This is a genomic window from Rahnella sp. CJA17(1/100), from assembly GCF_963881615.1.
Lineage (GTDB): Bacteria > Pseudomonadota > Gammaproteobacteria > Enterobacterales > Enterobacteriaceae > Rahnella > Rahnella aceris.
The window spans coordinates 56,059-113,729 of the sequence record NZ_CAWOJA010000093.1 but is presented as its reverse complement, the minus strand read 5'-3'; the positions used below and the strand labels follow the sequence as shown (position 1 = coordinate 113,729).

General features: G+C 53.7%; 48 protein-coding genes (2 of these 48 only partly in view). 32 read left to right on the top strand and 16 right to left on the bottom strand.

Features of this window, described 5'->3' with window-relative positions:
• Both AACU55_RS25195 and tolC read right to left on the bottom strand, forming a co-directional pair.
• Positions 1–106 carry the 5' portion of a DUF1190 family protein gene (locus AACU55_RS25195; RefSeq protein WP_013573962.1) on the bottom strand. It extends 566 nt beyond the left edge of the window, so 106 of the gene's 672 nt are visible here — the first part of the coding sequence; it begins with the start codon at positions 104–106; its stop codon lies off the left edge, out of view.
• 186 nt (positions 107–292) lie between these two features.
• On the bottom strand, positions 293–1,792 hold the full coding sequence (gene tolC, locus AACU55_RS25190) for an outer membrane channel protein TolC (RefSeq protein WP_269147796.1): 1,500 nt from the start codon (positions 1,790–1,792) through the stop codon (positions 293–295).
• Between the two features lie 224 nt (positions 1,793–2,016).
• Here tolC and nudF point away from each other — a divergent pair, with 224 nt between their 5' ends.
• The 5 genes from nudF (at position 2,017) to parE (ending at position 6,522) form a co-directional block, all read left to right on the top strand.
• Positions 2,017–2,649: an ADP-ribose diphosphatase gene (gene nudF / locus AACU55_RS25185; protein ID WP_013573964.1), complete on the top strand. Its 633-nt coding sequence runs from the start codon at positions 2,017–2,019 to the stop codon at positions 2,647–2,649.
• Positions 2,649–3,074, top strand: coding sequence for a DUF1249 family protein (locus AACU55_RS25180; RefSeq protein ID WP_013573965.1), 426 nt, complete (start codon positions 2,649–2,651; stop codon positions 3,072–3,074). The genes nudF and AACU55_RS25180 overlap by 1 nt, the downstream gene beginning before the upstream one ends.
• Positions 3,075–3,101: 27 nt before the next feature.
• The gene (cpdA, locus tag AACU55_RS25175; protein WP_013573966.1) at positions 3,102–3,932 is read left to right on the top strand and encodes a 3',5'-cyclic-AMP phosphodiesterase; all 831 of its coding nucleotides are present in this window, start codon (positions 3,102–3,104) and stop codon (positions 3,930–3,932) included.
• Positions 3,929–4,510 (top strand): esterase YqiA, encoded by a 582-nt coding sequence (yqiA, locus tag AACU55_RS25170; RefSeq protein ID WP_013573967.1) that lies wholly within the window; start codon positions 3,929–3,931, stop codon positions 4,508–4,510. Before cpdA ends, yqiA begins: the two co-directional genes overlap by 4 nt.
• A gap of 116 nt (positions 4,511–4,626) precedes the next feature.
• Positions 4,627–6,522, top strand: coding sequence for a DNA topoisomerase IV subunit B (gene parE / locus AACU55_RS25165; RefSeq protein WP_013573968.1), 1,896 nt, complete (start codon positions 4,627–4,629; stop codon positions 6,520–6,522).
• Positions 6,523–6,605: 83 nt separating this feature from the next.
• Here the strand turns inward: parE and AACU55_RS25160 are convergent, their stop codons facing one another.
• Together AACU55_RS25160 and AACU55_RS25155 are read right to left on the bottom strand one after the other, a co-directional pair.
• On the bottom strand, positions 6,606–6,911 hold the full coding sequence (locus tag AACU55_RS25160; RefSeq protein WP_013573969.1) for a putative quinol monooxygenase: 306 nt from the start codon (positions 6,909–6,911) through the stop codon (positions 6,606–6,608).
• 30 nt (positions 6,912–6,941) lie between these two features.
• Positions 6,942–7,529, bottom strand: coding sequence for an NAD(P)H-dependent oxidoreductase (locus AACU55_RS25155; protein ID WP_013573970.1), 588 nt, complete (start codon positions 7,527–7,529; stop codon positions 6,942–6,944).
• Positions 7,530–7,861: 332 nt separating this feature from the next.
• Between AACU55_RS25155 and parC the strand changes: the two genes are divergently transcribed.
• The 3 genes from parC to ftsP all read left to right on the top strand — a co-directional run bounded on the left by parC (position 7,862) and on the right by ftsP (position 12,640).
• Positions 7,862–10,135, top strand: a complete 2,274-nt coding sequence (gene parC, locus AACU55_RS25150; RefSeq protein WP_037034166.1) for a DNA topoisomerase IV subunit A — start codon at positions 7,862–7,864, stop codon at positions 10,133–10,135.
• A 217-nt stretch (positions 10,136–10,352) separates the two neighbouring features.
• Positions 10,353–11,090, top strand: a complete 738-nt coding sequence (locus tag AACU55_RS25145) for a 1-acylglycerol-3-phosphate O-acyltransferase (RefSeq protein ID WP_013573972.1) — start codon at positions 10,353–10,355, stop codon at positions 11,088–11,090.
• A 134-nt stretch (positions 11,091–11,224) separates the two neighbouring features.
• Positions 11,225–12,640, top strand: a complete 1,416-nt coding sequence (gene ftsP, locus AACU55_RS25140; RefSeq protein ID WP_013573973.1) for a cell division protein FtsP — start codon at positions 11,225–11,227, stop codon at positions 12,638–12,640.
• Positions 12,641–12,705: 65 nt separating this feature from the next.
• Here ftsP and dkgA read toward each other — a convergent pair whose 3' ends face one another.
• Together dkgA and ahr are read right to left on the bottom strand one after the other, a co-directional pair.
• Complete coding sequence (gene dkgA / locus AACU55_RS25135; protein ID WP_013573974.1) at positions 12,706–13,530, bottom strand: 2,5-didehydrogluconate reductase DkgA; 825 nt, start codon at positions 13,528–13,530, stop codon at positions 12,706–12,708.
• A gap of 126 nt (positions 13,531–13,656) precedes the next feature.
• Positions 13,657–14,697, bottom strand: coding sequence for an NADPH-dependent aldehyde reductase Ahr (ahr, locus tag AACU55_RS25130; protein WP_013573975.1), 1,041 nt, complete (start codon positions 14,695–14,697; stop codon positions 13,657–13,659).
• A 305-nt stretch (positions 14,698–15,002) separates the two neighbouring features.
• Here ahr and AACU55_RS25125 point away from each other — a divergent pair, with 305 nt between their 5' ends.
• Positions 15,003–15,938, top strand: a complete 936-nt coding sequence (locus AACU55_RS25125; protein WP_134706424.1) for an AraC family transcriptional regulator — start codon at positions 15,003–15,005, stop codon at positions 15,936–15,938.
• A 9-nt stretch (positions 15,939–15,947) separates the two neighbouring features.
• Here the strand turns inward: AACU55_RS25125 and AACU55_RS25120 are convergent, their stop codons facing one another.
• The 5 genes from AACU55_RS25120 to AACU55_RS25100 all read right to left on the bottom strand — a co-directional run bounded on the left by AACU55_RS25120 (position 15,948) and on the right by AACU55_RS25100 (position 21,047).
• Positions 15,948–16,607 carry a DedA family protein gene (locus tag AACU55_RS25120; RefSeq protein ID WP_134706360.1) on the bottom strand — a complete coding sequence of 220 codons (660 nt, stop codon included), beginning with the start codon at positions 16,605–16,607 and terminating at the stop codon, positions 15,948–15,950.
• A 216-nt stretch (positions 16,608–16,823) separates the two neighbouring features.
• Positions 16,824–18,017 carry a cystathionine beta-lyase gene (metC, locus tag AACU55_RS25115; protein ID WP_134706358.1) on the bottom strand — a complete coding sequence of 398 codons (1,194 nt, stop codon included), beginning with the start codon at positions 18,015–18,017 and terminating at the stop codon, positions 16,824–16,826.
• 178 nt (positions 18,018–18,195) lie between these two features.
• On the bottom strand, positions 18,196–19,488 hold the full coding sequence (locus AACU55_RS25110) for a TRAP transporter large permease (protein WP_013573979.1): 1,293 nt from the start codon (positions 19,486–19,488) through the stop codon (positions 18,196–18,198).
• A 12-nt stretch (positions 19,489–19,500) separates the two neighbouring features.
• Positions 19,501–20,013 carry a TRAP transporter small permease gene (locus AACU55_RS25105; RefSeq protein ID WP_013573980.1) on the bottom strand — a complete coding sequence of 171 codons (513 nt, stop codon included), beginning with the start codon at positions 20,011–20,013 and terminating at the stop codon, positions 19,501–19,503.
• Positions 20,014–20,069: 56 nt separating this feature from the next.
• Complete coding sequence (locus tag AACU55_RS25100) at positions 20,070–21,047, bottom strand: TRAP transporter substrate-binding protein (protein ID WP_013573981.1); 978 nt, start codon at positions 21,045–21,047, stop codon at positions 20,070–20,072.
• A 522-nt stretch (positions 21,048–21,569) separates the two neighbouring features.
• Between AACU55_RS25100 and exbB the strand changes: the two genes are divergently transcribed.
• Together exbB and exbD are read left to right on the top strand one after the other, a co-directional pair.
• Entirely contained in the window at positions 21,570–22,490 is a 921-nt protein-coding gene (gene exbB, locus AACU55_RS25095; protein ID WP_191996295.1) for a tol-pal system-associated acyl-CoA thioesterase, read from the top strand.
• Between the two features lie 9 nt (positions 22,491–22,499).
• Complete coding sequence (gene exbD / locus AACU55_RS25090) at positions 22,500–22,934, top strand: TonB system transport protein ExbD (RefSeq protein ID WP_013573983.1); 435 nt, start codon at positions 22,500–22,502, stop codon at positions 22,932–22,934.
• Positions 22,935–23,005: 71 nt separating this feature from the next.
• Here exbD and garD read toward each other — a convergent pair whose 3' ends face one another.
• Positions 23,006–24,577 carry a galactarate dehydratase gene (garD, locus tag AACU55_RS25085; RefSeq protein ID WP_013573984.1) on the bottom strand — a complete coding sequence of 524 codons (1,572 nt, stop codon included), beginning with the start codon at positions 24,575–24,577 and terminating at the stop codon, positions 23,006–23,008.
• A 551-nt stretch (positions 24,578–25,128) separates the two neighbouring features.
• Here garD and AACU55_RS25080 point away from each other — a divergent pair.
• The 5 genes from AACU55_RS25080 to AACU55_RS25060 all read left to right on the top strand — a co-directional run bounded on the left by AACU55_RS25080 (position 25,129) and on the right by AACU55_RS25060 (position 30,910).
• Positions 25,129–26,472: an MFS transporter gene (locus AACU55_RS25080; protein ID WP_013573985.1), complete on the top strand. Its 1,344-nt coding sequence runs from the start codon at positions 25,129–25,131 to the stop codon at positions 26,470–26,472.
• A gap of 60 nt (positions 26,473–26,532) precedes the next feature.
• Positions 26,533–27,303 (top strand): 2-dehydro-3-deoxyglucarate aldolase, encoded by a 771-nt coding sequence (garL, locus tag AACU55_RS25075; protein ID WP_013573986.1) that lies wholly within the window; start codon positions 26,533–26,535, stop codon positions 27,301–27,303.
• Positions 27,287–28,225, top strand: coding sequence for a 2-hydroxy-3-oxopropionate reductase (garR, locus tag AACU55_RS25070; RefSeq protein WP_256369601.1), 939 nt, complete (start codon positions 27,287–27,289; stop codon positions 28,223–28,225). Before garL ends, garR begins: the two co-directional genes overlap by 17 nt.
• A 120-nt stretch (positions 28,226–28,345) precedes the next feature.
• On the top strand, positions 28,346–29,485 hold the full coding sequence (locus AACU55_RS25065; protein WP_013573988.1) for a glycerate kinase: 1,140 nt from the start codon (positions 28,346–28,348) through the stop codon (positions 29,483–29,485).
• A gap of 117 nt (positions 29,486–29,602) precedes the next feature.
• The gene (locus AACU55_RS25060) at positions 29,603–30,910 is read left to right on the top strand and encodes an amino acid deaminase (protein ID WP_013573989.1); all 1,308 of its coding nucleotides are present in this window, start codon (positions 29,603–29,605) and stop codon (positions 30,908–30,910) included.
• Between the two features lie 47 nt (positions 30,911–30,957).
• Here AACU55_RS25060 and barA read toward each other — a convergent pair whose 3' ends face one another.
• The gene (gene barA, locus AACU55_RS25055; RefSeq protein WP_134706354.1) at positions 30,958–33,708 is read right to left on the bottom strand and encodes a two-component sensor histidine kinase BarA; all 2,751 of its coding nucleotides are present in this window, start codon (positions 33,706–33,708) and stop codon (positions 30,958–30,960) included.
• A 63-nt stretch (positions 33,709–33,771) separates the two neighbouring features.
• Here barA and rlmD point away from each other — a divergent pair, with 63 nt between their 5' ends.
• The 5 genes from rlmD (at position 33,772) to eno (ending at position 41,637) form a co-directional block, all read left to right on the top strand.
• Positions 33,772–35,142, top strand: a complete 1,371-nt coding sequence (gene rlmD, locus AACU55_RS25050) for a 23S rRNA (uracil(1939)-C(5))-methyltransferase RlmD (RefSeq protein ID WP_134706352.1) — start codon at positions 33,772–33,774, stop codon at positions 35,140–35,142.
• A 9-nt stretch (positions 35,143–35,151) separates the two neighbouring features.
• A complete protein-coding gene (relA, locus tag AACU55_RS25045) occupies positions 35,152–37,389 on the top strand; it encodes a GTP diphosphokinase (protein WP_013573992.1) in 2,238 nt (745 codons plus the stop codon).
• Between the two features lie 78 nt (positions 37,390–37,467).
• Entirely contained in the window at positions 37,468–38,271 is an 804-nt protein-coding gene (gene mazG, locus AACU55_RS25040; protein WP_013573993.1) for a nucleoside triphosphate pyrophosphohydrolase, read from the top strand.
• A 348-nt stretch (positions 38,272–38,619) separates the two neighbouring features.
• Positions 38,620–40,257 carry a glutamine hydrolyzing CTP synthase gene (gene pyrG / locus AACU55_RS25035; RefSeq protein WP_013573994.1) on the top strand — a complete coding sequence of 546 codons (1,638 nt, stop codon included), beginning with the start codon at positions 38,620–38,622 and terminating at the stop codon, positions 40,255–40,257.
• A gap of 75 nt (positions 40,258–40,332) precedes the next feature.
• Positions 40,333–41,637, top strand: a complete 1,305-nt coding sequence (gene eno, locus AACU55_RS25030) for a phosphopyruvate hydratase (protein WP_013573995.1) — start codon at positions 40,333–40,335, stop codon at positions 41,635–41,637.
• 86 nt (positions 41,638–41,723) lie between these two features.
• Here eno and AACU55_RS25025 read toward each other — a convergent pair whose 3' ends face one another.
• The gene (locus AACU55_RS25025) at positions 41,724–42,524 is read right to left on the bottom strand and encodes a MurR/RpiR family transcriptional regulator (RefSeq protein WP_197060716.1); all 801 of its coding nucleotides are present in this window, start codon (positions 42,522–42,524) and stop codon (positions 41,724–41,726) included.
• 204 nt (positions 42,525–42,728) lie between these two features.
• Between AACU55_RS25025 and AACU55_RS25020 the strand changes: the two genes are divergently transcribed.
• From AACU55_RS25020 to queE, 3 genes are all read left to right on the top strand, one after another.
• Positions 42,729–44,282 (top strand): PTS transporter subunit EIIC, encoded by a 1,554-nt coding sequence (locus AACU55_RS25020; RefSeq protein WP_013573998.1) that lies wholly within the window; start codon positions 42,729–42,731, stop codon positions 44,280–44,282.
• Positions 44,279–44,977 (top strand): N-acetylmannosamine-6-phosphate 2-epimerase, encoded by a 699-nt coding sequence (locus AACU55_RS25015; RefSeq protein ID WP_134706350.1) that lies wholly within the window; start codon positions 44,279–44,281, stop codon positions 44,975–44,977. Before AACU55_RS25020 ends, AACU55_RS25015 begins: the two co-directional genes overlap by 4 nt.
• A gap of 102 nt (positions 44,978–45,079) precedes the next feature.
• The gene (gene queE, locus AACU55_RS25010) at positions 45,080–45,751 is read left to right on the top strand and encodes a 7-carboxy-7-deazaguanine synthase QueE (protein WP_013574000.1); all 672 of its coding nucleotides are present in this window, start codon (positions 45,080–45,082) and stop codon (positions 45,749–45,751) included.
• A gap of 13 nt (positions 45,752–45,764) precedes the next feature.
• Here queE and queD read toward each other — a convergent pair whose 3' ends face one another.
• Positions 45,765–46,124, bottom strand: a complete 360-nt coding sequence (gene queD, locus AACU55_RS25005) for a 6-carboxytetrahydropterin synthase QueD (RefSeq protein ID WP_013574001.1) — start codon at positions 46,122–46,124, stop codon at positions 45,765–45,767.
• Between the two features lie 169 nt (positions 46,125–46,293).
• Between queD and AACU55_RS25000 the strand changes: the two genes are divergently transcribed.
• The 4 genes from AACU55_RS25000 (at position 46,294) to AACU55_RS24985 (ending at position 51,972) form a co-directional block, all read left to right on the top strand.
• The gene (locus tag AACU55_RS25000; RefSeq protein ID WP_119261244.1) at positions 46,294–47,298 is read left to right on the top strand and encodes an alpha/beta hydrolase-fold protein; all 1,005 of its coding nucleotides are present in this window, start codon (positions 46,294–46,296) and stop codon (positions 47,296–47,298) included.
• A 345-nt stretch (positions 47,299–47,643) separates the two neighbouring features.
• Complete coding sequence (cysJ, locus tag AACU55_RS24995; protein WP_134706348.1) at positions 47,644–49,446, top strand: NADPH-dependent assimilatory sulfite reductase flavoprotein subunit; 1,803 nt, start codon at positions 47,644–47,646, stop codon at positions 49,444–49,446.
• 27 nt (positions 49,447–49,473) lie between these two features.
• Positions 49,474–51,210, top strand: coding sequence for an assimilatory sulfite reductase (NADPH) hemoprotein subunit (gene cysI, locus AACU55_RS24990; RefSeq protein ID WP_037034326.1), 1,737 nt, complete (start codon positions 49,474–49,476; stop codon positions 51,208–51,210).
• Between the two features lie 24 nt (positions 51,211–51,234).
• Positions 51,235–51,972: a phosphoadenylyl-sulfate reductase gene (locus tag AACU55_RS24985; protein ID WP_013574005.1), complete on the top strand. Its 738-nt coding sequence runs from the start codon at positions 51,235–51,237 to the stop codon at positions 51,970–51,972.
• A 159-nt stretch (positions 51,973–52,131) separates the two neighbouring features.
• Here AACU55_RS24985 and AACU55_RS24980 read toward each other — a convergent pair whose 3' ends face one another.
• Positions 52,132–53,169, bottom strand: coding sequence for an aminopeptidase (locus AACU55_RS24980; protein WP_013574006.1), 1,038 nt, complete (start codon positions 53,167–53,169; stop codon positions 52,132–52,134).
• A 251-nt stretch (positions 53,170–53,420) separates the two neighbouring features.
• On the opposite strand from AACU55_RS24980, the gene cysG reads away from it, so the two are divergent.
• The 4 genes in view from cysG to cysC are tightly spaced (at most 13 nt apart) and all read left to right on the top strand, a layout consistent with a single transcriptional unit that may run on beyond the window.
• The gene (gene cysG / locus AACU55_RS24975) at positions 53,421–54,845 is read left to right on the top strand and encodes a siroheme synthase CysG (protein ID WP_037034148.1); all 1,425 of its coding nucleotides are present in this window, start codon (positions 53,421–53,423) and stop codon (positions 54,843–54,845) included.
• Between the two features lie 10 nt (positions 54,846–54,855).
• Positions 54,856–55,764, top strand: coding sequence for a sulfate adenylyltransferase subunit CysD (gene cysD, locus AACU55_RS24970; RefSeq protein WP_013574008.1), 909 nt, complete (start codon positions 54,856–54,858; stop codon positions 55,762–55,764).
• 13 nt (positions 55,765–55,777) lie between these two features.
• On the top strand, positions 55,778–57,205 hold the full coding sequence (gene cysN, locus AACU55_RS24965) for a sulfate adenylyltransferase subunit CysN (RefSeq protein WP_134706347.1): 1,428 nt from the start codon (positions 55,778–55,780) through the stop codon (positions 57,203–57,205).
• Between the two features lies 1 nt (position 57,206).
• A protein-coding gene (gene cysC / locus AACU55_RS24960) for an adenylyl-sulfate kinase (RefSeq protein WP_013574010.1) crosses the window boundary here: on the top strand, positions 57,207–57,671 show its 5' portion. Its footprint extends 159 nt past the window's final position; 465 of the gene's 624 nt are visible here — the first part of the coding sequence; the start codon lies at positions 57,207–57,209; its stop codon lies off the right edge, out of view.

Genomic DNA, 57,671 nt, shown 5'->3' with positions numbered 1-57,671 from the left:
CGGCCAGCATAAAGACTGCGCTGACTGCCAGAGCGACAGGAGTGATTCGAGAGCTACGCCATGATTTACGGAAGGTAGCCAGGTTAACGCGTTGTGTCCGTTTCATCGTTCTTATCCCATGTGTAGGGCTTTTTTGCCCTTTCCCAGTAGGGCCTAAGAATAGGGGAAAGCGGCTGATTGTTAAAGCAGCGACAGGCAATTGTTACGAGACTTTACAGAGCGGCGTGACACAGGCAAAAAAAAGCAGCCTTTTCAGGCTGCCTTAGTCGAAACGCAGGGAAACTTTTCCGTATCAGTTCTGGAAAGGATTGCCGCTTTTCTTCGGTGTGGTCGTTGCTGTGGATGCGCTGGCTTGTTGAACGCGTGGTGCAGGTGCAGCCGCGGTTTTGTTGCCGTAACCGTCTGCAGCGGCATCCTGATCTGGCGTTTCTGGCGCAACCTGATCGGGGGCTGTCGGAACAGGTTTACCCAAAGCACCGTTCAGTGCCAGCAGGTCGCTTTCGTTCAGCGTACCCAGTGCTGATTTAATGTTCAGCTGGTTAATCAGGTACGTGTAACGTGCGCTGGAAAGCTGTTGTTTGGCGTTGTACAGCGTGGTGGTGGCATCCAGCACATCAACGATTGTACGGGTACCGACCTGATAACCGGCTTCCATCGCATCTAAAGAACTCTGTGCAGAAACAACGGCTTGTTTATACGCGTTGATGCTGCTGATCGAGGCAGAGATGTTGTTGAAGGAAGAACGAACGGTTTGCACGACGCTGCGGTGTGCGCTTTCAAGCTGTTCGCTGGCACCCACGAAATTATACTGCGCCTGTTTCACCTGAGAGGTGACAGAACCGCCGCTGTACAATGGCAGGGAGAAGCTCAGACCAATTTTGTTCTGGCCTGCATCAGCATCCTGATAGCTTGAAGAACCGCCGGTTTTGTCGCCGTGGTATTTGGTATTGCTGATACCGGTAGAGGCCGTCAGATCAACCGTTGGCATGTGGCCGGTTTCCGCATAGCGGATTTGCTCACGTGCCAGATCCTGTGACAGACGCGCAGACAGCAAGCTCAGGTTACGGCTTTCAGCTTCTTTCAACAGCGTGGCGACCGGTTGCGGACGCGTGGTGTTGAAGTTGTCGACATTCAGGGAAGACAGTTGCGGATAATACATACCGGTAACCTGACGCAGGGATTCCAGCGCGTTATCCAGGTTATTACGGGCAGTCACTTCGTTTGCCAATACGGTGTCGTATTGTGAACGGGCGTTCTGCACGTCGGTAATAGCCACCAGGCCCACGTTAAAACGCTGAGTGGTTTGATCCAGCTGACGGTAAATAGCCTGTTTCTGCGCTTCGGTATACGAGAGTGAATCGATCGCACTCAGGACGTTGAAATAAGCCGTTGCGGAATTCAGGATCAGTGATTGTTGATCAGTCTGATAAGACACATCCTGAATACCGGCAGTTTTTTCCTGCAGCGTCAGGGCGCGCCATTTTGACATATCAAAGATGGTCTGCGTTAATTGCAGGCTGGCGCTGCCAACATCGCTGTTAACGCCATTCGCATCACGGTAGCCATTGGTATAATTGTAATCCGCACCTAATCCGAGTTGCGGTAATAAAGGACTGCGGCTTTCGTTAATTTTTTCGAATGCAGCATCCCGGTCAGCAGCAGATTTGCGCAGGTCCGGGTTACTTGTCCTGGCTTGCTGATAGACCTGCATCAGGTTTTCGGCCTGGCTTATCGTACTAAAGCCGCCCAGGCTGAGTCCGATGAGAAGGGGGAGCAGTTTCTTCATTTGCATTCCTTGTTGTGCAGCAATGTTGTTATGTATGGTGGCGCAGTCAAATTAACCAATAGACGCGGATTCTAGCAGAGTCAGGCTAGCGGGGCGGTTGGCTTAACGTGCCTTCCCGAGTGAATGAGCCTAAATCTATCACAAACAACCTTGATTATTATTAACGCATTTTCATCAAATTGACCTCAAAGGGCGATAAATTACCTTTATGAGGGATAAGGAAACATTCCATGTCTTCATTTAAACGGTCACCGGTTACTTTCGGCAAAGATGATGTAGAAATTATTGCACGTGAGACGCGATATAAAGGTTTTTTTTCTATTATTGCATATCGGTTTCGCCATCGGCTGTTTAATGGGGAAATGAGCGGCGAAGTCGTCCGTGAAGTCTTTGAGCGCGGTCATGCCGCCGTATTATTACCTTATGATCCGAAAAGGGATGAAGTCGTGCTGATCGAACAGATCCGCATCCCGGCTTTGGATTCCAGTGATACTCCTTGGCTTCTGGAGATGGTCGCCGGTATCATTGAAGAAGGCGAGACAGTTGAAGATGTTGCCCGCCGCGAAGCACTCGAGGAAGCGAACATTGTGGTGAAACGCTGCAAACCGGCTGTGAATTACCTGGCAAGTCCGGGCGGAACCAGCGAGCGTCTTTCCATTATGGTCGGTGAAGTCGATGCCACGACGGCAGAAGGAATTCACGGTCTGGAAGCAGAGAATGAAGACATCCGGGTACATGTGGTCAGCCGTGAACAGGCTTACCGCTGGGTGGAAGAAGGAGCGATAGACAATGCGGCGTCAGTGATTGCCCTGCAATGGCTGCAGCTGCACCATGAATCCCTGAGAAAAGAGTGGGCCAACTAATGATTAAGCGCTATACCCCTGATTTCCCTGAAATGATGAGATTGTGCGAAACTAATTTTGCACAATTGCGCCGTTTGATGCCACGTACCGATGAACCTGGTGAAACTGTGGCATATCAGGTGAGTAGCGCAACGTATTGCCTGACGATCCTCGAATCAACGCGTTACACATCCCTGATAGAAATCAAACAGACCGCACCGGCGGTGAGTTACTGGAGCCTGCCTTCGCTCACCGTTCGCCTGTACCATGATGCGATGGTGGCCGAAGTGTGTGCGAGTCAGCAGATCTTTCGCTTTAAAGCACGCTATGATTATCCGAATAAAAAGTTGCATCAGCGTGATGAAAAGCATCAAATTAACCAGTTCCTTGCGGATTGGCTGCGTTATTGCCTTGCGCACGGAGCGATGGCAGTTCCGGTTTGTTAGACAGACTTCAACAACAAAGGAAACGATTTGGAAAGCCTGTTTACACTGCCTTTGGTGAATGGGGCCAAAGTCAGGATTCTACAGATTACTGATACCCATCTTTTTGCCGGTGAAGATGAAACGTTGTTAGGCGTGAATACGTTTAACAGCTATCGCGCGGTGCTGGACGCCATCAAAGCGCAGCAGCGTGAAGTCGATATTATCGCGGCAACAGGTGACCTGGCACAGGATCAGTCGGTGGAAGCCTACCATCAGTTTGCCCGCGGCATCAGCGAGCTGACCGCGCCCTGCGTCTGGCTGCCGGGCAATCATGATTTCCAGCCTGCCATGGTCAATGCCTTGCAGGATGCGGGGATCAGCCCTTCTAAACACGTTCTGCTCGGCGAGCACTGGCAAATTATCCTGCTTGATACGCAGGTGTTCGGTGTGCCGCACGGCGAGCTGAGTGAATATCAGCTGGAATGGATGGAGCGCTGTCTGAATGCGTACCCCGATCGTTTCACTCTGCTGATGTTACATCATCATCCGCTGCCTTCTGGCTGCACATGGCTCGATCAGCACAGCCTGCGCAATGCGCATATGCTGGCGAACACCCTGGTAAATTACCCGAAAGTGAATACGCTTTTGTGCGGACATATTCATCAGGAGCTGGATCTCGACTGGTATGGCCGCCGTCTTTACGCCACGCCGTCAACCTGCGTACAGTTCAAACCGCATTGCACCAATTTCACGATTGATACCGTTGCGCCGGGCTGGCGCTACCTTGATTTGTATCCGGATGGCCGTGTGGAGACTGAAGTCTTCCGTCTGGAAACCAATGAGTTTCATCCTGACACGGAGTCGGACGGCTACGAATGAACACCTTACTTTACCTGCACGGATTCAACAGTTCTCCCAACTCGGCAAAAGCCACGGCGTTAAAAAACTGGCTGGCGGTTAATCATCCCCATATCGATATGGTTATCCCGCAATTACCGCCTTATCCGGCCGAGGCTGCCGAAGAACTCGAGAGTCTGGTGATCAGCAATGCAGGTAAAAAACTGGGGATTGTCGGCTCCTCGCTGGGCGGCTATTACGCTACCTGGTTGTCACAATGTTTTGCCGTGCCAGCCGTGGTGGTGAACCCCGCCGTGAAGCCGTATGAGCTGCTGATCGACTTCCTGGGACAAAACGAGAACCCCTACACCGGCCAGCAATATGTGTTAGAGTCACGCCACGTTTACGATCTGAAAGTCATGCAGGTCGAACCGCTGGAGTCGCCGGATTTACTCTGGTTACTGCAACAAACGGGCGATGAAATTCTCGATTACCGTCAGGCTGTGGCGTACTACACCACCTGTCGCCAGACGGTCGAACCCGAGGGGAATCATGCATTTGTCGGCTTTGAACGCTATTTTTCGCCGATTGTAGATTTCCTGGAACTGGCCGCAGACTAACATCGTCAGGGTGACTTTTTCCCCCGGATTTATAGCGTCTGCTTGCTGCCAGAGCTTCCACCCGCCCACATACTGTATCGTTAGCCCACAAACCTATGAGCCACGAATAATCAACGATGAGCCAATCAACTTATAACGCGGATTCCATAGAGGTCCTCAGCGGACTCGAACCGGTGCGCCGCCGTCCGGGCATGTACACCGATACAACCCGGCCAAACCATCTCGGCCAGGAAGTTATTGATAACAGCGTGGATGAAGCATTAGCTGGCCACGCCAAACGCATCGAAGTGATCCTTCACGAAGACCAGTCTCTCGAAGTCATTGATGACGGTCGCGGCATGCCGGTGGATATCCACGCGGAAGAAGGCGTTCCGGCGGTCGAACTGATCTTCTGCCGTCTGCACGCGGGCGGTAAATTCTCCAACAAAAATTACCAGTTCTCCGGCGGCCTGCATGGCGTGGGGATTTCGGTGGTTAACGCCTTATCAAAACGCGTCGAAGTGGCGGTAAAACGCGGTGGCGAAGTGTATGAAATGGCGTTTGAAAATGGCGATAAAGTGCAGGATCTGCACGTCACCGGTACCTGCGGCAAACGCAACACCGGAACCAGCGTTCATTTCTGGCCTGACGGCAGCTTTTTCGACAGTCCGCGTTTTTCGGTCAGCCGCCTCAGCCATTTGCTGAAAGCGAAGGCCGTACTGTGTCCTGGCGTAGAAATCCTGTTCAAAGACAAAGTGAATAACACCGAGCAACGCTGGTGTTATGACGATGGTCTGACTGATTACCTGATGGAAGCGGTCAACGGCCTGATTACTCTGCCTGAAAAAGCGTTCGTCGGTAATTTTGCCGGTGATACTGAAGCTGTCGACTGGGCGCTGTTATGGCTGCCGGAAGGCGGTGAATTGCTGACCGAAAGCTACGTCAACCTGATCCCAACCATGCAGGGCGGTACACATGTTAACGGTCTGCGCCAGGGCCTGCTCGATGCCATGCGTGAGTTCTGCGAATACCGCAATATTCTGCCACGCGGCGTCAAGCTTTCTGCAGAAGATATCTGGGAACGTTGTGCGTATGTGCTGTCGGTAAAAATGCAGGATCCGCAATTCGCCGGCCAGACCAAAGAACGTCTGTCTTCGCGTCAGTGCGCGGCCTTCGTTTCCGGTGTGGTGAAAGATGCCTTCAGCCTGTGGCTGAACCAGAACGTTCAGGCGGCAGAACAGCTGGCGGAACTGTGCATTTCCAGTGCTCAGCGCCGTCTGCGTGCCGCAAAAAAAGTTGTGCGTAAGAAACTGACCAGCGGCCCTGCGCTGCCGGGCAAACTGGCTGACTGCACGTCACAAGATCTGAACATGACAGAATTGTTCCTGGTGGAAGGGGATTCCGCAGGCGGTTCTGCCAAACAGGCGCGCGATCGTGAATATCAGGCGATCATGCCGCTCAAAGGTAAGATCCTCAACACGTGGGAAGTCTCTTCTGATGAAGTGCTGGCCTCGCAGGAAGTGCACGACATTTCTGTGGCGATCGGTATCGATCCGGACAGTGAAGATCTGACGCAACTGCGTTACGGCAAAATCTGTATCCTGGCGGATGCGGACTCCGACGGCTTACACATCGCCACCTTGTTGTGCGCGCTGTTTGTCCGTCACTTCCGCTCCCTGGTGCGTGGCGGTCATGTGTATGTGGCAATGCCGCCTTTATACCGTATCGATCTGGGCAAAGAAGTGTTCTATGCGCTGGATGAGCAGGAAAAAGAAGGCGTGCTGGAGCAACTGAAACGTAAGAAAGGCAAGCCGAACGTGCAGCGTTTTAAAGGTCTGGGTGAAATGAACCCGCTGCAGCTGCGCGAAACCACGCTCGATCCGAATACCCGTCGTCTGGTGCAACTGACCATCGATGAGGACGACATCGACCAGACGCTGCGCATGATGGATATGCTGCTGGCGAAGAAACGGTCTGAAGATCGCCGTAACTGGTTGCAGGAAAAAGGCGATACCGCCGAACTTGACGTCTGATCCTTTCGCCGTCGCCATAAAAAAATGCCGGACGCTTTGCAGCGCCGGCATTTTTGTTTCCGAATTTAGCGATGTTCAGAAAATCAGACTTTCTCAATAATGTGGATCACCACATCCAGCACGTCGGCTTTGATGTTTTCACGGTGCTTATCCATGTGCTCAGCCTGCTGATGCGCTTCGAGGTGCGCCAGGCTTTCCCAGTCTTCCAGCATGAAAATGGAATCAGGTACTGTTTTACGCCAGGGGATCTGGCCGTTGAAATCAACATATGGCTCATAACGATGACAGCCTTTCTCTGCCAGAACGCTGGGCAGCAGTGCTGTAATTTTTTCTATAACCGAATCGCGACGGCCTGGTTTTACTTTGATTTCAGCAATAACAGTGATCATAAAAACCTCTTTCCCGGGTGACCTTCAACCTTAGGCCTGACCGAATACATTTTCAAGGTGAGCACGATAGCGTGCGAAATCGCCTTCCACATCAGGTTGTTTGATCACGTCGTTACACATAAAGGTTGGCAATGTATCAAGGCCGATAAACTGGTTGGCTTTGTGCTGTGCCATGTATACGCCGTCAACGCCTACGCCGTGGAAGAACTGTTCTTTATCTTCGAACGCTTCCAGCGGCGCGTTCCAGGTCACAGACAGCATGTAGCATTTGCCGTGCAACAGGCCGCCGGAACCGTATTTTTTCGATTCATCAGAACGGGTACGGCCATCGCTGGCGTACAGTTTACCGTGGCCTTCTGTGAACACTTCATCGATGTATTTTTTCAGTGTCCATGGCATCCCCATCCACCAGCCCGGCTGCTGATAAATGATGGCGTCCGCCCACAGATAGCTTTCGATTTCGGTCTGCACGTCGTAACCGTCTTCCAGAACAGTCACGCGCACGTCGTGGCCTTTGTCACGCAGAAAGCCGGTGGCGACGTCGGTCAGGCTGTTGTTCAGCGCGCCTTTGGAATGGGCAAAGGTCTTACCGGCGTTGATTATCAGGATGTTGCTCATGGTTTTTTCCTTATCGGGAATGCTTAAATTCTGGTGGTCAGGCTGTTACCACGTAGTGTACTGAACTCTGCATGACAGAAAAATGTGATATTGCGCACAAGACTATTGACTCAGATGCAATAATTGAAGATAGAGCGCGGCAATTTAACCATTTTTTTGTGCAAAAACTGTTTAAAAATAAAGCATGAACACAGCAACTGTGACAGTCATACGGCAGATGATGTACTATCGCGAACATCATTGCCTCGCGGCAGCGGACATCGCGCGCCTGCGGGTGCAAGCTTCCTTAATTTCCAAAACGATAACGCCACGGGTCTGAGGATTAAACATCAATGAGCGAAATGACTCATGACGGAACAGAACGTTTAGCTCTGCACACGTTTACTGAGAACGCCTATCTCAACTATTCCATGTACGTCATCATGGACCGCGCGCTGCCGTTTATCGGTGACGGGCTCAAGCCGGTGCAGCGTCGTATTATTTACGCGATGTCCGAGCTGGGCCTGAGTAATAACGCCAAATTCAAAAAATCCGCGCGTACCGTCGGTGACGTGCTGGGTAAATATCATCCGCATGGCGACAGCGCCTGCTACGAAGCCATGGTGCTGATGGCGCAGCCATTCTCTTACCGCTATCCGCTGGTTGACGGGCAGGGAAACTGGGGCGCGCCGGATGACCCGAAATCCTTCGCCGCGATGCGTTATACCGAATCGCGCCTGTCAAAATATGCCGAAGTTCTGTTACGTGAATTAGGTCAGGGCACGGTCGATTATGTGCCGAACTTTGACGGCACCATGCAGGAGCCGAAAATGCTGCCTGCGCGTCTGCCGAATATTCTGCTTAACGGTACGACCGGCATCGCGGTCGGGATGGCGACGGATATTCCGCCGCATAACATCCGTGAAGTGGCTGCCGCTGCGGTCGCGTTGCTGGAAAAACCGAACAGCTCGCTCGAAGATCTGCTGGAATTCGTACAGGGGCCTGATTTCCCGACAGAAGCTGAAATCATTACGCCGCGCAATGAAATTCGCAAAATGTACGAGTCGGGTAAAGGCTCGGTGCGTATGCGTGCGGTCTGGCACAAAGAAGACGGCAGTGCGGTGATCACTGCGCTACCGCATCAGGTTTCCGGCGCGAAAGTGCTGGAGCAAATTGCCAGCCAGATGCGTGCCAAAAAGCTGCCAATGGTTGAAGACCTGCGTGATGAATCAGATCATGAGAACCCGACCCGCCTGGTCGTCGTGCCGCGCTCCAACCGTATCGATCTGGATCAGGTGATGAATCACCTGTTTGCGACTACCGATCTGGAACGCAGCTACCGCATTAACATGAACATGATCGGTCTTGATCATCGTCCGCAGGTCAAAGGGCTGCTTGAGATCCTGACGGAGTGGCTGGCTTACCGCCGCGATACCGTACGCCGTCGTCTGAACTTCCGCCTTGATAAAGTGCTGAAACGCCTGCATATCCTTGAAGGTTTGCTGACCGCGTTCCTTAATATCGATGAAGTGATCCACATCATCCGTACGGAAGATGAGCCGAAACCGGTACTGATGCAGCGTTTCGAACTGTCAGATACGCAAGCTGAAGCTATCCTTGAGTTGAAATTGCGCCATTTGGCGAAACTCGAAGAAACTAAAATTCGTGGTGAGCAGGATGAGCTGGCGAAAGAGCGCGATCAGTTGCAGGCATTGCTGGCGTCAGAACGTAAACTCAGCACGCTGATCCGCAAAGAGATTCAGGCAGATGCCGAAGCCTTTGGTGACGAGCGACGTTCGCCGATCACTGAGCGTGAAGAAGCCAGGGCGATGAGCGAGCACGATTTTATTCCGTCCGAGCCGGTGACCATCGTGTTGTCAGAGTCAGGCTGGGTGCGCAGCGCCAAAGGCCACGACATCGATGCTTCCGGCCTGAGTTACAAAGCCGGTGACAGTTTCCGCGCTGCGGCCAAAGGCAAGAGCAATCAGCCCGTGGTGTTTATGGACTCCACCGGCCGCAGTTATGCGCTCGATCCGACCACGCTGCCTTCTGCGCGCGGCCAGGGTGAACCGCTGACCGGTAAACTGACACCACCGCCGGGCGCAACCATCGAGCACGTACTGATGGCGGCGGACGACCAGAAACTGCTGATGGCATCAGATGCCGGTTATGGCTTCGTTTGTACTTTCAACGATTTAGTGGCCCGTAACCGTGCCGGTAAAGCGATGATTACCTTGCCGGATAACGCCAAAGCCTTCACGCCAATGGAACTTCATGGCAGTGACGATATGCTGTTGTCGATTACTGCAGCGGGACGTATGTTGCTGTTCCCGGTGGCGGATCTGCCACAGTTGTCGAAAGGCAAGGGTAACAAAATTGTTTCAATTCCGGCAGCGCAGGCGGCCAGTGGCGAAGATAAACTGGCGTGGTTGCTGGTTCTGCCACCGCAAACGTCGATCACGTTGCATGTCGGTAAACGTAAGCTGGTTCTCCGTCCGGAAGACCTGCAGAAATTCCGTGCCGAACGTGGCCGCAAAGGAACGCTTCTGCCGCGCGGGCTGCAACGTATCGATCGTGTTGAAGTCGATTCACCTGTTCGCATCAGCGGCGGTGACAGCGAAGAATAAGACCGCTGTTAATCGGCAAAAGTCAGGGCACATTTGTGCCCTGAAATCTTTCGATGGAATTCAGTGGCCTGAGACTGTCGCGCAGTGCAAAGATTTTACATTTGTATTAATAAAACCGTTGTGCCGTGTTGAATGAGGCTTGAGAATAGTTCACCGCACAGGGAGCGAAACTGCACAGGTTTCTTACCGGCTTCGGCTGTAGTTTTAAGAGGATGTTATGTTATTTATTTTGCGTCTGATTATCGTGGTGATTTACTCGATTCTGGTTAGTGTCTTTGGTTGCATCTACTGTCTTTTCAGCCCGCGGAACCCGAAACATGTGTCGACTTTCGGTAAGCTGTTTGGTCGTCTGGCACCGGTATTTGGTCTTCGTGTTGAAAAACGTATTCCTGCAGAAGCCGTGAATAATGGTAACTGTATTTATATTGCCAACCATCAAAACAATTACGACATGGTGACGGCTTCGTCCGTCGTCATGCCCGGTACGGTCACCGTGGGCAAAAAAAGCCTGGCCTGGATCCCGTTCTTTGGTCAGCTTTACTGGCTGACGGGCAACCTGCTGATTGACCGTGATAATCGCGCCAAAGCGCACGGTACTATTTCTCAGGTTGTGGCCCAGATTAAGAAAAAGAATCTGTCGATCTGGATGTTTCCGGAAGGTACCCGCAGCCGTGGTCGTGGCCTGATGCCATTCAAAACCGGCGCTTTCCATGCGGCGATTGCTGCCGGCGTGCCGATTGTGCCGATTTGTGTATCGAACACCAGCAACAAGGTGAAATTAAACCGCTGGTCTAACGGGCTGGTGATTGTCGAAATTTTGCCACCGATCGACACCAGTGGTTACACCAAAGAACGCCTGCGTGAATTGTCCGAGCATTGCCGTCAGATCATGGCGGACAAAATCGCCGAGCTGGATGCCGAAGTGGCACAGCGCGAAGCCGCCGCAAAAAAATAATACTATTTATAAATCCACTAAATAATTCGAGCTGCCAACGCACCCGCAGCCTGAAGTATGACGGGGATTCTTCCCGCTGCCATTGATGGCGGCGGCGTTCAATACAGTTTATGGTTCGTTTTCATGGAGAAGATATGTCACTCAGTCGTCGCTCGTTCCTGCAAGCCTCCGGCGTGGCTCTTGCCGCAGGTGCTCTGCCTTTAAAAGCAGAAGCGAGTGGTTCGCAACCGGCATTACCTGTTCCCCCGTTGCTTGAATCGCGCCGCGGGCAACCGCTGTTTCTGACGTTGCAGGCCGCGCACTGGTCATTCCTGGGTGGCGCAAAGGCACCGGTCTGGGGCATTAATGGCATGTACCTCGGTCCGACCGTCAAAGTGCACAGCGGCGATGACGTCAAACTTATTTACAGCAACCGGCTGGCTGAACCGGTTTCTATGACCGTCAGCGGCCTGCTTGAACCAGGAACGTTAACCGGTGGCGCAGCACGTCTGATGCAGCCAGGCGTGGACTGGTCTCCGGTATTGCCTATTCGTCAGGCGGCGGCCACCTGCTGGTATCACGCCAATACCCCCAACCGCATGGCGCCACACGTTTATAACGGGCTGGCGGGGATGTGGATTGTTGAGGATGAAGTCAGCAAGAATCTGCCGTTACCGAATCACTACGGCGTGGATGATTTCCCGATTATCATTCAGGACAAGCGTCTGGATGGGTTCGGCGTGCCGCAATATGACACGCCAGCGTCAGGCGGGTTCTTCGGTGACACCATGCTGGTAAACGGTGTGCAAAGTCCTTATGTCGAGGTTTCGCGAGGCTGGGTGCGTCTGCGCCTGCTGAATGCATCGAATGCCCGCCGTTACGAACTTAGCATGACTGATAACCGCGCGTTCCACGTCGTGGCTTCCGATCTTGGTTTTCTGCCTGCGCCAATGACTGTTAAACGTCTGTCGCTCGGACCGGGAGAACGCCGCGAAGTGCTGGTGGATATGTCGCAGGGCGAAGAAGTGTCGATTACTGCCGGTGAAGCCGCAGGCGTGATGGACAGACTGCGTGGCCTGTTTGAACCCTCGAGCATTCTGGTGTCGACGATCGTGTTGACGCTGAAACCGACCGGCTTGTTGCCGCTGGTGACGGATAATCTGCCGATGCGTTTGCTGGCCGATCAGATCCTCTCCGGTAACGTTGTCCGCACCCGTGATTTGCGTCTCGGTGACAGTGAGCCGGGAATCAACGGCGCGATGTGGGATATCAACCGTATCGACCTGACTGCGCAACAGGGCACATGGGAACGCTGGACCGTTCATGCGGACATGCCGCAGACATTCCATGCAGAAGGCGTGTCCTTCCTGGTGAAAAGCGTCAACGGTGCGGCACCGCTGGTGGAAGATGCCGGATTCAAAGACACGGTCTGGGTGGATGGCGATGTCGAATTACTGGTGTATTTCAATCAGCCTTCCTATGAGCATTTCCCGTTTGTCTACCGCAGCGGAGCGCTGGAACTGGCTGACCGTGGTTCAGCCGGAAATATGCTGGTTCAGCCGTCGATGTAACGTTGTTCTGCTACATAAAAAACCCGCCATGGCGGGTTTTTGCGTTATGACATTGACTGAATGGCTTACAGGCCTTTTTCCGGATCCGGCCCCAGACGGTGCTCTTTATCCAGCTTGGTGACTTCCGCCAGTTCTTCCTTCTCCAGTTTAAAGTCAAACACGTCGAAGTTTTCACGGATACGTTTAGGTGTCACCGATTTCGGGATAACAATCAGTCCGTTATCCAGATGCCAGCGGATGACAATCTGCGCAGGTGTTTTGTCATATTTTTCTGCCAGTTTCTGGATCAGCGGCTGATCAAATACCCCTTCGCCGCCCTGCGCCAGCGGGCTCCAGGATTCAGTGGCGATGGTGTGGGTGGCATTCCAGGTGTGCAACTGGCGCTGTTGCATCAGCGGGTGTAACTCAATCTGATTCACAGCAGGGAAAATACCGGTTTCGTCTTTCAGCTTCTGTAAGTGTTGCAGCGGGAAATTACATACGCCGACACTTTTCGCCAACCCTTGCTCTTTGAGTTTCAGCAGGGCTTTCCAGGCATCGACGTAATGCCCCTGGGCCGGTTGTGGCCAGTGGATCAGGTACAAGTCGACATAATCAGTTTTCAGCTTTTTAAGGCTGGTTTCCAGCGCCTGTGGCGCGTTCAGCTGATCGTCATTCCACAGCTTAGTGGTAATAAACAGCTCTTCACGCGGAACAAGGTTAGCAGCAATTGCTTCGCCGACGCCTTCCTCATTTTTGTAGATGGCGGCGGTATCGATGTGGCGATAGCCGGTTTCAATCGCCGTTTTCACCGCACTGGTGGCTTCCTGATTACTGGCTTTCCATACGCCAAGTCCTAACTGAGGCATCAGATTGCCATCGTGAAGTTTGATGATGGGTTGCGTTGCCATGAGTTTCTCCTTTCAGGGCAGAGTGCCCGCCGGAATGCACGGGCACCGTGTAGGGATTGACGTTAAGTCTAGTTAACGAAACGGCATCTTGCTGAGCAGGCTACTTATTTTAAGTGTAAAAAATACCTAAGCATGCATATCCAGTACCACGCGGTAGCGCGCTTTCCCTTCATGCAGATGCTCCACCGCGTCATTGATTTTACTCAGCGGGAAGTGCTCAACCTGCGGGGTAATGCCATGACGGGCGCAGAACGCCAGCATGTCGGCAAGACGGGAAGGGGCACCGGTCGGTGAACCGGAAATTTCTGCCTGTTTGCTGATAAGCGCCATCACATGCAGCGGTACGGCTTCGGGCACCACCCCCACAAAGTGCAGACGGCCTTTGGGTGCCAGCGCGCCGAGAATGGCGTCCCAGTCCAGCGAGGCATTGGCGGTCACCATAATAAAGTCCAGCTGACCGGCGATTTTCTTCAGCTCTTCGCTGTCTCGGGTGGCGATAACGCGGTGTGCGCCAAGTGAAATCGCTTCGTCACGTTTAGCCAGTGATGACGTAAAGGCGGTGACTTCGCAGCCCCATGCATTCAGGAAGCGCAGCGCCATATGACCTAAACCGCCGATACCAATCACACCGACGCGGTGAGTTGGCAGTACGCCAAACTGCAGCAGCGGGTTGAAGACGGTGATACCGCCACAGAACAGCGGACCGGCGCTGGTGATATCCACGCCTTCCGGCAGCGGGATCGCCCACGCCCAGTGGCTGCGGATGCGGTCAGCGAAGCCGCCGTGATGGCCGATGATGGTGGCTTCCACGTCATGACAAAGGTGCTGATCGCCGGACATACAAGGATGGCAATGCATGCAACTGCCACGGTTCCAGCCCACGCCGACAATCTGGCCGACTTTCAGCCCTTTGTTTTGCGCATGATTACCTATTTTGACGATTTTACCGACCACTTCATGGCCTGGTACGAACGGATACTGCGTGATACCCCAGTCGTTATTGAGCATAGACAGATCTGAATGACAGACGCCGCAGTAATCAATCGCGACTTCAATTTCTTCATCGCCAATCGGACCAGCGTCGAAAGCAAACGCTTCCAGTGGCTGGTTCGGGCCGGCAGCGGCCCAGGCGTTAAAGGTGTTTTCAGCAGCAACAGGTGCAGACATACAATCCTCCGAACTTTCGGGTTAGACAAATAATGAATTGAAATAAGAAGTTATCAGAAAAATGAATCGGCGAACGAAGGTCGCTCACGATCAGCGAATGAAAAGTGCGTTCATACAGACTAGCAGTTCATCGCGTTTATGCAGGTGTGTCCCCCTGCGGAAGGCGACATTAACTGTAAGAGAAAATGCGCAACAGGATGATGCCCATTTCTGCGAGAGTCTTGCCTGATTCTGCTTCTCTCTGTAGGAACGTAGGGTGTTATGGCAAAATCAATGTCAGTTTAATGAATGTGTGGAGCGGAATGATGGAAAACGTGAACAGCCTGTGCACCCGCATGGCAGCCAGAGTCGCCCGGCTCAGCGGAGATAAAAACCTGATGCCGTCGGCGGTACCGCAGCTGACGCTGATGTACACCACGCGTTACCATCCGCGCCAGCCGGTTTTGTACAATCCCGGCATCGTGATCCTTTTTCAGGGACGCAAAGTCGGTTATCTGGGCAAGAAAACCTTTTCCTACGATCCGCACAATTATCTGATGCTGACCGTGCCGTTGCCTTTCGAATGTGAAACGTTCAGCAGCCCCGAAGAGCCGCTGGCCGGTATCCAGATCAGTATTGATAACCTGATGTTGCAGGATTTACTGATGGATATGGGCGACGAAAGCGTGGTGCGTCAGAAAGAACCTTCAACCGGTATCAACTCCGGCGTGCTGGATGGCGATATTCTGTGTGCCACAGAGCGTCTGCTGGATGTGATGGATAAACCGCTGCATGCCCGCATTCTGGGGCCGAAGATCATCCGCGAAATCCTGTTCTTTATTCTGACCAGCGAAAATGGCGGGGCGTTACAGGCGCTGGTCAACCGTCATACGCATTTCAGCCAGATTGCTAAATCCCTGCGCCGGATTGAAGCGCAGTACGCCGACAATCTTAGTGTGGAAGCGCTGGCCAGCGAAGTGAACATGAGTATTTCTGCGTTTCACCATAACTTCAAAGCCGTGACCAGCACGTCGCCACTGCAGTATCTGAAAACCTATCGTCTGCATCGTGCGCGTACGCTGATGATTTTTGATGGTGTGAAAGCCAGTGTGGCGGCACTGCAGGTCGGGTATGAAAGCGCGTCACAATTCAGTCGTGAATTTAAGCGCTATTTTGGCGTCACGCCGAGTGATGAGATGGCACGTCTGCGCGAAGGGAGTTCCGGTGTGCTGGCGTTAGCGGATGTGGCGTTTAAAGCCTGAACTGCGTGTTCAGGCCCGGCATTTGCGTTTCTTCCACACCACCACCAGTCCGCCAGCCAGCCCCATCACCAGCAACAGAACCGGTAAAATCATCAGCCCCGCCATGACCTGATCTTCATGGCGTTTAACCACCGGAATGTGGCTCAGCGCAAAACCGATGGTGATCACTCCGCCGACCCACAAAATGGCGCTCAGCCAGTTGAAGAACTGGAAGCGGGCATTGTTCAGACCAGAGATGCCCGCCATCGTCGGCAGCAGGGTGCGGACAAACGCCAGAAAACGGCCCACCAGTAAAGCCATCAGCCCGTGTTGGGTAAACATCTGATGTGCGCGCTGATGATAATGCGCCGGAAGCTGTAACAGCCAGCCTTTTACCAAGCGGGTATGTCCGAGCCAGCGCCCCTGAATATAGCTCAGCCAGCAGCCCAGGCTGGCAGCGGTCACCAGGATAATCAGGGTCGGGAAGAAGCTCATGACGCCTTTGGCGATAAGCGCGCCGGTCAGCAGCAATAAGCTGTCGCCGGGCAGGAAAGCGGCGGGAAGCAGCCCGTTTTCGAGAAAAAGCGTGGCGAACAGAACAGCGTAAATAACCCAGAGAAGTTTCGGGTCGGCGAGCATAATAAAATCATGTCGCCAGAGCGCATGAAAAATGTCGCAAATAACTGCCATATTCTGTCCTGTTTCTGTTCATTAAAAACTGTCACTTGCCAGTGTACCGCGATTTGCGCCGGAAGACGTTGATCTGAGGACACTGTGAAAAAGACAGAATGCTCCGGCGTAAATTTACCGGAGCTAAAAGTAGAGCTTACAGATTATTCTCATTTTGCGAACGAAAATACGTCACACACCTTACCGATCTGCGCGGTGTGTCGCAATCTGTGCGGTTCAGGATGTCGCAATCCGTTCAAAGGCTGTTGAAAGATCGGCGATCAGGTCGTCACAATTTTCCAGCCCGATATGCAACCGCACCAGAGTACCGCTGAAATCCACGGTTTCTGCCGGACGTATCGCCTGAATTTCTTCCGGCTGATTGGCTAAAACCAGTGATTCAAAACCGCCCCAGGAATAGGCCATGCTGAAATGTTCGAAGTGATCGAGATAGTCGGAAAGTTGCTGTTTGCTCAGGCGCTGTTTCAGCACGAAAGAGAACAGGCCGCAACTGCCGGTGAAATCACGTTTCCAGAATTCATGGCCTTTGCTGCCGGGTAATGCCGGATGGTTGACCACCGCCACTTCCGGCCGCTCTGCCAGCCACCGCGCAATGCGGAGACTGCTTTCTGCATGCTGTTTCAGCCGCACGCCCATGGTGCGTAAACCGCGGCTGGCCACATACGCGGTATCAGCATCGACCATCTGGCCCATCAGATATGAGTGTTCCCGCAGTTGCTCCCAGCAACGTTCATTAGAAACGGCGGTGCCAATCATGGCATCGGAATGGCCGATAATGTATTTGGTCCCTGCCTGAATCGAAATATCGATATCGAATTCCAGCGCTTTAAACAGAATGCCCGCCGCCCATGTGTTGTCGATCATGACGACGACGTCCGGATTCACGGCCCGCACGGCTTTCACCATCGCCGGAATGTCCGGGACTTCCAGGGTGATTGAACCCGGCGATTCCAGGAACACCACTCTGGTGTTGGGTTGCATCAGCGAGCCTAACCCCGCGCCGATATTGGCCGGAAAATAGGTGGTGGATACGCCGAGTTTTTTCAGCACTTTTTCGCAGAAATCCTGCGTCGGTTCGTAGGCTGAACCGGCCACCAGAATGTGGTCGCCGCTGCTGACAAATGAGAGTACGGCGTTACTGACTGCCGCCGCGCCACAAGGATACAGCGCGCAACCTGCGCCGCCTTCCAGCTCCACCATCGCTTCCTGGAATGAGAAATGCGTCAGGGTGCCACGACGACCGTAAAATAGTTCGCCGTTGGCGCGGTTAGCGGTGGCGTGTTTTTTATCCGCCACGGTTTCAAACACCAGCGATGAGGCGCGCTGGATCACGGCATTCACTGAACCCTGCGTGAATTTCTTGTCCCGTCCGGCGCTGACCAGCGCGGTTTCAATTTTCTTAGACGACATAATCCGTATTTCACCCTGTTTTATAGCGCGGTGCTCTCTGCATCCGCCGATATGTCATTAACTTAACATGATGAATTTCAGGGATCAGGCTTTTGGCGGGTGGATGAGAAAATTTCAGCAGCACGGCCAAAAAAAAGCCCGTCGTGACGACGGGCAAGGGAGAAACGAGTTTTGGGCATCAGCCGGTATAAACGCCAAACAGTTTGGGCAGGAACAGCGAAATGGTCGGAATATAGGTCACCAGCATCAGCACCACGAACAGCACGCAGTAGAACGGCAGCATGGCTTTCACCACTTTTTCGATGCTCTGTTTACTCACCGCGCTGGCCACAAACAGCACCGAGCCGACCGGCGGGGTGATCAGGCCAATCCCCAGATTCACCAGCATGATCATGCCGAAATGCACCGGGTCGATGCCGAGCGATAACACCACCGGCAACAGCACCGGCGTCAGGATCAGGATGATCGGCGCCATGTCCATCAGTGTGCCGATCACCAGCAGCATGATGTTGATCCACATAAGGATCACGTACTTGTTGTCAGAGATCGAGGTGAAGAATTCGGTGATGCGCATCGGCAACTGCATGTAAGTCATGACTGCGCCAAAACTGGCGGCAAACCCTATCAGGATCATCACGATGCTGACGGTTTTCACCGTGCGATACATCAGTTTCGGTAGTTCGCTCCACTTGTAATCGCGGTAGATAAACATGGTGACGAAGAATGACCACAAACACGCGATCGCTGCGGATTCCGTCGCGGTAAATATCCCGCTGAGAATGCCGCCCATGATGATCACGATGGTCATCAGCCCCCACAGCGTGTCGATAAAAATCTTCAGCGCCTGGCGGAACGGCACGCGCTCACCTTTCGGGTAACCGCGTTTGTGAGCAAACACCACGCACATCACCATCAGCGTCAGGCTGAGCAGTAAACCGGGCAAAATACCGGCGATGAACAGCGCGGCAATCGACACCGTACCGCCGGTCGCCAGCGAGTAAATCACCGAGTTGTGGCTGGGTGGCGTCAGGATCGCCTGTACCGAGCCGCTGGCGGTGACCGCCGCCGCAAAGTCACGCGGATAACCTTTCTTCTCCATTTCCGGGATCATCACCGAGCCGATTGAGGCGGTATCCGCCACGGAAGAACCGGAGATCGCGCCAAAAAATGTCGAGGCCACAATGTTCACCAGCGACAGCCCGCCGCGGATAAACCCGACAAAGATGTAGGCAAAACTGACCAGCCGGCGGGCGATCCCTCCTTCGGCCATGATCGCGCCTGCCAGAATAAAGAACGGGATCGCCAGCAGTGAAAATTTGTTCACGCCGTTGGTCAGTTGGATCATCAGCGCTTCAAACGGCAGGTCAATCCACCAGGCTCCTGCCAGCGCGCTCAGCCCGACGGCGTAAGCGACCGGCACGCCAATCGCCAGCATCACCGCCAGCGTTAACAACAAGATTAATGCATCCATAACAGGCTCCGGTCAGGCGTCAGAATTGCCCAGCATCACCACAGGCCGCTGATGTTGCGGGCCGGCAATGATCTGCTCAATGATGAATAACAACGTCAGTGCAGAACCTATAGGTAGCGGCAGATAGGTTTGTCCGGCGGTCAGCAGCGGGAATTCCGCCACCGGCTGTTGCCAGAGTTCACTGCACAATTGCAGGCTGTACCAGAAAATAAACACGCTGATGGCGAGCATCATCAGGTCAGCCAACAGGGCAGAGAATTTTTTCAGCGCAGGTGGCAGGCGGTCAGTGACCATCGCAACGACGATGTGTGAACCAGCGCGGTAACTGACAGCGGCTCCGATAAAGGTGAACGTCACCATGCACATAATCGCGATCGGCTCCGGCCACGACAGGGCGCTGTTCATCACGTAACGGGCAAAGATCCCAACCGGGATCACCGCCACCATCAGCAGCAACGCGATGCCCGCGATCCACATCGCGCAGCGGTAAAGAATGTCCATCAGGGTGTGATAACTCGAAACCATAAATCCCCCGGCGAAAGATCAGAAAGAAGCAGCCCGCAGGCTGCCGGTGTCAGGGTTTACTTCACGTCAGCGATTTGCTGCATCAGATCCTGATGGTCTTTGCCGAATTCATCGCGCACGGATTGCGTGGCTTTGACATACGTCGCGGGGTCAATCTCATAGAATTTCACGCCGCCCGCTTTCATCGTGGCGAGGGCTTTCTCGTTATAGGCTTTCCACAGTTCGCGCTGTTCGTCCTGTGCTTCTTTCGCCAGTTTGAGGATTAACTGCTGGTCTTCCGGTTTCAGTTTGTCCCACTTCACTTTTGAATACAGGAACAGCTCCGGGATGATGAAATGGCGGCTGTAGGTGTAGTTTTTCACTACCGGCAGGTAGTTATGGGCGACAAAGGTTGGCGGGTTGTTTTCGGTGCCGTCGATGACACCGGTCTGCATGCCGCTGAACACTTCACTGACGCCCATCGCCACCGGATTGGCACCCATCGCTTTCAGCGTTGCCAGCGCAATCGGACTGCCCTGTACGCGGATTTTCATGCCGTGCAAATCTTCCGGTTTCACCACCGGTTTTTTGGTGATCAGGTTACGCGTCCCGCCATCCATCCAGCCGAGAAAAACCAGTCGCGAATTCGGGTTGTTGGTGATTTTATCGCCGATTTCTTTACCGATCTGACCGTCGAGCACTTTGTGCATATGGTCTTCGTCGCGGAAAATATAGGGCAGGGTGAAGACATTAATTTCTGGCAAAATCGAAGCAACCGGCGTCATCGACACACGGATGATATCCAGCGCACCGAGCTGCGCCTGTTCAATTTCCTGCTTTTCATCTCCCAGCACGCCGCCCGGAAACGTTTTAATTTCGAGGCGTCCGTCTGTTTGCTTTTGCAGTTTTTCGCCCATGTGCTGGACGGCGACCACGTTGGGATAGCCTTGCGGATGCACGTCGGCGGCTTTCAGCGTTTGTGCTGATACGCCATGCGTAAATAAGAGGGTCGCGGAACTCAGGCAAAGGCTGAGAAGTGCTTTTTGCATTTTCATCAGTTTGTCTCCAGGGTACTCGGTAAGGGAAAGATAAATGTGAACAAGTATCGAACAGGACGGGCGCAGAGGCGTTGCCGGTTCATTTTGAAAAATGTCTGAATAAGCTTTTAAATGATAGGGATGCATGACGTGCCGGTGTGAGGTCTTCGCCAGTGAATGCACTTTATCCTATTTTTTGTTGTGCGGTATTTGAGCGTTATCACAAACTCGTAACAAATGTAAAAAGCTGTTGCTTAATATTTAAAACGTTGTTTTAACTTGAGTAATGAAGCTCAGATGATTGATTTACTGTGTGATTTTTTTTGAAAGTGTGACGGAGGTTAAATTGTTCAACCTTTGTACAAACAGGAAAAACCTTGTCATCTGTCAATGACACGTCGGGCGGCAGGCGGGACAATGTAAATAATAATGAGAACGACTATCAATTAGGCCTTTTTCTTTGATATCATTCGGCGTTATTCATTCCTTCTACACACTGATTCTGGCTGGAGGCGACGCGTGAAAACGGCTCGCAATAAGATGAAAGAGGCGACCTCATTACTGATGTCGTTAATGTTGGTTGCTGGTCTGAGCGGCAACGCGATGGCTGCACCTGCGACGCCGGCGGGACAAGCCGTCAATTCTGCAGCAACTCAACCTGCAACGGCTGACGCACCGGCGACCGGTGACGCAACGCCAGCTCCGGTGATGCAACCCGCGCCAGCAGAGACGGCACCCGTGATCCCAACCGATTTGTCTGTTATGGGCATGTACCATCACGCTGATGTGGTGGTGAAGACCGTCATGATCGGTCTGCTGCTGGCTTCTGTAGTCACCTGGGCATTGTTATTCAGCAAGGGTGCGGAAGTCTTCACTGGCAAACGCCGTATGCGCCGTGAATTTGATGCGTTGTCCTCCGTTCGTACGCTGGACGAAGCCGCCGAGCAGGCTGAAAGTTTCGCTGCCAGCAGCATCAGCGCGCAGATGATCCGCGATGCGCAGAACGAGCTGGAACTGTCTGCCGGATCGACTGACAACAACGGCATTAAAGAGCGTACCGGTTTTCGCCTTGAGCGCCGCGTCAGCGCCGCGGGTCGTTACATGGGGCGTGGCAACGGTATTCTGGCGACCATCGGGGCAATCTCTCCCTTCGTCGGCCTGTTCGGTACCGTATGGGGCATCATGAACAGCTTCATCGGTATCGCACAGACGCAGACTACCAATCTGGCGGTCGTCGCACCGGGTATCGCCGAAGCCTTACTGGCGACGGCTGTGGGTCTGGTTGCAGCCATCCCTGCGGTGGTCATCTACAACATTTTCGCCCGTACCATCACCTCTTACCGTCATCAGGTAGGCGATGTGGCGGCGCAGATTATCCTGTTACAGGGCCGTGATTTGGATCTGGCTGCCAGCGAAGGCAATGCGCCACGCGGTCAGACAGGTCAGTTACGCGTAGGGTAAGAACAGATTATGGCTATTCGGTTAAACGACGATATCGACGAAAGTGGTGAAATGCATGACATCAACGTCACGCCTTTTATCGACGTCATGCTGGTATTGCTGATCATCTTCATGGTGGCGGCACCGCTGGCCACCGTTGATGTGCGGGTGGATTTACCGGCTTCGACGGCAAAACAGCAGCCGCGTCCGGAGAAACCGATCTTCCTGTCGGTGAAAGCTGACAAGCAACTGTTCCTCGGCGACACGCCCGTGAACAGCGATAATATGACCGCGATGCTGGATCAGCGTACTCAGGGTAACAAGCAGAGTACGATTTTCTTCCGCGCGGACAAAAGTGTCGATTACGAAACGCTGATGAGCGTGATGGATAACTTGCGTAAAGCCGGTTACCTGAAAGTCGGGCTGGTGGGTGCAGAACAAACCGGTGCCGCTGCGGCGCAGTAAGTTGTGAATCAAATCAGACGCACAAAAAAGGCCAGCATTGCTGGCCTTTCGTTTATCTGCAAAACGGTAACTCAGGTCACCGGCGCCGGGTTAAACACCGCCAGCGCATTATGGATGCCCCAGGTGTCTGACCAGGTTTTCTTGCGACCGCTGGCGATGTCCAGAATGAAATGGAACAGTTCCCAGCCCACATCCTCGATGGTGGCATCACCGGTCGCAATTGTCCCGGCATTGATATCCATCAGGTCGTGCCAGCGGTTTGCCAGCGTGGTACGTGTTGCCATTTTAATCACCGGCACGGCAAGCAGGCCGTATGGCGTACCGCGTCCGGTGGTGAATACCTGAACGGTAATACCGGAAGCCAGTTGCTGTGTCCCGCAGACAAAATCGCTGGCCGGTGTGGCGGCGTAAATCAGGCCTTTTTTGGTCGGACGTTGTCCCGGAGACAACACTTCTGAAATCGCACTGGTACCGGATTTAGCAATCGAACCCAGTGCTTTTTCAACCACGTTAGCCAGACCGCCTTTTTTGTTGCCCGGAGACGGGTTGGCGCTGCGGTCGGTCTGACCCAGCGACAGATAATTATCGTACCAGGCCATTTCTTCCAGCAGACGTTTACCCACGTCGACGTCCGCTGCACGCGGTGTCAGCAGATGGATAGCGTCGCGCACTTCTGTGACTTCCGAGAACATCACTGTTGCACCGCAACGCACCAGCAAATCCGAAGCGTAACCGACTGCCGGGTTGGCGGTTACGCCGGAGAAGGCATCACTGCCGCCGCATTGTGTGCCCACAACCAGATCGGAAGCCGGACAGGTTTCGCGCTGGCGGCGGTTCAGGCGTTCCAGATGAAATTGTGCGACCGTCAGGATATCGTCAACCATCGACTGGAAACCGACATGTTGCTCATCCTGCAAACGCACAATGTGCGTGTCATCGAGTGAAATCGCCTGCACATCCGGCGTGCCTTCCAGCAGGCGCTCGGGTTGCAGCTTCTCACAGCCCAGACCGACCACCATGACTTCGCCGCCAAAGTTCGGGTTCAGCGCCAGATTGTGGATGGTACGGATCGGGATAATGGCCGCAGGGGCGTTAATCGCCACACCGCAACCGTACAAATGATTCAGTGCCACGACACCGTCGACGTTGGGGAATTTCGGCAGCAAATCACGTTCAATGATTTTCACTACGTAATCCACTACGCCCGCTACGCAATGCACACTGGTGGTGATTCCCAGCAGATTTTTGGTGCCGACGCTGCCGTCGGCATTGCGGTAGCCTTCAAAGGTATAGCCTTCGAGTGGTGGCAGCGCGGGTGGCACACGGGTGGCCAGCGGCAGGCTGTAAAGTTCAGGGGCGACCGGTAATTCCACCAGGGATTCATCAATCCAGCTGCCCTGCGCGATATCCCGTACGGCATAACCAATGACTTCTCCGTAACGAATAATATCGCCGCCTTTAGCAATGGGTTCTAACGCCACTTTATGGCCTTGCGGAATATGCTCAATTAATTCCAGACCATTCGCAAATCGGGTGCCGGCTTTTAAGCCGTTGTCATTCACAATAATCGCCACGTTATCGCTTTCATGAACTTTAATAAAAAGCGCTTCGGTAGCGTGTTCTTTATCTTTATTACGTGACATAACTGTCTCCGCGTTTATTAAACATCCCGGAACAAAAAATTCCGGTAAATTATCTGAAGTTGACGCTCAATAATGTTCTTGTAAACATGCTCTGGTAATACAGGGTATGGCATCCATTATAAGGCAGTCTTCCGGCAACCTCATTGTGCAACTGACCAGCTTTTTGCCCGATGAACGTCATTCTGTGTGGCAGGTGACAGAATAAATGTGATGTAAATCACCCTTTGATTTGAGCGGTTATCGGTTCCACACAATCTGTGATTCTCCTCCCACACCGATGTGTGGATGCAAAAGAATAGTCACAATCAACGGGGCTATTCTTGGGCGAATGCACAGTGTTATTTCGTGGCCTCCTTTTTATACTGTATTGGCCCTCTGAAGGTGACGTTGAAAGTAATACAGGTAAATTTCAGGCGATCATAAATAAAGTGTTTATTGCCTGTTTCGAATTAAGACGCTGTACGGCGAATAACCACAGGTGAACGAAAAACGTTATTTCAATAACGGTGAGCTCCCTGAAAAATTTTCGCATTATGACAATGAGGGTCACCATGAACATTCAATCTCAGTCCGGGACAATCGCGCAAAGTAAGGTACGGACCCATATCCGTTACTATATTTTGCTGATTATCTTTTTAATCACGGCGGTGAATTACGCTGACCGCGCAACGCTCTCTATCGCGGGAACCGAGGTCGCGCGTGAGCTGGGCCTGGATGCTGCCGACATGGGACAAATCTTTGCCGCGTTCGGCTGGGCTTATCTGATTATGCAATTGCCCGGCGGCTGGCTGCTGGACAGATTTGGCTCCAAAAAAGTGTACACCTACAGCCTGTTCTTCTGGTCGCTGTTCACCCTGTTGCAGGGTTTTGTGGGCTGGTTCCCGCTGGCGTACGGCGCACTGACGCTGTTCATGTTGCGTTTCATGCTCGGTTTCTCCGAAGCTCCATCCTTCCCGGCGAACGCCCGTATTGTGGCTGCCTGGTTCCCGACCACTGAACGCGGCACGGCTTCCGCGATTTTTAACTCCGCACAGTATTTCTCACTGGCACTGTTTTCGCCTTTGCTGGGCTGGCTGACTTATGCCTGGGGGTGGGAACATGTTTTCATCGTGATGGGCGTGCTGGGTTTTGTGCTGACGCTGGTGTGGATCAAATTCATTCACAACCCGCCGGAACATCCACATATTTCTAAAAGTGAGCTGGAGTATCTGACAGACGGCGGTGCCGTTGTTGATATCGACCACAAGAAAACGGACAGCGCGAAAAACGGCCCGAAATGGAGCTACGTTCGTCAGATGCTGAGCAGCCGCATGATGCTTGGGATCTTCTTCGGACAGTATTTCATTAACAGTATTACGTGGTTCTTCCTGACCTGGTTCCCGATTTATCTGGTTCAGGAAAAGGGCATGTCTATTCTTAAAGTGGGGATGATTGCCGCAATTCCTGCGCTGTGTGGTTTTGCGGGCGGTGTGCTGGGTGGCGTGTTCTCAGATTTTCTGATCAGACGCGGCTACTCGCTGACCGTGGCGCGTAAAATTCCTATCGTGCTGGGCATGTTATTAGCCACCAGCATCATTTTGTGTAACTACACCGACAATAACGTACTGGTCGTCACCCTGATGGCGCTGGCGTTCTTCGGTAAAGGTTTCGGAGCGCTCGGCTGGCCGGTGATTGCGGATACTGCGCCAAAAGAAGTCATCGGCCTGTGCGGCGGCATCTTCAACGTGTTCGGTAACGTGGCCTCCATCGTGACGCCGCTGGTGATCGGCTACATCGTGAAAGGTCTGCATTCTTTCAATATGGCATTAATTTTTGTGGGCTGTTCAGCACTGATGGCGATGCTTTGCTATCTGCTGGTGGTCGGCGATATCAAACGTCTGGAACTTAAGAAATAGTAAATTGCGATGCGGGGTAATCCGGGCATCCCGGCTCTGCCCCCTTTTATGAGGTCAGATATGAGTAATCAAATGATTCCAAACCGGTTCCGCCAGGACTTATTGCAAGGGAAAACCCTGATTGGCTGTTGGTCAGCATTATCCAGCCCGATCTCAACCGAAGTGCTTGGCCTTGCAGGTTTTGACTGGCTGCTGCTCGACGGCGAACACGCGCCAAACGATGTTAGCACTTTTGTGCCGCAGCTGATGGCGCTGAAAGGCAGCCGCAGCGCGCCGGTAGTTCGTCCGCAATTCAACGATCCGGTGGTGATTAAACGTCTGCTGGATATCGGTTTCTACAATTTCCTGGTGCCGTTTGTGGAAACACAGGAACAGGCTGAGCTGGCCGTTGCTTCTACCCGTTATCCGCCTGCCGGGATCCGCGGCGTTTCCGTTTCCCACCGCAGCAACATGTTCGGCACCGTGCCGGATTACTTCAACAGTATCAATGACAACATCGCGGTGATGGTGCAAATCGAAAGCCAGCAGGGCGTCGATAATCTGGACGCGATTGCTGCCGTTGATGGCATCGATGGCATTTTCGTCGGCCCGAGTGATCTGGCCGCAGGCATGGGGCATCTGGGCAACGCCGGACACCCGGACGTGCAGGCCGCTATCCGTCACATTTTTGCGCGTGCAAAAGCGCATGGCAAACCGAGCGGTATTCTGGCACCGGTTGAAGCGGATGCGCGCCGTTATCTGGAGTGGGGCGCGACCTTCGTGGCGGTTGGCAGTGATTTAGGCGTTTTCCGTGCAGGCACACAGGCGCTGTGCGATCGCTTCACCCAGTGATCCGCTCTCATTACATCAATATAAAGAGGATACCCGAATGAAAATTGGCTTTATTGGTTTAGGCATCATGGGCAAGCCTATGAGCAAAAACCTGCTGAAAGCAGGTTACGAGCTGGTCGTTATGGACCGCAATCAGGATACCGTCGGCGAAATTGTCCAACTCGGCGCGACAGCCGCAGACACACCAAAAGCGGTGGCTGCGGTTTCTGATGTGATCATCACCATGCTGCCAAACTCGCCGCAAGTGAGAGACGTGGCGCTGGGCGAAAATGGTCTGATTGAAGGCGCTCGTCCGGGCACCATTTTCATCGACATGAGTTCTATCGCGCCGCTGGCAAGTCGTGAAATCAGTGAGGCGCTGGCCGCTAAACAAATCGCGATGCTCGATGCGCCGGTCTCCGGTGGTGAACCAAAAGCCATCGACGGCACCCTGTCCGTGATGGTGGGTGGCGACAAAGCCGTGTTTGATAAATGCTATGAAATCATGAAATCCATGGCAGGTTCGGTGGTGCATACCGGTGATATTGGTGCGGGCAACGTGACCAAGCTGGCGAACCAGGTGATTGTGGCGCTGAACATTGCGGCGATGTCAGAAGCACTGGTGCTGGCAACCAAAGCGGGCGTGGATCCGGATCTGGTTTTCCAGGCAATTCGTGGTGGTCTGGCAGGCAGTACCGTGCTGGAAGCGAAAGCGCCGATGGTGATGGACCGCAACTTCAAACCGGGCTTCCGTATTGATTTACACATCAAAGATTTAGCGAACGCACTGGACACCTCACACAGCGTCGGCGCACAACTGCCTCTGACCTCGCTGGTCATGGAAATGATGCAGGCATTGAAAGCGGATGGTCACGGGCAATCTGACCATAGCGCTATTGCACGCTATTATGAAACCTTAGCGAAGGTTGAAGTTACCCGTTAGTCTGCGGCGGACGCGCGGCGCTGAATCAACACGGCTGGCGCGCGGCCCTTCAGGCAGGATGCAAAACTGACAGGACGCTTTTCCACATCGGCGCGTGCAGTTTATGAAGGTAATGACTTTATGAAAATAGTGATCGCACCGGATTCATACAAAGAAAGTTTGTCTGCTTTGGATGTGGCAAAAGCCATCGAGAGTGGGTTCCGTGAGATTTTCCCCGAGGCAGAGTACGTCAAGTTGCCGGTTGCCGATGGCGGCGAAGGCACGGTGGAGGCCATGGTGGCGGCTACCGGTGGGCGTGTGGTGAAGGTGAACGTCACCGGACCACTGGGCACCCCGCTTGAAGCGTTTTTTGGCCTTTCAGGTGATGAGAAAATCGCTTTCATCGAAATGGCGGCGGCCAGCGGGCTGGAAAGTGTTCCTCCGGCGCAACGTAATCCGCTGAAAACCACGTCGTATGGTACAGGGGAATTGATCCATTCTGCTCTCGGCCACGGCGTAAAACATTGCATTATCGGGATTGGCGGCAGTGCGACCAACGATGGTGGCGCTGGCATGATGCAGGCGCTGGGCGCGAAGTTGCTGACCAAAGATGGCAAATCTATTGGTCAGGGCGGCGGCGAGCTGGAAAAACTGCACCACATTGATATCAGCGGTTTGGATCCGCGAATTAAAACATGCCGCTTTGAAGTGGCCTGTGACGTCACGAATCCGCTGACCGGCAAGGACGGAGCTTCTGCCATCTTCGGCCCGCAAAAAGGGGCAACACCGGAGATGATCGAACAGCTCGACGGCTATCTGCATCATTACGCCCGGGTGATCAAACAGGATCTGGGTATTGACGTTGAGCATGTTCCCGGAGCCGGTGCTGCCGGTGGCATGGGAGCGGCACTTTACGGGTTCTGTCATGCCGAACTGCGCCAGGGCATTGAGATCGTCACCGATGCGCTGGGGTTGGATGAACTGGTGAAAGATGCCACGCTGGTGATTACCGGTGAAGGGCGGATTGACAGTCAGAGCATCAATGGCAAAGTGCCAATTGGTGTGGCACGGGTGGCTAAACGTTACAACAAGCCCGTGATTGGTATTGCCGGCAGTCTGACAAAAGATGTTGATGTCGTTTACGACCATGGTCTGGATGCTGTTTTCAGCGTGCTCTACAGCATTTGTACGCTCGATGATGCCCTGAAAAACGCCGCAGACAACTTGCGTAAATCAGCACGAAATATTGCCGCCACTATTAAGTTATCGCAAAAGCTTTAACCGACAGCACTCAGGATATAAAACCGGTGTTCAGGCCCAGCCTGCGCCGGTTTTTGTATTTTATTTCCCTCGGTTTTACGTTAGGTTTTAAAGACATTCGCCAATGAGAAAACACGTATGTCAGAGATCGATTTTTCACAGCAGCCGGTTAATACGCAAACGAAAGGGCTGGGGCCGCTGAGTGACGGTGCGCGCATGCGCGATATCCGTGAACAGGGCTGGAATATCCTGCGTGAAGACGTCAGCCTGCCGGTGGCGGTGCTGCTCGAAGAGAGAATCGAACACAACCTTTCCTGGATGCGTGAATTTATCCAGCGTTATCAGCTCAAACTGGCACCGCACGGCAAAACCACCATGAGCCCTGAGTTGTATCAGATGCAGCTGGAATTCGGCGCATGGGGCATCACGCTGGCAACGGCACCGCAGGTTAATGCCGCGTTCCGGCACGGTGTGCGCAAAGTGATCATGGCGAATCAGTTGGTGGGGAAAGGCAACATGGCGATCATTGCCGGGTTGCTGCGTGATGACCCGGCATTTGATTTTACCTGCATCGTGGATTCTGCTGAGAACGCCGATGCGCTCGGGCACTATTTTGCCAGCCAGCGGCAGAAACTGCGGGTGATGTTTGAGTACGGCATAACGGGCGGGCGCACCGGTATTCGCACCGAACAACAGGAAGCCGACGTACTGGCGGCGGTGAAGCGCTGGCCGCAGTCACTGGCGCTGGTCGGCGTCGAGCTTTATGAAGGCGTGAGCAATGATGAAGCGGTGATCCGCAGCTTCCTGCGTCACGTGATGACACGTACCGAAGCGCTGGCGCAGGCCGGAGAATTTGCTGAACCCCAGGTGATTTTGACCGGTGCAGGTTCCGCCTGGTTCGATGTGGTTGCCGAGGAACTGACGCGGGAAGAAACCCATCTTGATGCAGAAAAACGCTACGTGCTGGATATCATTCTGCGTTCCGGTTGTTACGTGACACACGACGTTGGTGCGTATCAGGCGGCGCTGGAACGCATGCAAACCAGCAATCCGGTGGCGCGTGAAATGAACAGCAGTTTACAGCCAGCGTTGCAGGTCTGGGCAGCCGTGCAGTCGTTGCCGGAACCGGGCAGGGCCATTATTGCGTTCGGCAAACGTGATGCCGGTTATGATGCCGGATACCCGAAAGCGGCCGGACATTTTCGTCCGCGCAGCGCCACACAGGCCGGATACACCACGGTGGTGCCCGCGCCTGACGACTGGAAGGTGTTCGCGATGATGGATCAGCATGCGTTTATGTCGATCCCGGAAGATGCGGATTTGAAAGTCGGCGACATGCTGGTGTTTGATATCTGCCATCCGTGCCTGACGTTCGACAAATGGCGTCAGTTGTTGCTGGTGAATGAACAGTGGGATGTGACCGGCGCGGTGACGACCTGGTTCTGACGACACGAAAACGCCCGGACGATGCCGGGCGTTAATCTTTTTAATGACTACCTCGGTAAATACGCCACTGCTGCGCGCTTCACGTTGTCAATTTCATCAAGGAGTTCAAACCATTCCGGTTCCAGCGTTTCCGCGCTGACGCCCTGACGAAGCTGTTGTTCAATGTAGAAACACAGTCGTTTCAGACGGGGTACGCCGCTGTAGCTGCAACTGCCATGAAGCTTGTGGATCAGCGCCAGAATATCGTCGTCCGGTTCGCCACGCGTGACGGCTTCCACCCGTTCTGCCACCTGCGGCAGAAACTCCACCAGCATTTGCAGCAAATCCTGCGCCAGCGCGACTTTATTGGCTGACTGACTCAGTGCCAGTTGCCAGTCGAGTGTGCTGATCGGCGCGAGTGACTCGCTGGCCTGCAACGGTGAATCCAGCTGTGTCTGATGCTGATGATGGCGCGACAGAACATTTTTCAGCATGCTTTCATCAATGGGTTTAGACAGGTAATCGTCCATCCCCAGTTTCAGTAACTGTTCACGCTCGCCGCTCAGCGAGTGCGCGGTGACGGCCACCACCGGCGTTTTGGCATGGCGCGCCATCTGGTGGATGATTTCGCTGGCGCGAATGCCGTCGATATCGGGCATCTGAATATCCATCAGAATAATGTCCAGATCGGTATGACGTGCGACATCGATGGCTTCTTCACCGCTGTGACAAAGCACGGTGGTTTCCACCAGTTCTTCCAGCAAGGCGCCAATCAGTTTGAGGTTTGCCGGATTGTCATCCACCGCCATGGCGGTCAGCGGCAGACGCGAGGTTTTATCTTCGTCGTTACCGATCACCCGGACGGAAGCCTGTTGTTCATGTAACAACAGCGGCAGCAGGCGGATACTCGACATCGGTTTAATCAGACAGGCCTGAACGCCACGCCTTTTCAATTCTTCGGCATCCACCTGGAACTGACTCGGCAGCGCCAGCAGAAGGTGCTGTGTCATGCCCAGCACTTTCTGCAATTTACCCTCGTAGTCCGCCAGAACCTGATCCGGTTTGACCGGAATGCTGCACAACATGATGTCGTACCATGGCTCAGGAAGCGCAGCCAGCGTGGTGCGATGTGTGATATCCAGCGGTGTGGCCTGCAGGATTTCCATCGTGGCTTTCGCCGCCGCCGGATTGGCTTCAACATAGGCCAGACGTTTGCCTTCAAGATGATTCATGGAAACCGGCGTGATATGACGGTTTTCATTCAGCTCGAGCGTGACGTGGAACCAGAAGGTCGAACCGCGGTTCAGCTGGCTGTAGAAACTGATGTCTCCGCCCATTTCTTTCACCAGACGCTGGGTGATCACCAGCCCTAATCCGGTGCCGCCATGTCGGCGCGAAATGCTGGCATCAGCCTGACGGAAAGCCTGGAACAATTGCGACTGCTGACGTTCGGAAATCCCGATGCCGGTATCGTGGATCTGCACTTCCAGTTCCACCTGCAAATTGTTCTGCGAACGCAGCTCGACATTGATATCGATGTTGCCGGTTTCAGTAAATTTAATCGCATTTCCCAGCAAGTTAGTCACCACTTGCTGCATGCGCATTGGATCGCCCAGCACGTTTTCCGGCACGTTGTTGTGGACGTTCAGCGTCAGTTCCAGACCTTTATCATGCGCGGTGTGCGCCAGCAAAATAACCACTTCATCGAGCATTTCACGCAGCGAGAACGGAATATGCTCGAGCACCAGTTTGCCCGCTTCCAGCTTGGAGAAATCCAGCACGTCATTAATGATGGTTAACAGGTGATTCGCAGAGCGCTCAATGGTTTGCAGATAGTCCGCCTGCGTTGGCGAAAGCGGTGTTTTCAGTGTCTGGCGGGTAAAGCCGATCACGCCGTTGAGCGGTGTTCGCAGCTCGTGGGACATGTTCGCCAGGAATTCAGATTTGATACGCGCCGCTTCCTGGGCACGTTTCTTCGCCAGATCCAGCTCGACGTTTTGGATTTCCATCTGCTCCAGCGTTTCGCGCAGGTCTGACGTTGCCTGATCGATATTCTGCTGCACTTCTTCGTGGTAGGCCGTCAGCGACATCGCCATCGAGTTAATGCCGTTTTTTAGCATGCTCAGTTCGCCCGGCATGTTGCCTTCCACGCGGCTGTCGAGCTGCCCGCGGCGGATGCGGTCAACGGTATTCACCATGTTACGGATCGGTCCTGTCACGTCGCGCATCAGGCGGTAAGCGAACAGCGTGGCGATACCCAGACACAGCAATAACAGCATGGTGGATACGAACGCTTCCTGATATTGCGCCAGTTTTACCGAACGTAAATCCAGTTCAATGGCGATATAACCCAGCCGGTTGTCCGGCGAGGCACTGAAGGTTTCGTCATCCGCTTCCGTATGGTTTTCAGCCTGAATGGGCGTGCGCAGGATCAGCACATCGCCGGAACGGGTTTTCGTCAGCTCGCGCGGAATGTCTTCGATGCGTTTTACCTGCAACGGACTGTCATCATGCTGGCTGGTCGAACTGGCAAACAGTTTGTTCTCGCCATCAAACACACTGATGCTGCGTACAATATCAGAGTGATTACGGTGCAGACGGCTGATCAGCCGTTTCACCGGTTCGCGTTCCCGGAACGTCATGCCATATTCGCTTGCGACTGCCAGAGGCTCGATAATACTGGCTCCGGCTTCTGTCAGCTGGTTCTGCAACTCGTTGTAGCGGTGCACCACAAAGAAGGTGCTGAGCAGCAAACCGATCATTAATGTCGGTGCCAGAATCAGGATCATCATCCGTGCGCGAAGGCTATATTTGGTCATGAGGTTCCAATGTGGGAGAATTAGCTAAAGTAAGCTTAATAAACCAGCGTGTAATCGACAATAATGGCTCAATTCTACTCTCCGAACCGTCGCGTGACGACCCGGCAAACGATAACTGTGACCGCCACCGACCTTGATACTTTCGGGCAAGGTGTGGCACGCCACAATGGCAAAGCCGTATTTGTCAGTGGTTTACTGCCCGGCGAACAGGCAGAAGTCACTTTAACAGAAGATAAAAGCAAGTACGCCAAAGGTAAGCTGAAGCGTTTGCTGACCACCAGCGACGATCGGGTAAAACCGCTGTGTCCGCACTATTCCACTTGCGGCGGGTGTCAACAGCAGCACGCCAGCGAGGCACTGCAACAGCGCAGTAAATCAGCGGCGTTATTACGCCTGATTTCCCGCGAAACCGGTATTCTGGCGGATCCGCTGCCAGTGATTGCCGGTCCGCAATACGGTTACCGCCGTCGTGCGCGTCTGGGATTGCAAATTGCGGGCGTTAAACCGGGGCGTAAAGCCGGTGCCGTCAGCGGCCCGCTGGTGATGGGGTTCCGTCAGGAAGGCTCCAACGATCTGGTAGCGATTACCCGTTGTCCGGTGCTGCGGCCTGAGCTGGAGCAACTGCTGGTGCCGGTGCAGGAATGTTTGTCGTCATTATCGGCGGCGAAACGCCTCGGGCATCTGGAAATGGTGCTGGCGGATAACGGCCCGCTGTTGGTGCTGCGTCATCTTGAACCGCTCAGTGAAGCCGATCGTGCGCGCCTGACGGCGTTTGCGGCGCAACATCAGTTAACGATTTTTCTGGCGCCTGACAGCGAGACTCTGGAGCCTTTGTGCGGCGAACCCCCTTATTATCAGATTGATGGTTTGAATCTGAAATTTGGCCCGCGCGATTTTATTCAGGTGAATGACGCCGTTAACCAGCAAATGGTGGCGCAGGCCCTGGACTGGCTGGAACTGACGCCGGAAGATCGCGTGCTGGATTTGTTCTGCGGGATGGGGAATTTCACCCTTCCGCTGGCAAAAAGAGCTAACCAGGTTGTCGGCGTCGAAGGTGTTGCTACACTGGTGGCGAATGGGCAAGATAATGCCCGGAATAATGGATTAGAGAATGTGTCCTTCTTCCATGAGAATCTGGAAGATGATGTCAGTAAACAACCCTGGGCGGCACAAGGTTTCAATAAAATCTTGCTGGACCCGGCCCGGGGTGGCGCTGCTGGCGTGATGACGCATATTGTTAAGCTTGCCCCGGCGCGTGTGGTGTATGTGTCATGCAACCCCACAACATTGGCGCGGGACAGTAAAATTTTGTTGGAGGCGGGTTATCGTTTGGCCGGGGTGCGTATGCTGGATATGTTCCCGCACACCGGTCACCTTGAATCGATGGCTCTGTTTATCAACCCGTCTGACACAGGTGTTGTGTCAGAAACGTAGGGAGAGGGTATGGTTGCGGTAAGAAGTGCACATCTGAACACGGCTGGCGAGTTCGCGCTCGACGACTGGATCAATAGTTTAGGACTGTCCAGCCAGCAATCATGTGAGCGTTTAGCCGAAACCTGGCGCTACTGCGAGCAACAAACGCAGGGCCATCCTGACGCCTCGCTGCTGCTATGGCGCGGTCTGGAGATGGTTGAAATCCTCTCGACCCTCAGCATGGATAACGACAGTATGCGCGCGGCGCTGCTGTTCCCGCTGGTTGATGACGGCATCATTGATGAAGACACCCTGACCCAACAGTTCGGTAAAGCCATTACTGATCTGGTACATGGCGTGCGTGATATGGATGCCATCCGCCAGCTGAAAGCCACGCAAAACGATTCCATGGCTTCCGAGCAGGTGGACAACGTCCGCCGCATGCTGCTGGCGATGGTGGAAGATTTCCGCTGCGTGGTGCTGAAACTGGCTGAACGTATCGCTCATCTGCGCGAAGTGAAAGATGCGCCGGAAGAAGAGCGCGTACTGGCGGCCAAAGAATGTACCAATATTTATGCGCCGCTGGCTAACCGTCTGGGTATCGGCCAGTTGAAATGGGAGCTGGAAGATTTCTGCTTCCGTTATCTGCATCCTGACGAATACAAACGCATCGCCAAACTGCTGCATGAACGCCGTATCGACCGTGAGCAGTACATCGACGATTTTGTGTCGACCGTTAAAAATGCGATGGCCGAAGAGGGCATCAAAGTTGATGTTTACGGCCGTCCCAAGCATATCTACAGCATCTGGCGCAAGATGCAGAAAAAATCCCTGTCCTTCGACGAACTCTTCGACGTGCGTGCCGTGCGTATTGTGGTGGAGCGTTTACAGGATTGTTACGCCGCATTAGGGATTGTGCACACTCATTTCCGCCATCTGCCGGATGAGTTCGACGATTATGTCGCCAACCCGAAACCGAACGGTTATCAGTCGATTCACACTGTGGTGCTGGGGCCGCGTGGGAAAACGCTGGAAGTGCAGATCCGCACGCGTCAGATGCATGAAGATGCTGAGCTGGGCGTCGCGGCTCACTGGAAATACAAGGAAGGCACCGCTGTGGTCGGTGGCCGCAGCGGGGGCTATGAAGGTCGTATTGCCTGGCTGCGGAAACTTATCGCGTGGCAGGAAGAAATGGCCGATTCGGGCGAAATGCTCGACGAAGTGCGCAGCCAGGTGTTCGACGATCGCGTCTACGTGTTTACGCCAAAAGGCGACGTGATCGACCTGCCGATGGGCTCCACGCCGCTCGACTTTGCGTATCACATCCACAGTGATGTGGGGCACCGGTGTATCGGGGCGAAAATTGGCGGCCGCATCGTGCCGTTCACCTATCAGTTGCATATGGGCGATCAGATTGAAATCATCACCCAGAAGCATGCGAACCCAAGCCGCGACTGGCTGAACCCAAGTCTGGGTTACGTCACGACCAGCCGCGGGCGCTCGAAAATTCAAAACTGGTTCCGTAAACAGGATCGCGATAAGAACATTATTGCCGGTAAACAGATCCTCGATGACGAGCTGGACAGACTGGATATCAGCATCAAAGATGCCGAGAAACTGCTGCTGCCACGCTACAACGTCAACTCGCTGGATGAAGTGCTGGCCGCAATCGGTAACGGCGATATCCGTCTGAATCAGATGGTGAACTTCCTGCAATCGCAGCTGAAAAAGCCGAGTGCGGAAGAGCTGGATAAAGAAGCTTTGCGCCAGCTGACGCAGAAAACCACGCCGCCACCGACCCGTACCAAAGACAATGGCCGCGTGGTGGTTGAAGGTGTCGGTAATCTGATGCACCACATTGCGCGCTGTTGTCAGCCGATCCCGGGCGACGAAATCGTCGGTTACATCACTCAGGGCCGCGGGATTTCCATCCACCGTGCCGACTGTGATCAACTGGAAGATTTACGTTCGAATGCGCCGGAACGTGTGGTCGATGCCGTATGGGGCGAAAGTTACTCCAGCGGGTATTCACTGGTGGTACGTGTGGTGGCTAACGACCGCAGCGGCCTGCTGCGTGATATCACCACGATTCTTGCCAATGAAAAAGTGAACGTACTCGGTGTTGCCAGCCGCAGCGACACACGCCAGCAACTGGCGACTATCGACATGGATATCGAAATCTACAACCCGCAGGTGCTGGGACGTGTGATTGCCAAACTGAACCAGTTGCCGGATGTAATTGAAGCCAAGCGGCTTCACGGCAGCTGATCAAACGCTTATAAGGCCCGCCAGTCGGGCCTTTTCTTTTATGTTTTTGACTCCTCTATTTTAAAACGGACAGATCCCATGACCGACTCTTCTTTACAACGCCTGCTCACCATTATGAAAACCCTGCGCGACCCTGAAGCGGGCTGCCCGTGGGATAAAGAGCAAACTTTCGAGACGATTGCCCCGTACACGCTGGAAGAAACCTACGAAGTGCTGGATGCCATTGCCCGCAAAGATTACGACGATGTGCGCGACGAACTGGGTGATCTGCTGTTTCAGGTGGTGTTTTACGCGCAGATGGGCAGCGAACAAGGGCTGTTTGAGTTTGACGACATCTGCAATGCTATTTCGGACAAATTAGAGCGCCGCCATCCGCAAATCTTTGGGCAGGAAGCGGCCTGGTCGAAAGACGCCAGCAGTCAGGATGTGCTGGTCAAATGGGAAGCGCGTAAGGCACAAGAGCGGGCGGAGAAATCCCTGCATTCGGCGCTCGATGACATTCCTTCCGCGTTGCCTGCGCTGATGAAAGCACACAAAATTCAGAAGCGTTGTTCGAATGTCGGGTTCGACTGGACCACACTCGGGCCGGTGCTCGACAAAGTCTACGAAGAGATCGACGAAGTGATGTTTGAAGCGCGTCAGGCAGTGATCGATGAAGAAAAGCTCGGCGAGGAAATCGGCGACCTGCTGTTCGCGACGGTTAATCTTTCCCGCCATTTAGGCCACAAAGCGGAAGATGCGTTGCAGGCGGCCAACCGCAAGTTTGAGCGCCGTTTCAGGCAGGTCGAGGAAATTATCCGTGGAAAAGGCTTAAACATGGAAGATGCTACACTTGAACAGATGGAAGACGCCTGGCAGCAGGTGAAAAAGCAGGAAGGCTGAGTTAGCTCTCCGACTTTGATCGGAAACAAGATCTGAATCTGCTGAAACGGTTAAGCTCAATGTCATTCAGTGCTTAACCGGCTGATCTGAGAGCAGTAAAGTCCAACAAATTGAAATCTAAGATGTTTTAGTGCGTCATGCGAACAACACAGCACTTTTTACAAGCTAACTGTTTGTTTTTGAAAGAATGAAAGAACAGCGCTGGCAGGGTTAACCCTTCTGAACTGACGGTAAGGAAAACGATGATGGACAGCAAAACGTTTATTTGTGGCGCACACAAGGTTCCGGTATACTGTTTTCCCGTCTTGGTTACTCCATCATCTTTAAACCTAACCTCTCAGGTTCAGCATGACAACTAATTATATTTTTGTGACCGGCGGGGTCGTATCCTCTCTGGGTAAAGGCATTGCCGCAGCCTCTCTGGCGGCTATTCTCGAAGCCCGTGGCCTCAACGTGACCATCATGAAACTGGACCCGTATATCAACGTGGATCCGGGTACGATGAGCCCAACTCAACATGGCGAAGTCTTCGTTACCGAAGATGGCGCTGAAACCGATCTCGATCTGGGTCACTACGAGCGCTTCATCCGCACCAAGATGACTCGTCGCAACAACTTCACCACTGGCCGTATTTATTCCGACGTGCTGCGCAAAGAGCGCCGTGGCGACTATCTCGGCGCAACCATCCAGGTTATCCCGCACATCACCAACAACATCAAAGAACGCATCATTGAAGGCGGCGAAGGCCACGATGTCGTGCTGGTTGAAATTGGCGGTACTGTCGGTGATATCGAATCCCTGCCGTTCCTGGAAGCGATTCGTCAGATGGCAGTTGAAGTGGGCCGTGAGCATACGCTGTATATGCACCTGACACTGGTGCCTTACATGGCGGCAGCCGGTGAAGTGAAAACCAAACCGACCCAGCATTCTGTAAAAGAACTGCTGTCTATCGGTATCCAGCCGGACGTGCTGATTTGCCGTTCTGACCGCGCTGTGCCTGCCAACGAACGCGCGAAAATTGCGTTGTTCTGTAACGTGCCGGAAAAAGCGGTTATCTCCCTTAAAGACGTTGATTCTATTTATAAAATCCCGGCCCTATTGAAATCTCAGGGTCTGGACGACTATATTTGTAAACGTTTCAGCATCAACGCACCGGAAGCCAACTTGTCCGAATGGGAGCAGGTTGTTTACGAAGAAGCCAATCCGGGCGGTGAAGTGACTATCGGCATGGTCGGTAAGTACATTGAGCTGCCAGATGCTTATAAATCTGTGATTGAAGCGCTCAAACACGGCGGCCTGAAAAATCGTCTGACCGTGAACATTAAACTTATCGATTCTCAGGATGTCGAAACCCGAGGTGTCGAGGTGCTGAAAGGCCTGGACGCGATCCTTATCCCGGGTGGCTTCGGCTACCGTGGTGTGGAAGGGAAAGTGGCAACGGCGCGTTATGCACGTGAAAATAACATTCCTTATCTGGGCATTTGTCTGGGTATGCAGGTTGCGCTGATTGAGTTCGCCCGTAACGTTGCGGGTATGGAGAACGCCAACTCCACCGAATTTGTGCCAGACTGTAAGTTCCCGGTGGTTGCACTCATCACCGAATGGCGCGATGAAGAAGGTAACGTCGAAGTACGTTCCGAAGACAGTGATTTAGGCGGCACCATGCGTGTGGGCGGACAGCAATGTCACCTGAACGACGGTAGCCTGGTTCGTGAGATGTACGGCGAGCCGACAATAGTTGAACGCCATCGTCACCGTTACGAAGTGAACAATATGCTGCTCAAACAAATCGAAGCCGCAGGTTTACGCGTAGCCGGTCGCTCTGGCGATAAGCAACTGGTGGAAATCATCGAGCTGCCTAACCATCCGTGGTTTGTCGCTTGTCAGTTCCATCCAGAATTTACGTCAACGCCGCGTGATGGTCATCCGTTGTTTGCAGGCTTCGTGAAGGCTGCCGGTGAGTATCAGAAGCGTCAGGTAAAATAAAATACCGGGGAAGAGATGCGCCATTGGCGCATCTCTTGTCTGAAGCTTTAGTTAACTTGTACTGAGGAAATCTTAATGTCTAAAATCGTTAAAGTTATCGGCCGTGAAATCATCGACTCCCGTGGTAACCCGACCGTAGAAGCTGAAGTTCATCTGGAAGGTGGTTTTGTTGGTCTGGCTGCTGCGCCATCTGGTGCTTCTACCGGTTCCCGCGAAGCGCTGGAACTGCGTGACGGTGACAAATCCCGTTTCCTGGGCAAAGGCGTACTGAAAGCCGTTGCTGCGGTTAACGGTCCTATCGCTCAGGCTGTAACCGGTAAAGACGCGAAAGATCAGGCTAACATCGACAAGATCATGATCGATCTGGACGGTACTGAGAACAAATCTAAGTTCGGTGCTAACGCGATTCTGGCTGTTTCCCTGGCTGCTGCTAAAGCGGCTGCGGCTTCTAAAGGTCTGCCACTGTACGCACACATCGCAGAACTGAACGGCACCCCGGGCAAATACTCTATGCCACTGCCTATGATGAACATCATCAACGGCGGCGAACACGCTGATAACAACGTTGATATTCAAGAGTTCATGATCCAGCCTGTTGGCGCTAAAACGCTGAAAGAAGCTATCCGCATGGGTTCTGAAGTGTTCCACACCCTGGCTAAAGTGCTGAAATCTAAAGGCATGGGTACTGCTGTTGGTGACGAAGGTGGCTACGCGCCAAACCTGGGTTCTAACGCAGAAGCGCTGGCTGTCATCGCTGAAGCGGTTAAAGCAGCAGGCTACGAACTGGGTAAAGACATCACTCTGGCGATGGACTGTGCGGCATCTGAGTTCTACAAAGATGGCAAATACGTTCTGGCTGGCGAAGGCAACAAAGCATTCACTTCTGAAGAGTTCACTCACTTCCTGGAAGACCTGACTAAACAGTACCCAATCGTTTCTATCGAAGACGGTCTGGACGAGTCTGACTGGACTGGCTTTGCTTACCAGACTAAAGTTCTGGGCGACAAAATCCAGCTGGTAGGTGACGATCTGTTCGTCACCAACACCAAGATCCTGAAAGAAGGTATCGACAAAGGCATCGTTAACTCCATCCTGATCAAATTCAACCAGATCGGTTCTCTGACCGAAACTCTGGCTGCGATCAAAATGGCGAAAGACGCTGGCTACACTGCCGTTATCTCTCACCGTTCAGGCGAAACTGAAGATGCGACCATCGCTGACCTGGCTGTGGGTACCGCTGCTGGCCAGATCAAAACCGGTTCTATGAGCCGTTCTGACCGTGTTGCTAAATACAACCAGCTGATCCGTATCGAAGAAGCGCTGGCGGCTGCGGGTACTCCTGCTCCGTTCAACGGTCTGAAAGAAGTTAAAGGTCAGTAATTACTGCCCCGTAACGCTTTCATAAAAACCCGCTCCGGCGGGTTTTTTTATGTCTGCAATTCAGGGAGATCGTTAAGATCTCCGTCTTACAGCAATAAAGAAAGCGTGGCACTCGCGCTGTGTTCGCTGGCTTGCAAATAATCCGGGGAGTGCGTTAACAGCTGATTGATCAGTAATTCCACCAGCAGCATCCCGCCGACTTTGGACGTCAGTAAACCCGCCGTCAGCGGACCTTCGGGTTTGGCGGCCACCAGTAAAATATCGGCCAGTGAGGAAAGCGGGCTGCGCAACGTATTGCTGATACCGATGACTGTGGTGCCCTGACGCTTCGCCAGCGCGGCGGCGTGCAACACATCTTTAGTGGAACCTGAGCTGGAAACCACGACCACAATATCCTGACTATCCAGGCTCACAGCATTCATCGCCGCGCGGTGCATATCAGCGAAACATTGCGACGCTTTGCCCAGACGCAGCAGCTTGTAACCCAGATAATCCGCCACGATAGCGCTGGCTGCAACACCATACACCTGAACGGAACGCGCGTTATGAATGCGAAACGCGGCGTCCGCCAGCACCTGCCGATCGAGCAGTTTTCCGGTATCACGCAGGGCAGTGATGCTGTCTTCGATCAGCGTCTGAACGTCGTCATTCCCTTCAGCGGACGGCAATGTCGGATTTTGTCGCGTCTCAAGCGCGAGACCCATCTTAAATTCGGTAAACCCTTTGCAACCGAGCTGGCGGCAAAGCCGCGTGACGCTGGCTTCACTGGTATCACTCTCACGCGCCAGTTCAGTGATGGTCAGGTAAAGCACACGCTGCGGCTGTTCCAGCACAAAACTGCCCAGCTTGTGCAGCGTCGGACTGTAATTCTCCAGTCCCTGACGCATTCGCAGTAACAGCGTGCCTGTTTCCTTGGTCTGACTCACTCGGCTCTCCTCAGAATAATTGACCCGACTAGTTTGGCTGATGTGACGCAGTTAACGCCAGAAGAATTCCATATGGATAACGTCGCACATTTGATGGTAATTATTATTTTAATTATATAGTGTGGTGAAAATAATTATCACAACAACACAACGCGGAGTCATCTCATGTCAATATTCAATGGTTCAGGGGGCGGGGCGTGGTTCGAAAGAGCCCAGAAGTTTGGCAAGTCTTTCATGTTGCCTATCGCTATTTTGCCCGCAGCCGGATTGCTGCTGGGTATTGGCGGGGCGCTTTCCAACCCCAATACCTTAACGGCATATCCGTTTCTGAATATTCCGGCCTTGCAGGCGATTTTCACCGTCATGGCCAGTGCCGGATCGATCGTCTTTGCCAATCTGGCGGTGTTGTTTGCCGTCGGGGTCGCCGTCGGGCTGGCACGCAGTGATAAAGGAACCGCAGGCTTGTCCGCGCTGCTCGGATACCTGGTGATGAACGCCACCATCAACGCCATCCTGATCCTCAAAGGGCAACTGGTGACCACCAATCTCAGTGCCGCCGGGCAGGGAATGGCGCTCGGCATTCAGACGCTGGAAACCGGCGTATTTGGCGGCGTGGTGATCGGTCTTGTGACGTGGTGGCTCCATCAGCGCTACAACAAAATCGAATTGCCGCAGTTTCTCGGCTTTTTTGGCGGTTCCCGCTTTGTGCCGATCATCAGCTCCGTCGCGGCCATCGTGGTCGGGGCGTTGATGTTCTTCATCTGGCCACATTTCCAGAAAGTGATTTTTGGCATGGGCGGGCTGGTGGATGCGACGGGCTACCTTGGCACCTTCATTTACGGTTTTGTGCTGCGCATGCTCGGCCCGTTCGGCCTGCATCATATTTTCTATCTGCCTTTCTGGACCACCGCACTCGGCGGCAGCGAAGTAATTAACGGGCATCTGGTGGAAGGCACGCAGCGGATCTTCTTCGCCCAGCTTGCAGACCCCAATACGCAGCAGTTTTATATCGGCACTTCACGGTTTATGTCCGGGCGCTTCATTACCATGATGTTTGGTCTGGTGGGTGCGTGTCTGGCGATGTACCACACGGCGCGGCCTGAGAATAAAAAGCGCGTCGCCGGGTTGCTGCTTTCGGCGGCACTGACCTCCTTCCTGACCGGGATCACCGAACCTATTGAGTTCTCGTTCCTGTTTGTCGCGCCGATGCTGTATGTCCTGCATGCGGTATTCGACGGTCTGGCTTTTATGATTGCCCACATTTTGCAGATCACCATCGGACAAACTTTCTCCGGCGGCTTTATCGATTTCATTCTGTTCGGGGTTTTACAGGGTGAAAGCAAAACGCACTGGATGTACGTCCCGCTGGTCGGCGTGCCGTGGTTTGCCCTTTATTACTTCTCTTTCCGCTACCTGATCAGGCGCTTCAACCTGAAAACGCCGGGGCGTGATGAGGCTGAAATTCAGCAGGATAACGTCGTGACCGATCGCGCCGGACTGATTATCGAAGCACTGGGCGGCGCGGCCAATATCGCGGAGCTGGATTGTTGCGCAACGCGTTTGCGCATCAGCGTTCATCAGGCTAGCGAAGTGGATGAAAACAAGCTGAAGTCGAGCGGGGCACGCGCCGTGCTGATCCGCGGAAACGGTATTCAGGTGATCTACGGACCGCATGTCACGATTATTAAAAATGAAATTGAGGAGATGTTGGGAGTATGAATCAGTCAATGTTAACGACCGTCAGGGGACAGTTGATCGTGTCCTGTCAGGCGCTGGATGACGAACCGCTGCACAGCGATTTTATTATGAGCCGTATGGCACTGGCCGCTATGCAGGGCGGTGCCGCGGGGATCCGCGCCAACAGCGTCGCAGATGTGAAAGCCATCCGCGCTACCGTGCCGCTGCCGGTTATCGGCATCATCAAACGTGATTACCCCGCAAGCGATGTCTATATCACCGCAACCCTGAAAGAAGTCCGTGAGCTGATGACTGTTGCGCCGGACATGATCGCGATGGATGCCACGTTCCATCAGCGTCCGGGGGAATTGCAACTTGCGGCGCTGGTACATCGTATCCGTGAGGAGTTCCCGTCCCTGTTGCTGATGGCGGATATCGCGACCTTAGAAGAAGCGCAAAACGCGCAGGCTTTAGGTTTTGATTGTATCGGGACAACATTGCACGGCTATACTCAGGAGACGCAGGGCAGCAAACTCTGGCATGACGACTTCGCTTTCCTGCGTCAGGTGCTGGCGCAGTGCACGACGCCGGTCATTGCCGAGGGAAACGTGGATACCCCAGAAATGGCGGCGCGATGTTTAGCGCTGGGGGCGCATTCCGTTGTGGTCGGTGGTGCAATTACCCGACCGCAGCAGATCACGCAACGCTTTACTGACGCCATCCGCTCTTTGCGCTGATAAACATTTTTGCACACACTCCCGCTGCGCCCTGTATTTGGCGCAGCGCCTGCGATCTGCGATAATGCGCGCTGATTTTTTTTAGAGATGACTGAGAAACCGATGCAGTACCCGATTAATGAGATGTTCGAAACCCTGCAAGGGGAAGGCTATTTTACCGGCGTGCCGGCGATTTTCGTTCGCCTGCAAGGCTGTCCTGTGGGTTGCAGCTGGTGCGATACCAAACACACCTGGGATAAAATTGCTGATCGGGAAGTCGATATGCAGCGCATTCTGGTCAAAACCGAAGAGAGTGATGCCTGGGGCAATGCCACGTCCGAACAACTGCTCGAGGTTATCGCGCAGCAAGGTTACACCGCGCGTCATGTGGTGATCACCGGCGGCGAGCCATGTATTTACGATCTGACTGAACTGACGTCATTGCTGGAAAAGAGCGGCTTCAGTTGCCAGATTGAAACCAGCGGCACGCACGAAGTCCGTTGCTCGGTGAATACCTGGGTGACGGTTTCCCCGAAAGTGAATATGCGTGGCGGTTACGACATTTTGCCGCAGGCACTGAAACGGGCCGATGAAGTGAAACATCCGGTGGCGCGTCAGCGTGATATCGACGCTCTGGATGCCCTGCTGGAAACCCTGACTGACAGCAAAGCGCGGATTATTGCCCTGCAGCCAATCAGTCAAAAAGAAGAAGCCACCAGACTGTGCATTGCGACCTGCATTGCAAGGAACTGGCGGCTTTCAATGCAGACACATAAGTATCTCAACATTGCATAAGAGATATGCTGAGTTAACCTTTATACACACAACCCGCGGTGCAGGTTTCTTTCACGCGCACGGCGCTGAGCAGTGGCAGCTTAGGTTTCATCTCGTTCCAGATCCACGCGGCCAGCACTTCGCTGGTCGGGTTTTCTAAGCCCGGAATGTCATTCAGATTATAGTGATCGAGACGATCCAGAGTCGGATTAAACGCAGCTTTCAGTTCGGCGAAATCCATCACCCAGCCGGTATGCGGATCCACTTCACCGGTGATTTCTAAACGGACGGTGAAAGAGTGGCCGTGCAACCGTCCGCACTTATGCCCGGCGGGCACATGCGGTAAATGGTGGGCGGCTTCAAACTGAAAATCTTTAAATAATGTGGTGGTCATGAGGCATGTCTCGTTGCTCGAAAAAACGCGGCATAGTACCGGAATACCGGCTTACGTGCCATGACTTAACTGCGCTTTTCTTCACCAAATCCTGACTTTTACTCTCTTTACTCCGCCCGCATTGCTGGCATACAGTGAGCCGGTAGAAACTAACTTGTTGAGATAGTGAATGATTACTGTGCTTCGTTGCGCTGTTCTGGCGTTGTTGTTCTCGGCTGGTGTTCAGGCAGAGACCACTGCCACCCCTCAGCAGTCCGTCCCCGCTGCGGCTAAACCGGTTCAACCCGCGGTTAAAGCCTCTCCGGTTGCCAAAACTCCGGTCAGTAAAGCACCTCTGGTTTTCCCACCGGGATCCGGTGTGATGCATATTGCACTGGCACCGGGTAAAAAGCCGCTGGAAGTTTTCACCTACCAACCGGCCGGTGCGGATGAGACTACGCCGGTGGTGATGGTGATGACCGGCGTGGACCGTAACGCCGCGACTTACCGCAATGACTGGATGACTGTTGCCGATCAGTATCATTTGCGCGTGGTCGTGCCGCATTTCAGCGAGCAGGATTTTCCCGGCGCCGCAGGCTATAACCTCGGTAATCTGACCGACAGCAAAACCCATCACCGTTTGCCGAAATCGCAGTGGGCGTTCAGCATGGTCGATAACTTGTTTACGACGCTGCAAAAGCAGGGCGTCACCAGCCAGAAACAATACTATTTATTTGGAAACAGCGCGGGCTGCCAGTTTGTACATCGCATGCTGACGCTGTTGCCTGAGCCGAATGTGAAAGCCGCGGTCTGTGCGGCGGCAGGCTGGTGGACATTACCGGATACCGATCAGCGCTGGCCTTATGGTTTACGCGAAGCGCCGGTGGCGGTCAGCCAGCAGCAACTGAATGATTACTTTGCCAAACCGGTGCTGATTGCCGTGGGGGCTGAAGACGACGATCCGGAAAACCGCCTGCTGCGCAAATCCAAGCAGGCGATGGCGCAGGGGACAAACCGTCTGGAGCGCGCCGAGAGTTATTTCACCACTTCCCAGCAACGCGCTGAACAGAACAACACACCGTTTAACTGGCACTTTATGGATCTGTCAGATGTTGGCCACAGTGGCAGTAAAATGTCAGTATTTGCCGCCGGACAGTTCGCCTGGTTTGAACAGCACAACGCTTTTCATCTTTAAAATCGTCACGCTTAGCTGAATCCTGAAAAATATTCATCACCCCGCTCCGGCGGGGTTTTTCTTTATGTATCCGGCACTTTGCAAAGGGCCTGCTCGCAGTGAGGTAAATTTTTTAGCGATTTCAGTAGGATAAAAATCATGCCTTACCACTTTTTCAGATAGACCTTACCTCTAAATCCTCTTAGTCATTTTGGTTATTTATTATTTCCATCACTTCTTTAATTGTTATTATCCTGCTCGTTAACCTACATCCTCTGAAAGGTCTTTCCCGCGCGAACATATACTGTAAAAAGCGCCGGAGGCCGGATTGATGACTTGCTTTTGCATAAGGGAATTCGTACCGCGATGACGACTCAGGCTCCTCCAACTTCACTGCTCCCGCTGACCCCCGAGCAAATGGCCCGCCTTCAATCGGCGATTGGTGATTATTCACCGACTCAGATGGCCTGGCTGTCAGGGTATTTCTGGGGCATGGTTAATCAGCAACCGGGTGCGTTGGCAGCTTCTGCTCCGGTACAGAATGCCGCGTCAGTCACTCTGATTTCCGCCTCGCAAACGGGTAACGCCCGCCGTGTTGCCGAGCAACTGCGTGATGACCTGATCGCCGCGAAAATTAACGTCAATCTGGTGAATGCCGGTGACTATAAATTCAAACAAATTGGTCAGGAAAAGCTGCTGCTGATCGTGGCCTCTACGCAGGGCGAAGGCGAACAGGCTGAAGAAGCCGTCGCGCTGCACAAATTCCTGCAATCCAAAAAAGCCCCGCAAATGAAAGACACGGCTTTTGCGGTGTTTGCGCTGGGTGATACTTCTTACGAATTCTTCTGTCAGGCAGGTAAAGATTTCGATACCCGTCTGGGCGAGCTGGGTGCAGAACGCCTGTTAGACCGCGTTGATGCCGATGTGGAATATAAAGAAGCCGCCGAAAACTGGCGTAAGCGTATTGTCGATGTGCTGAAACAGCGCGTACCGGCTGACACCGGGGCGCAGGCGGCTCCGACGCTGGCAGGCAGTGTGAATCAGGTCGACAGCAGCCCTTACACCAAAGAAGCGCCGCTGACCGCGACACTTTCCGTTAACCAGAAAATTACCGGCCGCGATTCTGATAAAGACGTGCGTCATCTGGAAATCGAACTCGGTGATTCCGGCCTGCGTTACCAGCCGGGCGATGCGCTGGGGATCTGGTTTGAAAACGATCCGCAACTGGTGCAGGAAATCGTTGAACTGCTGTGGCTGAAAGGTGATGAAATTGTCGAGGTGAACGATAAAAAATTGCCGCTTTCAGAAGCGCTGCAACATCACATCGAACTGACCCAAAACACCACGCCGATTATCGAAAAATATGCCGCGCTGTGCCGCGATGAACACCTGACCGGTCTGCTGGCTGACAAGCCTGCGCTGCAGCAATACGCCCAGACCGTGCCGTTTGCTGACATGGTACGCCGCGCACCGACTGAGCTGGATGCCCAGCAACTGGTGGATTTACTGCGTCCGCTGACGCCGCGCCTGTATTCGATTGCCTCCTCGCAGGCTGAAACTGAAACAGAAGTCCATATTACTGTTGGCGTGGTGCGTTATGACATCGATGGTCGTCCGCGCTCTGGTGGCGCGTCCGGCTTCCTGGCCGATCGTCTGGAAGAAGACGGCGAGGTGAAAGTCTTCATCGAGCATAACGACAACTTCCGTCTGCCAGCGAATCCGGAGACACCAGTCATTATGATAGGACCCGGTACCGGCATTGCGCCATTCCGCGCCTTCATTCAGCAGCGTGATAACGACGGCGCCACCGGCAAAAACTGGCTGTTCTTCGGCAACCCGCACTTTACCGATGATTTCCTGTATCAGGTCGAGTGGCAGCGTTACGTGAAAGACGGCTTGCTGACCCATATCTCTCTGGCATGGTCACGCGACCAGGCGGAAAAAGTGTACGTACAGGACAAGTTGCGTGAGCAGGGCGCTGAAGTCTGGCAGTGGTTGCAGGAAGGCGCGCACGTGTATGTCTGCGGCGATGCTAACCGTATGGCGAAAGATGTAGAACAGGCGTTACTGGAAATTATCGCGAAATATGGCGAAATGGATCTGGAAACGGCCGACGAATATCTCAGTGAATTGCGCCTTGATCGCCGTTATCAGCGCGACGTCTACTAACGAATCAGAGCAATGAGCGAAAACCTTATGAGCAACAAGTTGTGGAGTGAACTCAATCCCGGTCCGGGCCCGCTGATCGTCGATGCCCCGCTGGCTGACGCCGAACGCCTGAAGAAGGAAAGTAATTTCCTGCGCGGCACCATCACTGAGGATTTAAAAGACGGTCTGACCGGTGGCTTCAACGGAGATAACTTCCTGTTGATCCGCTTCCACGGCATGTATCAGCAGGATGACCGTGATATCCGTGCGGAACGCGCTGAGCAAAAGCTGGAACCGCGTCATGCCATGATGTTGCGTTGCCGTTTGCCGGGCGGCGTGATGACGCCTGCGCAGTGGCTGGGCATCGACAAATTTGCTGAAGACAGCACGCTGTACGGCAGCATCCGTATTACTAACCGTCAGACTTTCCAGTTCCACGGCATTCTGAAACCGAACGTAAAACCGGTGCATCAGTTGCTGAATAAACTTGGTCTGGATGCACTGGCTACGGCTAACGACGTTAACCGTAACGTGTTGTGTACCTCGAATCCGGTGGAATCTGAACTGCATCAGGAAGCGTATCAGTGGGCGAAGAAAATCTCCGAGCACCTGCTGCCGCGTACCCGCGCTTACGCCGAAGTGTGGCTGGATCAGGAAAAAGTCGAAACCACCGACGAAGAGCCGATTCTGGGGGCGACCTATCTGCCACGTAAGTTCAAAACCACCGTGGTGATCCCGCCGCAAAATGACGTGGATCTTCACGCCAACGACCTGAACTTTGTGGCGATTGCCGATAACGGCAAACTGGTCGGCTTCAACGTGCTGGTCGGCGGCGGGCTTTCTATCGCCCACGGTGATAAAGCCACTTACGCACGAACTGCCAGCGAGCTGGGCTTTATTCCGCTGGAGAACACGCTGGCCGTCGCCGAAGCCGTGGTGACCACGCAGCGCGACTGGGGTAACCGTACCAACCGTAAAAACGCCAAAACCAAATACACGCTGGAACGCGTCGGCGTGCCGGTATTCAAAGCCGAAGTTGAAAAACGTGCAGGCATTCAGTTTGGTGATATTCGTCCTTACGAATTCACCGGTCGCGGCGATCGTATCGGCTGGGTAAAAGGCATCGACAAACAATGGCATCTGACGCTGTTTATCGAAAATGGCCGTATTCTTGATTATCCGGGCAAGCCGCTGAAAACCGGACTGGCAGAAATTGCTAAGATCCATAAAGGTGATTTCAGGCTTACTGCTAACCAGAACCTGATCGTGGCCGGTGTCGCGGAAAAAGACAAAGATGCGATCGAAACCCTGGCGCGTAATCACGGCCTGATTGACGACGGTGTCACCGAGCAACGTAAAAACTCGATGGCCTGCGTGTCTTATCCGACCTGCCCGCTGGCGATGGCGGAAGCGGAACGTTTCCTGCCTGAGTTTGTGACCAAAGTAGAAGGCATCATGCACGGCCACGGCGTAGGCGATGAACACATCGTTCTGCGTGTGACCGGTTGTCCGAACGGCTGCGGTCGTGCGCTGCTGGCCGAAATTGGTCTGGTGGGGAAAGCGATGAACCGCTACAACCTGCACCTTGGCGGTAACCGCGCCGGAACACGTATTCCGCGCATGTACCGCGAAAATATTTCTGATGCAGAGATCCTGGGCATCATTGACGAACTGGTCGGACGCTGGTCGAAAGAGCGTGAGAACGGTGAAGGCTTTGGCGACTTTGTGATCCGCGCAGGGATCATTAAGCCCGTGCTGGATCCGGCACGTGACTTTTATGATTAAGAGCGATAACCGACAGGAGGCGATATGAGTTTGCTGAATCTTACTCTGGCTGAACTGAACGAACTGCCGAAGTCCGGACAATCCATGGCGCTGGCGGAAATTAACGTCAGCCTCGAAAAATTGTCCGCGCAGGAGCGTGTGCAATGGGCGCTGGAAAATATGCCCGGTGAATTCGCGCTGTCTTCCAGCTTCGGCATTCAGGCGGCGGTCTGTCTGCACTTAGTCACACAGCAGAAACCGGACATTCCGGTGATCCTGACCGATACCGGCTATCTGTTCCCGGAAACCTATCAGTTCATCGATACGTTAACCGAACAGCTGAACCTGAACTTACAGGTATTCCGTGCTGAACATTCGGCAGCCTGGCAGGAAGCGCGTTACGGCAAACTATGGGAGCAGGGCGTCGAGGGCATTGAGAAATATAATCACATCAATAAAGTCGAGCCGATGAATCGGGCGATTCAGACGCTCGGCGTGCAGACCTGGTTCGCCGGTCTGCGTCGTGAGCAATCCGGCAGCCGTGCGCATCTGCCGGTGCTGGCGGTGCAACGTGGTGTGTTTAAAATCCTGCCGATTATTGACTGGGATAACCGTCAGATCTTCCGTTATCTGCAAGACAACGGCCTGAGCTATCACCCGCTGTGGGATCAGGGCTATCTTTCCGTCGGTGACACGCACACCACGAAAAAATGGGAAGAAGGCATGAAGGAAGAAGACACGCGCTTTTTCGGACTGAAACGCGAATGCGGCCTCCATGAATAAATCCCCGTCATACTTCGGGTTGCAGATGCGTTGGCTGCGCGCTCTTACCCCGGTCACATAGTAATCTATGCTCCCGGGGATGCGTTCACTTGCCGCCTTCCTGCAATCCGAATTATTTAGGGGATTCCTGTAATTAACGTCTCAACTCCCCATATTTAATCAGGCGTGTTTCGCCGGTTTCGCCAGATCTTTCAGCAACGGGAATAACACTTTCACCGTATCGCGGGAACGTTTTTCAATGCGTCCCGGCAGGGCTTTATCCAGATACTGCAGATTATCGAACTGGCTCTGATAACGCGTGGTACCCAGCGGGAAGTGGCTGGTGATCGCGCGTTGCTGGAGGCCGTCTTTCTTACCCAGCGCATAGTTAGTCGCCGTCACGTTCAGCAGCGGCAGCCGTGCGTCATCCAGCGCTTTTATGCCATCGCAGCAATGTACGCCTTCGTGGCTTTCTGCCGGAATACCCAGACTGTGCGCAATATTCAGCGCCCGTACGCGGGTGAGTTTCGCCACGGCCACGGAAGTATTCGCGCCGCTGTTGAAATACAACCGGTCACCGGTGATCAGCGAATTCAGGTTGATCACCAGCAGCGTATTTTTCTTCTCTTCAGCACTCATGCGGTTCACAAAGTCTTCCGCGCCTTTAGCACCGGTTTCTTCCGCACTCAGCGCCACGAAACGCAAGCTGTAGTGCGTCGGGATGGCCTGCATGCGTTCGGCCAGCTCAAGCATCACACCGACGCCGGAAGCGTTGTCATCGACCCCCTGCAGCGTCAGGCCGCCGAGATTATGGTTGGTATCACTGTCACTTTGCGGCACATAGGTATCGAAATGCGCCATCACGATGATTTGCTGCGGCACTTCTCCTGCACGTGCGGCAATCACCGACGTGGCGTGAATATTTTGCCAGTTCTTTTTGCCCGCATTGCTGGTGTAAAGATAGCGGGTATCGAAGCCACGTAAATCGCTCGTATATCCTAATTTATTGAACTGCTGATTCAGATAATCCGCGGCGATCAGTTCTGCCGGGCTGCCGGCCATGCGTCCGGGAAAATAGGTGGCGATATGGCGAATTTGCTGACTGGCGATCATCCCCACCGGCGGAAGCGGGGCGGACGCCGCCATCGCATGACCCATACAGACACAGCTCAGGCTCAGCGCCAGCAGCGTCCGCTTCATGCGTAAAAAAGAAAACATAGCCAAAAATCCTTATTTGCTGGTCAATATGACCGGAAGGCAATCAAACAACAGGCCGCGTGTGGCGGTCTTTCTGGGGCGTACAGTATGCGATTGTCTGTGCGATTAGACAATTTCCCGTTATCCCAAACCGCTCTTTTTGTCGGGCTATATTCCATTTAGTAACTAATCATTCCTTTTCGTCATTTCAGATCAATTATTGCCTGCACGTATAGTTTGTTTATTAACTCTGACAATCATTAAAGGCTTTTGTGGACTATCTACCAATATTTGCCGACCTCAAACAACGCCCTGTGCTGGTCGTGGGAGGTGGCGAAGTCGCTGCTCGCAAAATTGATCTCCTCCTGCGGGCAGGTGCGCAAGTACGGATAGTCGCACAGGCACTTTCTCCCGAGCTGGAACAACGCAGACAGGCCGCAGAAGTTAGCTGGTCGGCACAGGCATTTCTGCCGGAACAGCTCGATGATGTTTTTCTGGTGATTGCCGCCACCGACGACGCCGCGTTAAATGCTGAGGTTTTTGAACAGGCCAACCGCCGTCATGTTCTGGCTAACGTGGTTGACGATCAGCCGAAGTGCTCGTTCATTTTCCCTTCGATTGTCGACCGTTCGCCGATTGTGGTCGCGATTTCTTCCAGCGGTAAAGCGCCGGTACTCGCCAGAATGTTGCGCGAGAAGCTGGAAACTCTACTGCCGGGCAGCCTGGGGCAAATGGCCGATATCGCCGGACGCTGGCGCGACAATGTGAAAGCACAGTTCAGTTCAATGCGTGCGCGTCGCCGTTTCTGGGAACAACTGTTTGCCGGACGCTTTGCCAGCCTCGCTTCTGCGGGAAAGCTCGCAGAAGCAGAACAGGCGCTGCAACAACAGTTAGAAAACGCGGAAGACATCTCGCATAGCGGGAATGTCACGCTGGTCGGTGCCGGGCCGGGTGATGCAGGATTGCTCACCCTTCGCGGGCTGCAGGTGATGCAGCAGGCCGATGTCGTGCTTTACGACTATCTGGTCAGCGAAGACGTGCTGGATTTAGTGCGCCGCGATGCGGACAAAATTTGTGTGGGTAAACGTGCGGGCAGCCATTCTGTCGCGCAGGAAGACACTAACCGTCTGCTGGTCGAACTGGCGCAGCAGGGGAAAAAAGTCGTGCGCCTCAAAGGCGGTGATCCGTTTATTTTCGGACGCGGCGGCGAAGAATTACAGGCGGTGCAGGCGGCAGGCATTCCTTTCCAGGTGGTGCCGGGTGTTACCGCGGCTGCCGGCGCAACGGCTTATGCCGGTATTCCGCTGACGCACCGCGATTACGCGCAGAGTGTGATATTCGTGACCGGGCATTGCCGTCCGGAAAACAACGGCGTGCAGTGGGAGACCCTCGCGAAAGGCCAGCAGACATTGGCGATTTATATGGGCACGCTTAAAGCTGCCGAAATCAGCCAGCAACTGATCGCTCATGGTCGCGCAGCGCATACGCCCGTTGCGGTCATCGGACGGGGAACGCGTTCTGATCAGCAGGTGCTGACCGGAACACTCGATAATCTTGAACATCTGGCTCAGCAGGCGCCGGCGCCTGCGTTACTGGTGATTGGTGAAGTGGTATCACTTCATCAGCAACTGGCCTGGTTTGGGCATCATCCTGAGACTGACGGCACCCAACGCCCGTCGGTTGTGAATTTGGCTTAAAGGATCTGTTATGGACGAAAAACGACTGACTCATTTGCGGCAACTGGAGGCGGAGAGTATCCATATCATCCGTGAAGTGGCTGCTGAATTCGCCAACCCGGTGATGATGTACTCCATCGGGAAAGATTCCTCGGTGATGTTGCATCTGGCGCGCAAAGCTTTCTTCCCGGGCACCTTGCCGTTCCCGCTGCTGCATGTGGATACCGGCTGGAAATTCCGCGAAATGTACGACTTCCGTGACCGCACGGCGAAGAATTACGGTTTTGAGCTGCTGGTGCATAAAAACCCGGAAGGCGTGGCAATGGGCATCAACCCGTTTGTGCACGGCAGTGCCAAACATACTGACATCATGAAAACTGAAGGTCTGAAGCAGGCGCTGAATAAATATGGCTTTGATGCCGCTTTCGGCGGTGCACGCCGTGACGAAGAAAAATCCCGTGCCAAAGAGCGTATCTATTCGTTCCGTGACCGCTTCCACCGCTGGGATCCAAAAAACCAGCGTCCTGAACTGTGGCACAATTACAACGGCCAGATTAACAAAGGCGAAAGCATCCGCGTGTTCCCGCTCTCCAACTGGACTGAGCTGGATATCTGGCAGTACATCTATCTGGAAAATATCGAGATCGTTCCGTTGTATCTGGCCGCACCGCGTCCGGTGCTGGAGCGCGACGGTATGCTGCTGATGGTTGATGATGATCGTATTGATCTGCAACCGGGCGAAGTGATCGAGAAGAAAATGGTGCGTTTCCGCACATTAGGCTGCTGGCCGTTGACCGGTGCTGTTGAATCTGAGGCACAAACGTTGCCGGAGATCATCGAAGAGATGCTGGTATCGACCACCAGTGAACGTCAGGGACGCGCGATCGACCGTGATCAGGCCGGTTCGATGGAACTGAAAAAGCGTCAAGGATACTTCTGAGGAGCCGCAGCTAATGAATAACGCAATTGCACAACAAATCGCGGAGCAGGGTGGTGTTGAAGCTTACCTGCACGCTCAGCAACACAAAAGCCTGCTGCGCTTTCTGACCTGCGGCAGCGTCGATGACGGCAAAAGCACCCTGATCGGGCGCCTGCTGCATGACACCCGTCAGATCTACGAAGATCAGCTGTCTTCTCTGCATAACGACAGTAAACGTCACGGCACCCAGGGCGAGAAACTGGATCTGGCACTGCTGGTGGATGGCTTACAGGCCGAACGCGAACAGGGCATTACTATCGATGTGGCTTACCGTTATTTCTCTACCGAGAAACGTAAGTTCATCATTGCGGACACGCCGGGGCACGAACAGTACACCCGCAATATGGCGACCGGTGCATCGACCTGTGATCTGGCGATTCTGTTGATCGACGCCCGTAAAGGTGTGCTGGATCAAACCCGTCGCCACAGCTTTATTGCGACCTTGCTCGGGATCCGTCACCTGGTGGTTGCCGTCAACAAAATGGATCTGGTGGATTACAGCGAAGCGGTATTCGAGCAGTTTAAACAGGATTATCTGGATTTCGCGCAGCAACTGCCGACCGATCTGGACATCAAATTTGTGCCGCTTTCCGCGCTGGAAGGCGACAACGTTGCCACACCAAGCGATAAAATGAACTGGTACACCGGCCCGACGTTGCTCGACGTGCTGGAAACGGTAAACATTATTAACATTCGTGAACAGCAACCGATGCGCTTCCCGGTGCAGTACGTTAACCGCCCGAATCTTGATTTCCGTGGCTATGCGGGAACGCTGGCATCCGGTTCTGTCCGTGTCGGTCAGAAGGTGAAAGTATTGCCATCCGGTGTGGAATCTACCGTGGCACGCATTGTGACCTTTGACGGTGATTTGCAGGAAGCCTGGGCGGGCGACGCGATTACGCTGGTGCTGGCCGATGAGCGTGATATCAGCCGTGGCGACACGCTGGTCGATGCTGAAGAAACGGTTAAACCGGTACAAAATGCTAAAGTCGACGTGGTGTGGATGGCCGAGCAGCCACTGAGCGTCGGCCAGAGTTACGACATCAAAGTCGGCGGCAAGAAAGCCCGTGCGCGTGTGGAAAATATCGAATATCAGGTGGAAATTAACTCGCTGACGCAGCGTGTGGTAGAAAACCTGCCACTGAATGGTATCGGACTGGTGGAACTGGCCTTCGACGAACCACTGGTGCTGGATAACTATCAGAGCAACGCGGTGACCGGCGGCATGATCTTTATCGATCGGCTGACCAACGTTACCGTGGGTGCTGGTCTGGTACGTGAAGCCATTGAACAGGTATATCAGGAATCGGATAAATACAGCGCATTTGAGCTGGAACTGAACAGCCTGGTTCGACGTCACTTCCCGCACTGGGGTGCGCGTGACCTGCTGGGTGGCAAATAAGATGGCGTCACAAGACAGTACTTTTTTAAAAGATGAGAATGTTGTCTGGCATCCGCACACGGTGACTCGTGCGGATCGCGAAAAGCAACATGGCCATCGTGGTGCGGTGCTGTGGTTCACCGGGCTTTCTGGCTCGGGGAAATCCACAGTGGCCGGTGCGCTTGAACAGGCGCTGTATGCGCAGGGCGTCAGCACTTATCTGCTCGATGGCGATAATGTCCGTCACGGACTGTGCCGCGATCTGGGTTTCACCGACGACGACCGGCGTGAAAACATCCGTCGTGTAGGTGAAGTGGCGAAACTGATGGTGGATGCCGGGCAGGTCGTGCTGACGGCGTTCATTTCACCTCACCGCGCCGAGCGTGAAATGGTGCGTGATTTGCTGGAAGATGGTCAGTTTATTGAAGTGTTTGTGGATACGCCGCTGGCTATCTGTGAGGCTCGTGATCCGAAAGGTTTGTATAAA

What these genes read in the sequence shown, in the direction of transcription:
- mazG (WP_013573993.1), top strand. Translation starts at nt 37,468, where the DNA reads ATGACCGACTCTTCTTTACAACGCCTGCTCACCATTATGAAAACCCTG.
- AACU55_RS25145 (WP_013573972.1), top strand. Translation starts at nt 10,353, where the DNA reads ATGTTATTTATTTTGCGTCTGATTATCGTGGTGATTTACTCGATTCTG.
- exbD (WP_013573983.1), top strand. Translation starts at nt 22,500, where the DNA reads ATGGCTATTCGGTTAAACGACGATATCGACGAAAGTGGTGAAATGCAT.
- AACU55_RS25100 (WP_013573981.1), bottom strand. Translation starts at nt 21,047, where the DNA reads ATGAAAATGCAAAAAGCACTTCTCAGCCTTTGCCTGAGTTCCGCGACC.
- AACU55_RS24980 (WP_013574006.1), bottom strand. Translation starts at nt 53,169, where the DNA reads ATGTTTTCTTTTTTACGCATGAAGCGGACGCTGCTGGCGCTGAGCCTG.
- rlmD (WP_134706352.1), top strand. Translation starts at nt 33,772, where the DNA reads ATGGCTCAATTCTACTCTCCGAACCGTCGCGTGACGACCCGGCAAACG.
- parE (WP_013573968.1), top strand. Translation starts at nt 4,627, where the DNA reads ATGAGCCAATCAACTTATAACGCGGATTCCATAGAGGTCCTCAGCGGA.
- dkgA (WP_013573974.1), bottom strand. Translation starts at nt 13,530, where the DNA reads ATGGCAACGCAACCCATCATCAAACTTCACGATGGCAATCTGATGCCT.
- queD (WP_013574001.1), bottom strand. Translation starts at nt 46,124, where the DNA reads ATGACCACCACATTATTTAAAGATTTTCAGTTTGAAGCCGCCCACCAT.
- AACU55_RS25065 (WP_013573988.1), top strand. Translation starts at nt 28,346, where the DNA reads ATGAAAATAGTGATCGCACCGGATTCATACAAAGAAAGTTTGTCTGCT.
- AACU55_RS25015 (WP_134706350.1), top strand. Translation starts at nt 44,279, where the DNA reads ATGAATCAGTCAATGTTAACGACCGTCAGGGGACAGTTGATCGTGTCC.
- tolC (WP_269147796.1), bottom strand. Translation starts at nt 1,792, where the DNA reads ATGCAAATGAAGAAACTGCTCCCCCTTCTCATCGGACTCAGCCTGGGC.
- garL (WP_013573986.1), top strand. Translation starts at nt 26,533, where the DNA reads ATGAGTAATCAAATGATTCCAAACCGGTTCCGCCAGGACTTATTGCAA.
- cysI (WP_037034326.1), top strand. Translation starts at nt 49,474, where the DNA reads ATGAGCAACAAGTTGTGGAGTGAACTCAATCCCGGTCCGGGCCCGCTG.
- cysJ (WP_134706348.1), top strand. Translation starts at nt 47,644, where the DNA reads ATGACGACTCAGGCTCCTCCAACTTCACTGCTCCCGCTGACCCCCGAG.
- ahr (WP_013573975.1), bottom strand. Translation starts at nt 14,697, where the DNA reads ATGTCTGCACCTGTTGCTGCTGAAAACACCTTTAACGCCTGGGCCGCT.
- ftsP (WP_013573973.1), top strand. Translation starts at nt 11,225, where the DNA reads ATGTCACTCAGTCGTCGCTCGTTCCTGCAAGCCTCCGGCGTGGCTCTT.
- AACU55_RS25125 (WP_134706424.1), top strand. Translation starts at nt 15,003, where the DNA reads ATGGAAAACGTGAACAGCCTGTGCACCCGCATGGCAGCCAGAGTCGCC.
- AACU55_RS25025 (WP_197060716.1), bottom strand. Translation starts at nt 42,524, where the DNA reads ATGCGTCAGGGACTGGAGAATTACAGTCCGACGCTGCACAAGCTGGGC.
- exbB (WP_191996295.1), top strand. Translation starts at nt 21,570, where the DNA reads ATGAAAGAGGCGACCTCATTACTGATGTCGTTAATGTTGGTTGCTGGT.
- eno (WP_013573995.1), top strand. Translation starts at nt 40,333, where the DNA reads ATGTCTAAAATCGTTAAAGTTATCGGCCGTGAAATCATCGACTCCCGT.
- relA (WP_013573992.1), top strand. Translation starts at nt 35,152, where the DNA reads ATGGTTGCGGTAAGAAGTGCACATCTGAACACGGCTGGCGAGTTCGCG.
- pyrG (WP_013573994.1), top strand. Translation starts at nt 38,620, where the DNA reads ATGACAACTAATTATATTTTTGTGACCGGCGGGGTCGTATCCTCTCTG.
- AACU55_RS25060 (WP_013573989.1), top strand. Translation starts at nt 29,603, where the DNA reads ATGTCAGAGATCGATTTTTCACAGCAGCCGGTTAATACGCAAACGAAA.
- garD (WP_013573984.1), bottom strand. Translation starts at nt 24,577, where the DNA reads ATGTCACGTAATAAAGATAAAGAACACGCTACCGAAGCGCTTTTTATT.
- AACU55_RS24985 (WP_013574005.1), top strand. Translation starts at nt 51,235, where the DNA reads ATGAGTTTGCTGAATCTTACTCTGGCTGAACTGAACGAACTGCCGAAG.
- AACU55_RS25110 (WP_013573979.1), bottom strand. Translation starts at nt 19,488, where the DNA reads ATGGATGCATTAATCTTGTTGTTAACGCTGGCGGTGATGCTGGCGATT.
- AACU55_RS25105 (WP_013573980.1), bottom strand. Translation starts at nt 20,013, where the DNA reads ATGGTTTCGAGTTATCACACCCTGATGGACATTCTTTACCGCTGCGCG.
- AACU55_RS25180 (WP_013573965.1), top strand. Translation starts at nt 2,649, where the DNA reads ATGATTAAGCGCTATACCCCTGATTTCCCTGAAATGATGAGATTGTGC.
- nudF (WP_013573964.1), top strand. Translation starts at nt 2,017, where the DNA reads ATGTCTTCATTTAAACGGTCACCGGTTACTTTCGGCAAAGATGATGTA.
- barA (WP_134706354.1), bottom strand. Translation starts at nt 33,708, where the DNA reads ATGACCAAATATAGCCTTCGCGCACGGATGATGATCCTGATTCTGGCA.
- cysD (WP_013574008.1), top strand. Translation starts at nt 54,856, where the DNA reads ATGGACGAAAAACGACTGACTCATTTGCGGCAACTGGAGGCGGAGAGT.
- AACU55_RS25160 (WP_013573969.1), bottom strand. Translation starts at nt 6,911, where the DNA reads ATGATCACTGTTATTGCTGAAATCAAAGTAAAACCAGGCCGTCGCGAT.
- AACU55_RS25000 (WP_119261244.1), top strand. Translation starts at nt 46,294, where the DNA reads ATGATTACTGTGCTTCGTTGCGCTGTTCTGGCGTTGTTGTTCTCGGCT.
- AACU55_RS25155 (WP_013573970.1), bottom strand. Translation starts at nt 7,529, where the DNA reads ATGAGCAACATCCTGATAATCAACGCCGGTAAGACCTTTGCCCATTCC.
- AACU55_RS25120 (WP_134706360.1), bottom strand. Translation starts at nt 16,607, where the DNA reads ATGGCAGTTATTTGCGACATTTTTCATGCGCTCTGGCGACATGATTTT.
- cysN (WP_134706347.1), top strand. Translation starts at nt 55,778, where the DNA reads ATGAATAACGCAATTGCACAACAAATCGCGGAGCAGGGTGGTGTTGAA.
- yqiA (WP_013573967.1), top strand. Translation starts at nt 3,929, where the DNA reads ATGAACACCTTACTTTACCTGCACGGATTCAACAGTTCTCCCAACTCG.
- metC (WP_134706358.1), bottom strand. Translation starts at nt 18,017, where the DNA reads ATGTCGTCTAAGAAAATTGAAACCGCGCTGGTCAGCGCCGGACGGGAC.
- parC (WP_037034166.1), top strand. Translation starts at nt 7,862, where the DNA reads ATGAGCGAAATGACTCATGACGGAACAGAACGTTTAGCTCTGCACACG.
- AACU55_RS25020 (WP_013573998.1), top strand. Translation starts at nt 42,729, where the DNA reads ATGTCAATATTCAATGGTTCAGGGGGCGGGGCGTGGTTCGAAAGAGCC.
- queE (WP_013574000.1), top strand. Translation starts at nt 45,080, where the DNA reads ATGCAGTACCCGATTAATGAGATGTTCGAAACCCTGCAAGGGGAAGGC.
- AACU55_RS25080 (WP_013573985.1), top strand. Translation starts at nt 25,129, where the DNA reads ATGAACATTCAATCTCAGTCCGGGACAATCGCGCAAAGTAAGGTACGG.